We start from the raw sequence: 53835 nt of genomic DNA, 5'->3' as shown, positions 1-53835 counted from the left end.
GTCCGCGACCTCGATCCGGCGCGTGACGTGGACCGCGTCCAGCATGCGGCGGTCGTGCGTGACCAGGAGCAGCGTGCCGGCCCGCCGCCTCGTCCTCCAGGCGCAGCGTCAGGGAGATCCGCTTGCGCGGCACGTCGACGTCCAGGACCTTGACCTTCACCACGTCGCCCGGCTTCACCACGTCCCGCGGGTCCTTGACGAAGGTCCGGGACATCGCCGACACATGCACCAGGCCGTCCTGGTGGACGCCGATGTCCACGAACGCCCCGAACGCCGCCACGTTGGTGACGACACCCTCCAGCACCATCCCGCCCGCCAGGTCGCCGATCTTCTCGACGCCCTCCTTGAAGGTGGCCGTACGGAACGCGGGCCTCGGGTCACGGCCCGGCTTCTCCAGCTCCCGCAGGATGTCCGTGACCGTCGGCAGACCGAACGTCTCGTCCACGAAGGTCTCGGGCCGCAGCGACCGCAGCACGCCCGTGTTGCCGATCAGCGACGCGACCTCGCCGCCCGTCGTCTTCACCATCCGCCGCACCACCGGGTACGCCTCCGGGTGCACCGCCGACGCGTCCAGCGGGTCGTCGCCGCCGCGGATACGCAGGAAGCCCGCGCACTGCTCGTAAGCCTTCGGGCCCAGCCGCGCCACGTCCTTCAGCGCCCTCCGCGACCGGAACGGCCCATTCGAGTCCCGGTGCGCCACGATGTTCTCCGCGAGCCCGGCACCGATGCCGGACACCCGCGAGAGCAGTGGCGCGGACGCCGTGTTGACGTCGACGCCGACGCCGTTCACACAGTCCTCGACGACCGCGTCGAGCGACCGGGACAGCTTCAACTCGGACAGGTCGTGCTGGTACTGGCCGACGCCGATCGACTTCGGGTCGATCTTCACCAGCTCGGCCAGCGGGTCCTGGAGCCGCCGCGCGATCGACACCGCGCCGCGCAGCGACACGTCGAGCCCGGGCAGCTCCTGCGAGGCGAACGCGGACGCCGAGTACACCGACGCGCCCGCCTCCGACACCATCACCTTGGTGAGGTTCAGCTCGGGGTGCCGGGCGATCAGGTCGGCGGCGAGCTTGTCCGTCTCGCGGGACGCCGTGCCGTTGCCGATGGCGACCAGCTCGACCGCGTGCTCCTTCGCCAGCCGCGCCAGCGCCGCCAGCGACTCGTCCCACTTGTTCCGCGGCACGTGCGGGTAGATCGTGTCGGTCGCGACCACCTTGCCGGTCGCGTCGACGACGGCGACCTTGACACCCGTACGGAACCCGGGGTCGAGCCCCAGTGTCGCCCGCGTCCCGGCCGGGGCGGCGAGCAGCAGGTCCCGCAGGTTCGCGGCGAACACCCGCACCGCCTCGTCCTCGGCCGCCGTGCGCAGCCGCAGCCGCAGGTCGATACCGAGATGCACCAGGATCCTGGTGCGCCACGCCCAGCGGACGGTGTCGGCCAGCCACTTGTCGGCGGGCCGACCCCGGTTCTCGATCCCGAACCGCCGGGCGACCGACCCCTCGTACGTGGACGGGCCCTCGACCGGCTCCTCCGGCTCCAGAACCAGCTCCAGGACGTCCTCCTTCTCACCGCGCAGCATCGCCAGTACGCGGTGCGAGGGCAGCTCGGTGAACGGCTCCGCGAAGTCGAAGTAGTCGGCGAACTTGGCGCCCGCCTCCTCCTTGCCCTCCCGCACCTTCGCCACCAGACGGCCCCGCGTCCACATCCGCTCGCGCAGCTCGCCGATCAGGTCGGCGTCCTCCGAGAACCGCTCGGTGAGAATGGCCCGCGCGCCTTCCAGGGCGGCCGCCGGATCGGCGACGCCCTTGTCCGCGTCGACGAACGCGGCGGCCGCCGCGAGCGGCTCCACGGACGGATCGCCGAGCAGCCCGTCGGCCAGCGGCTCCAGCCCGGCCTCGCGGGCGATCTGGGCCTTGGTGCGGCGCTTCGGTTTGAACGGGAGATAGATGTCCTCCAGGCGGGCCTTGGTGTCGGCCTCCCGGAGCCGGGCCTCCAGCTCCTCGGTCAGCTTGCCCTGCTCCCGTACGGAGTCGAGGATCGCGGCGCGCCGCTCCTCCAGCTCCCGCAGGTAGCGCAGCCGCTCCTCCAGGGTGCGCAGCTGCGTGTCGTCGAGCATCCCGGTCGCTTCCTTGCGGTAGCGCGCGATGAACGGCACGGTCGATCCGCCGTCCAGCAGCTCGACGGCCGCCTTGACCTGTCGCTCCCGTACGCCGAGTTCCTCGGCGATCCTGCCTTCGATGGACGTCGTCACGGTGTGTCCCGACCCGCCTTCTCGTGCCTCCAGGTTGCGCTCGCATTCTGCCTGCTCAGGGCGGGATGTGTCGCATCCCGCCCGGCAAGCCGTCAGTCCTGGCCGGTGAGTCGGGTCGGAAACGCGCCCGCCGCGGCCGCCTTCGCCAGGAAACCCCTGGCCAGTTCGGTGAGCCGGGCGACGCCCGCCGTGCCGATGTGCTCGTACGGCGCCGCGTCCATACGGTCCGTCCTGTCCTCCACGTCCTCGCGGAGCGCCGCGCCCTCCTCGGTCAGCTCGCCCGCGTCGTCCAGCAGCCCGCGCCGGGTGAGCCGTTCCACCGCGGCGTCCCAGTCGGCCCGCTGCCAGCCCCGGGTGGCGAGGACCCAGCGGGGCGAGACGCCCGTGCCGGTCGCCGTGTGGCTGACCACGGCCTCCAGCGGGTCGAGGCCGGCGTTCAGCAGCGCGGCCAGGTGCGCGTCGCCCCGGTGCTCGCGCAGCAGCGTCGCCGCGTGCCAGTACGCGAGGTGCGGGGCCTCCGGCACGGGCAGGTCGGCGTGGGCCGCGTACAGCGGCCGGGCGTGCCGGGTGCACGCCTCCGTGGCGCGCAGCGCGAGCGCGGCCGCCTCCGCCATCTCGTCGGAGGCGGCGACATCCTCGCCGAGCAGCCGCCGCACGGTGGTGTCCGCCGCCCGCAGACGCGCCGCGAGTACATCCGCCGGCGACGCGGTGTCCCACACGGCCGGCAGGTGCCGGGCTATCAGCTCATGGTTGAAGTTGTAGAAGGTCCCGGTGACCGCACCGGGGCCCACGGCGCCCATGGCGGCGGCCCGGCCGGCGAAGTAAGCGGCGTGGGAGTCCGCGATGCCGGTCCCGGCCAGCTCCCGGTCGTAGTCGGGGGAGAAGTAGACGGTCGAGTGGAACAGGTTGACCGGGTGTGTGCAGCGGCGTACGGCGCGCGGCGGGAGAGTCGTCGTCATCGTCATGCCGCACACGTTACCGACTGGTCGGTACGGAGCGCAGGGGCGGATTCAGCCCCGGTAGCCGAACCGCGGGTGCCGACGCTCCAGGAAGGCGGCGATCCCCTCCGCCGTGTCGTCGCTCTTGCGGGCCTCCTCCGCCCAGTGCACGTCCCGGTCGGTGCGGCCGGCGGCGAACTCCTTCGCGGCGGCCTGGGTCAGCAGCGACCGGGACAGCAGCACCCGTACGAACTCCGCGACCCGTCCACCCAGCTCCCCGGCCGGCAGCACCTCGTCGACCAGTCCCGTGCGCAGCGCCCGCTCGTCGTCGATCAGCTCCGCGGAGAAGAGCAGGTACTTCGCCGCCGAAGGGCCGACGAGGGAGACCAGCCTGCGGGTCGAGGAGGCCGGGTAGACGATGCCGAGCTTCGCCGGGGTCACCCCGAAGCGGGCGCCCTCCTCGGCGAACCGCAGATCGCAGGCCGCCGCCAGCTGGCAGCCGCCGCCCACGCAGTAGCCGCGCACGGCCGCCACCGTCGGCTTGGGGAACGCGGCCAGTGCCTCCTCCGCCCGTACCGCCAGCGACTGTTGCCGGTCACCCGGTTCGCGCAGCGTCGAGATGTCGGCCCCGGCGCAGAACGTCTCGCCCGCGCCGGTCAGGACCAGCGCCCGTACGCCCGGGTCGGCGGCCAGCTCCGCCAGGACCTCCGGGAGCGCCTGCCACATGGCCGCCGTCATGGCGTTCCGCTTGGCCGGGTTGCTGATGACGACGGTCGCGACCCCGTCGGTGACGCGGTGTTCCAGCTGCGGCTGCTCCATGTGCCGGATGCTATCCGGGGGCCCGGACCGTACGATCAAGAAGGGGCGCCGGGGCTCCTCTGCACCGGCTCGGCCACGCTGACCTCCATGCTGCTGTTCAGCTACTTCTGGCCGGCCGTGGTGGTCGCCGCGCTGAACATCGCCGCCGGGTTCGTGGTCATCCGCCACCCGGAGGAGTCGGCCGAGGCGTTCACCATCTTCGCCGCGCTGCTGTTCCTGATGTTCCTGACCGGCGGGGTGTTCCGGCTGGTGGGAGGCGTGGTGGTGCGCGGCCCGCACTTCGGCTGGACGCTGCTGCAAGGCTCGCCGGCGCTGCTCTTCGACGGTGTCGGCCTGATCGCGATCGGGGTGGGCGGGCGCCGGATCGCCGGGCTGGTCTCCGAGCGGATGGCGCCGCCGGACGACACGGAGGCACCAGAAGCCGGTCTCGAACAGCCGGAGAAGTCAGAGCTTCGCTCAGAAGCGACCAGGAACCCTCGATAAGAAGTCATTTGTGGTCACCGGCCCGGGTGCGGCGTCCGGGAGCCAACACTCGGAGCCGTGGCGACAATCGAGCACGAGGGTGGGAGCCGGACCATGGAGAGCCGCGGAAGCGTCCCGGCCCGGCCACCGTCGTACGAAGGGGTCTGGCGCTTCACCGCTGCCGCGGTCGACGCCTCCGTTCCGCAGGCCAGGCATGCCGTACGTGACCTGCTGAACCGTCAGGGAGTCCCGGTCCGCGACGACGTCGTGCAGGGCCTGCTGCTGATCGTCTCCGAGCTGGTGACCAACGCCGTACGGCACGCGGCCCTGCTCTCCCCGCAGCTGGCGGTGGAGGTCGCGATCGGCGCCGAGTGGATCCGGGTGGCCGTCGAGGACAACCACCCCTACCGGCCCAAGGCGCTGGAGACCGACTACGGGCAGACGGGCGGCCGTGGCCTGCTCCTGGTCCGCGAGATCACCCGCGAGGCGGGCGGTACCTGCGACGTCGAGCACACTTCGTCCGGCGGCAAGATCATCTGGGCCGCGCTGCCCCTGTGACCGGACGACGACGCCCCCGGTCGCGTACGGGATACGGCGTACGGCCGAGGGCGTCGCACCCGGGTCGGGAGCCGCCAGGGGCAGGGGCCTCCAGGGGTCAGGGGCCTCCAGGGGTCAGGGGCCGCCGGGTGCCAGGGCCCGTGAGACGGCGGGGCTCACCAGCCGCCCGTCGCCCCCGTCAGCTCCTTGATGGCCGGGCGCGCCGCGTCCAGGACGGTCATGAACCAGGCGGAGAACGGCGCGGACGCGTGCCGCTCGGCCAGCTCCGGCGCCGTCACGAACGCGGTCTCCCCGACCTCCGCCGGGTCCGGCCGCAGCGGAGCCTGCACCATCCCCACGAAGAGGTGGTTGTACTCCTGCTCCACCAGGCCCGACGCCGGGTCGGGGTGGTTGTAGCGGACCGTGCCCGCCTCGGCCATCAGCGACGGGGAGACGCCCAGCTCCTCGAACACCCGCCGTACGGCCGCCGTGAACGGCGCCTCACCCGGATAGGGGTGGCCGCAGCAGGTGTTCGACCAGACGCCCGGCGAGTGGTACTTCCCCAGCGCCCGGCGCTGCAGCAGCAGCCGCCCCTCCTCGTCGAAGAGGAACACCGAGAACGCCCGGTGCAACTGCCCGGGCGCCTGGTGCGCGGAGAGCTTCTCGGCGGTGCCGATGGTGCTGCCGTTCTCGTCGACCAGCTCCAGCATGATCGAGGGTGCGGCTCCGTTCGAGGAGCTGTTCGCCGCGGTGGCAGGTGTGGTCGGCATAACCATCCTTCGCATCGGTTCTCGGCCCTGTGGGGCAATCCTCAGTCTGCCGTACAAAAGCCGCTTGTCAGTACACGGCAAGGGCGCGTACGCGGCGGAACGCGCCGTCCGGTCGGACGCCGAACGCGGGCGGGTGGGTGATCGTGCCCATGGGCAACTGCCCCCAACCGCCGGGCGGGAGCGCCGTCATGGGCCGCGATGTACGCCTCGGAGGACGGCCGGACCCCGCGCCGCGTGGCCGGTACGAATCCGCAGCGGAGGCGGTACTCCGGATGACCGACCCCCGCCGACATCCGCCGACCCCCGCCGACCTCTGCCTGCCCTCGCCGACCTCCGCCGGCCGCTCGCCCCGCGGCCGGGCCGCTATCAGTGGCAGAACCCCGCCTCGTGCGCCGCGTGGCCGAAGGGCTCCAGCTGGAACGTGCAGTGTTCCACGTCGAAGTGGCCGACCAGACACTCCTGGAGGTCGTGCAGCATCTTCTCGTGGCCCGCACCGTCCAGGACGCTAGCGTCCACCACGACGTGGGCGGACAGCACCGGCATCCCCGAAGTGATCGTCCACGCGTGCAGATCATGTACGTCCTCCACCCCCGGCAGTGCCAGCAGATGGGCCCGCACCTCCGTCATGTCCACGCCCTTGGGCGCCGCCTCCAGTAGCACCTCCAGCGTCTCGCGGAGCAGCTTCACCGTACGCGGCACGATCATCACGGCGATCACCAGGGACGCGATCGGGTCGGCACCCTGCCATCCGGTGGTGAGGATGACCGCCGCGGCCACCAGCACCGTCACCGAGCCGAGCGCGTCGGCGAGCACCTCCAGATAGGCGCCGCGCACGTTCAGGCTCTCCTTCTGCCCGCGCATCAGCAGCGACAGCGAGACGATGTTCGCGACCAGACCGACCAGGGCGAAGACGATCGTGAGCCCGCCCTTCGTCTCCGCCGGGGTGATGAACCGCTGGACCGCCTCGAAGAGGACGTAGCCGCCCGCGCCGAGCAGCAGCAGACAGTTCGCCAGCGCCGCCAGGATCTCGGCGCGGGCGTAGCCGTAGGTGCGGTTCACGGTGGGCGGGCGGTTGGCCATGTGGATGGCCAGCAGCGCCATGCCGAGCCCGACGGCGTCGGTGGCCATGTGTGTCGCGTCGGCGATCAGCGCGAGGGAGTCGGCGAGGACACCGCCGACGATCTCGACCACCATCACGGACAGTGTGATGGTCAGGGCAACCCGCAGCCGCCAGCGGTGCGCCGCCCCGGCCGTACCGGTCGGCGGCGGTGCTCCATGCGTGTGTCCGTGGTGATGCCCGGCCCCCATGAGGTCGCCTCCCGATCATGTCAGTGACTGCCTTGAGCGGTCAGTCAACTACGGGTGGGGGGTATGTGCAAGCTGATGCTGAACACCGTTGTCATATGCCCTGACCTGCGGATTCTCCGGTCCTCAGGACGTCCGCCGAGCCCGGGACGGCCACCGTCCCGCGCCCGCCCCGGCCGTGGCGCCCATGACCGGGGGTTTGTCGCCCGAGGAGATGATCGACGATGATGATCTCACCGTCGGAGCCGACGTCGCCGTACGCGGAAACCTCGGTGAACTCCGGCTTCCGTTCATCCGATAGCCTCTGCCGACGTGCCGCCGCCCGGATCCGGGCAGAGCCGCCGCGCACCCAGCCTGTCAGCTCCAAGGAGTGAGTTCGTCTGTCGACCGCCATCCTCACCGGTCCTCCGGTACCCGGATCGCCGCTCGAGGGCGATCTGCGGTCGCTGGGCTTCGAGGTCCGCACCGCCGCGGACCCGCGCGAGACCGCCGCGCTGCTCGCCGCCGTCCCGGCCGGTGAGCGCGTCGCCGTCGTCGACCCCCGGTTCGTCGGCCACCAGCACGCCCTGCGCCTCGCCCTGACCGACCCGCGCTTCCCCGCCGGGGCGGCCGCGGGCGCCCTCACGGCCCAGCCGGACGCCCGCCCGGCGCTGACCCGGGCCATGGCCTCCCTGGCCACCGGCACCGGCACCACCGCCCCCGGCGCCCCCACGGCCCCCAGCACCACCGCCCCCGGCGCCTCCGCGGAGCCCGACGGCCCCGCCACGGCCGGCCCGGGCACCCCGGCAGCCCCGGCCACCGCCACCGGCCTCACCGCCGCCCCGCTCGACCCGGCCCCCCTCCCCGACGTGCTCGCCGCCGCCCTGGAGGCAGACGGGGTCGCCGTGCACCGGCCCGACCTCGGGTCGCTCGTCGCCGCCGTGCCCGTCGAGCCGCAGACCCGCAAGGAGACGCGGGACGCCGTCGCGGCCGTCGACGACGAGGCCGTGAGGCTCCGCTCCGCCGTGAAGTCCCGCGACGGGTTCTTCACCACGTTCTTCATCAGCCCGTACTCCCGCCACCTCGCCCGCTGGTGCGCCCGCCGGGGCTTCACCCCCAACCAGGTCACCACCGCGTCCCTCCTCACCGCTCTCGTCGCGGCGGGCTGCGCGGCCACCGGGACCCGGGGCGGCTTCGTCGCGGCGGGCCTGCTGCTCCTCTTCTCCTTCGTGCTGGACTGCACCGACGGCCAGCTCGCCCGCTACTCCCTCCAGTACTCCACGCTCGGCGCCTGGCTCGACGCCACGTTCGACCGGGTCAAGGAGTACGCCTACTACGCGGGCCTCGCCCTGGGCGCCGCTCGTGGCGGCGGCAGTGACGATGTATGGGCACTCGCGCTGGGCGCGATGGTCCTCCAGACCTGCCGGCACGTCGTGGACTTCTCCTTCAACGAGGCCAACCACGACGCCACCGCCAACACAAGCCCCACCGCCGCCCTCTCCGACCGGCTCGACAGCGTCGGCTGGACGGTCTGGGTGCGCCGCATGATCATCCTGCCGATCGGCGAGCGCTGGGCGATGATCGCGGTCCTCACCGCGGTCACCACCCCCCGTACCGTCTTCTACGCCCTCCTCGTCGGCTGCGCCTTCGCCGCCTGCTACACCACAGCCGGCCGCGTTCTGCGCTCCCTGACCCGCAAGGCGCACCGGACCGACCGCGCCGCCCAGGCCCTCGCGGACCTCGCCGACACCGGGCCGCTCGGCGAGCTGGCGGCCCGGGGACCGGGACGGTGGGCCCGCCCCATCGGCGGCCGGACGCTGTACGCGGCCGTCGGCGCCGCCGCGCTCCTGGGCGCCGCCGCGGCCGCGCCCATAGGCATCGTGGTCGTACCGGCCGCCGTGCTGTACGTCCTCACCTCCGGGGCCGCCGTCGCCCAGCCGCTCAAGGGCTCGCTCGACTGGCTCGTACCGCCCGTCCTCCGCGCCGCCGAGTACTGCACCGTCCTCGTTCTCGCCGCCCGCTCCGAGGCCCCCGGGGCGCTCCCCGCGGCGTTCGGGCTGGTCGCGGCCGTCGCCTACCATCACTACGACACGGTGTACCGCATCCGCGGCGGCACCGGCGCGCCGCCCGCCTGGCTGGTGCGCGCCCTCGGCGGCCAAGAGGGGCGGACGCTGCTCGTGGCGGTACTCGCGGCCCTCCTCGCGACGGGCGGCGGCGACGGCTTCGCTCTCGCGCTCACCGCTCTCGCCGGCGCCGTGGCGCTGGTGGGGCTCGCGGAGTCCATCCGCTTCTGGGTGTCCTCCGGAGCACCCGCAGTACACGACGAAGGAGAACCCGCATGATCGGCCTCGTACTGGCAGCCGGTGCCGGACGGCGTCTGCGCCCCTACACCGACACGCTCCCGAAGGCCCTCGTGCCCGTCGACGGCGACACCACCGTCCTCGACCTCACCCTCGGCAACTTCGCCGAGGTCGGCCTCACCGAGGCCGCGATCGTCGTGGGCTACCGCAAGGAGGCGGTGTACGAGCGCAAGGCCGCCCTGGAGGCCAAGTACGGGGTCAAGCTCACCCTCGTCGACAACGACAAGGCCGAGGAGTGGAACAACGCCTACTCCCTGTGGTGCGCGCGTGATGTGCTCCAGGAGGGCGTCATCCTCGCCAACGGCGACACCGTCCACCCCGTCTCCGTCGAGCAGACCCTCCTCGCCGCCCGCGGTGGCGACCAGAAGATCATCCTCGCCCTCGACACGGTGAAGTCCCTCGCCGACGAGGAGATGAAGGTGATCACCGAGGACGGCCTCGGCGTCCGCCGCATCACCAAGCTCATGGACCCGGCCACCGCCACCGGCGAGTACATCGGCGTCACCCTCATCGAGCCGTCGGCCGCCGCCGACCTCGCCGACGCCCTCAGGACCACCTTCGAGCGCGACCCCGACCTGTACTACGAGGACGGCTACCAGGAGCTTGTCCACCGCGGCTTCCGGATCGACGTGGCGCCCATCGGCGACGTCCGCTGGGTGGAGATCGACAACCACGACGACCTCACGAAGGGCCGTGAGATCGCGTGCCTGTACTGACCCGGCTGATCCCCTCGCCGGTCGTCGTCGAGATCAGCGGCGGCGCCATGGACAAGCTGGCCGGCCTCCTCGCCGACCAGCGGATCTCCGCGTCCGGCAAGCTGGCCATGGCCATCAGCAACGGTTCCGGCCGCGCCCTGCGCGAGCAGCTGGCGCCGCTGCTCCCGGACGCCCACTGGTACACGGTCGACGACGGCACGATCGACTCCGCCGTACGCCTCGCCGACGCCATCCGCGGCGAGCGCTACGACGCGGTGGTCGGGCTCGGCGGCGGCAAGATCATCGACGTGACGAAATACGCCGCGGCGCGCGTCGGCCTGCCCATGGTCGCCGTCGCGACGAACCTCTCCCACGACGGCATCTGCTCGCCCATCTCCACGCTCGACAACGACAACGGCCGCGGCTCCTACGGCGTGCCCTCGCCGATCGCCATGGTCATCGACCTCGATGTGATCCGGGAGGCGCCGGCGCGGTACGTCCGCTCCGGCATCGGCGAGGCGATCTCCAACATCTCCGCGATCGCCGACTGGCAGCTCTCCCACCGGGTCACCGGCGAGACCGTCGACGGCCTCGCCGCCGCCATGGCCCGCACCGCCGGGGAGTCCGTGCTGCGCCACCCCGGCGGCATCGGCGACGACGAGTTCCTCGTCGTCCTCGCCGAGGCGCTCGTCCTGGGCGGCATCGCCATGTCGATCAGCGGCGACAGCCGGCCCTCGTCCGGCGCCTGCCACGAGATCAGCCATGCCTTCGACCTGCTGCACCCGGCCCGCCGCGCGCTCCACGGAGAGCAGTGCGGGCTCGGCGCGGCCTTCGCGATGCATCTGCGCGGCGCCCGCGAGGAGGCGGGCCTCATCGCCGAGGTGCTCCGCCGGCACGGGCTGCCGGTGCTGCCCGAGGAGATCGGGTTCACCGCCGACGAGTTCGCCGAGACCGTGGCGTACGCGCCGCAGACCCGGCCCGGGCGCTTCACGATCCTGGAACATCTCGACCTGTCCACCGACCAGATCAGGGACGCGTACGCCGACTATGCAAAAACCATCGGTAGCTGAGCTCCGCCCCGTAGTCCACCCCCCGGGTGTGAAGGACCGGCGCAGCGGCGAGCACTGGGGCGGCCGCCTCTACATGCGTGAGATCTCGCTGCGCCTGACCCGGCACCTGGTGAACACGCGCGTCACACCGAACCAGCTGACGTACGTCATGACCGTCGCCGGCGTCCTCGCCGCCCCGGCCCTCCTTGTTCCGGGGATCCCCGGGGCGCTGCTCGGCGTGCTCATGGTGCAGCTCTACCTGCTGCTCGACTGCGTCGACGGCGAGGTCGCCCGCTGGAAGAAGCAGTTCTCACTCGGCGGGGTGTACCTGGACCGTGTCGGCGCCTATCTGTGCGACGCGGCCGTGCTGGTCGGATTCGGCCTGCGCGCCGCCGATCTGTGGGGCAGCGGGCGCATCGACTGGCTGTGGGCATTCCTGGGCACGCTCGCCGCGCTCGGTGCCATCCTGATCAAGGCCGAGACCGACCTCGTCGCCGTCGCCCGGCACCAGGGCGGCCTGCCGCCGGTCAAGGAGGCGGCGTCGGAGCCGCGCTCGTCCGGCCTGGCGCTGGCCCGCAAGGCGGCCGCGGCGCTGAAGTTCCACCGACTCGTCCTGGGCATAGAGGCATCGCTGGTCATCCTGTTCGCCGCGGTCCTGGACACGTTCCGGGGCGACCTCTTCTTCACCCGCCTGGGCGTCGCCGTCCTCGCGGGCATCGCCCTCGTGCAGACCCTGCTGCACCTGGTGTCGATCCTCGCGTCGAGCAGGCTGAGGTGAGCGACCGTATGAAGCTCGGTGCCGTCATCATCACCATGGGCGACCGCCCCGACGACCTGGCCGCCCTCATCGAGTCGGTCGCCCGGCAGGAGGGCGAGCCCGTCGAGGTGGTCGTCGTCGGCAACGGCGCCCCCGTGACCGGCGTCCCCGGCTGGGTGCGCACCGTCGAACTGCCCGAGAACCTCGGCATCCCCGGCGGCCGCAACGCCGGCATCGAGGCGTTCGGCCGGGACGGCACCGATGTCGACGCCCTGCTCTTCCTCGACGACGACGGACGGCTGCCCGGCAAGGACACCGCCGAACTCGTCCGCCGGGCGTTCACCGACGACCCGGAACTCGGCATCCTCAGCTTCCGCATCGCCGACCCGGACACCGGGGTCACCCAGCGGCGGCACGTGCCCCGGCTGCGGGCCTCCGACCCGATGCGGTCCTCGCGCGTCACGACCTTCCTCGGCGGCGCCAGCGCCGTCCGCACCAAGGTCATCGCCGAGGTCGGCCCGCTGCCGGGCGAGTTCTTCTACGCGCACGAGGAGACCGACCTCGCGTGGCGGGCCCTGGACGCCGGCTGGATGATCGACTACCGGGCCGACATGGTGCTCCACCACCCGACGACCGCCCCGTCCCGGCATGCCGTCTACCACCGGATGGTCGCGCGGAACCGGGTCTGGCTGGCGCGCCGCAACCTGCCCGCGCCACTGATCCCCGTGTACGTCGGGGTGTGGCTGATGCTGACCCTGCTGAGGCGCCCGACGGGGGCCGCGCTGAAGGCGTGGTTCGGGGGTTTCAAGGAGGGCTGGACGACGCCGTGCGGGCCCCGGCGGCCCATGAGGTGGCGTACCGTGTGGCGACTCACAAGGCTGGGCCGCCCTCCCGTCATCTGACAAGCTCGGACCCGACAGCACCGTGTCCCCGGGGCGAGGCCGCCACCCTGTCCCGGGGACGCGCCGCACCCCACCGCCCCCCCCGCATCGTGAACACGAAAGTTTCGACCTGTGAGTGAGACAACCCACGACCGAGTGGTCGCCGTGAGTGTCCCGCCCTCTCCCGACGACGCCCTGACTCCGGCGGAACTGGCCGCCAAGTACGGCCTCTCGGTGAGCGGGGCCCGGCCGGGCCTGGCGGAGTACGTCCGGCAGCTGTGGGGACGGCGTCACTTCATCCTGACGTTCTCCCGGGCGAAGCTCACGGCCCAGTACAGCCAGGCCAAGCTCGGCCAGCTGTGGCAGGTGGCCACCCCGCTGCTGAACGCCGCGGTGTACTTCCTGATCTTCGCGCTGATCCTGAACGCCAGTCGTGGAATGGACAAGAAGGTCTACATCCCGTTCCTGGTCACGGGTGTCTTCGTGTTCATGTTCACGCAGACGTCCGTGATGTCCGGCGTGAAGTCCATCTCCGGGAACCTGGGCCTGGTGCGGGCCCTGCACTTCCCGCGCGCCGCGCTGCCCATCTCACTGGCGCTCCAGCAGCTTCAGCAGCTGATGTACTCGATGATCGTCCTGTTCGTCATCGCGTCTGCGTTCGGCAGCTACCCGTCGCTCTCCTGGCTGCTGATCGTGCCCGCGCTGGCGCTCCAGTTCATGTTCAACACCGGCCTGGCCATGATCATGGCCAGGCTCGGCAGCAAGACCCCGGACCTCGCCCAGCTGATGCCCTTCGTCATGCGGACGTGGATGTACGCGTCGGGTGTCATGTTCTCCATCCCGATCATGCTGAAGGACAAGCCGGCCTGGATCGCCGACGTCCTGATGTACAACCCGGCGGCCGTCTACATGGACCTCGTCCGCTTCGCCCTGATCAAGGGGTACACCTCCGACAACCTCCCCGACCACGTCTGGCTCGCCGGGCTTCTGTGGGCGGTCGTCGTCGGGGTCGCCGGGTTCGTGTACTTCTGGAAGGCTGAGGAGCGCTACGGCCGTGGCTGACGACTTCATCGACGCGCGCCCCCCGGGGCCGCGGATCCCCACCGTCATCGCCGACGACGTGCACATCGTCTACCGCGTCAACGGCGCCGGAACGTCCGGCAGAGGCAGCGCCACGGCGGCGCTCAGCCGTATCCTCCGCCGCGACAAGGGCGAGGCGCGCGGCGTCCGCAAGGTCCACGCGGTACGCGGCGTCTCCTTCACCGCGTACCGCGGTGAGGCCATCGGCCTGATCGGCACCAACGGCTCCGGCAAGTCGACCCTGCTGCGCGCCATCGCCGGGCTGCTGCCCACCGAGCGGGGCAAGGTCTACACCGACGGCCAGCCGTCCCTCCTCGGCGTCAACGCGGCGCTCATGGGCGACCTGACCGGCGAGCGCAACGTCATCCTCGGGGGCCTCGCCATGGGCATGTCCCGTGAGGAGATCAGGGCACGCTACCAGGACATCGTCGACTTCTCCGGCATCAACGAGAAGGGCGACTTCATCACCCTCCCCATGCGGACCTACTCCTCCGGCATGGGCGCCCGGCTCCGCTTCGCCATCGCCGCCGCCAAGGACCACGACGTGCTGATGATCGACGAGGCGCTGGCCACCGGCGACCGCAAGTTCCAGATCCGCTCCGAGGAGCGCATCCGGGAACTCCGCAAGGAGGCCGGCACGGTCTTCCTCGTCAGCCACAGCAACAAGTCGATCCGCGACACCTGCGACCGCGTGCTGTGGCTGGAGAAGGGCGAACTCCTGATGGACGGTCCGACGGACGAGGTCCTCAAGGCGTACGAGAAGGAGACCGGCAGATAGCCGGCGGCCGCCCGCCCGGACGCCGCGCGCGACCGGAGCGGACCCTTGCCGGACCACCCGGCCGGGCCCCACTCCGTGCCGCGTGCGGCACCCTGCGAGGGACGGGCCGCCGTACGACGTAAGCTGTACCGGTTCTGATTCACGCCAAGTGCGGCGGTAGCTCCGCCAGACCGGCGGCGTGTCCGAAATGTGATGTATTGGGTCCACAGTGTAGAACGGGAGATGTGACGGCAATGACGGAGAATCTCCAGCTCGCCGGGGGTCCCGCCGTCCCCGCGCCGGGCAGTCCGCAGTGACGGGCGTCCGGCAGACGCGCCCCGACGCCCGCGCGCGTACGACCCTGGACAAGGCCACGGACGAGAACTTCCCCGTGGCCCCCTTCTTCCTGCCCCGCGCCTGGCGCGCCGACCTCATGGCCGTCTACGGCTACGCCCGCCTGGTCGACGACATCGGCGACGGCGACCTCGCACCCGGCGGCGCCGACGCACGCCACCTCGGAGCCGACCCCGACGCCGACCCGCTCACCCTGCTCGACGCCTTCGAGGCCGACCTGCGCCGCGCCTTCGGCGGGGCGGCCACCGCACCCTCCCACCCGCTGCTGCGCGCCCTGCTGCCCACCGTGCGCCGTCACGCGCTCACCCCCGAACCGTTCCTCGCCCTCATCGAGGCGAACCGGCAGGACCAGCACGTCCGTCGCTACGGCACATACGGCGAACTCGTCGCGTACTGCGAGCTGTCCGCCAACCCCGTCGGCCGGCTCGTCCTCGCAGTCACCGGCACCACGACCCCCGAGCGAATCCGCCACTCCGACGCCGTCTGCACCGCCCTCCAGATCGTCGAACACCTCCAGGACGTCGCCGAGGACCTCGGCCGCGACCGGATCTACCTGCCCGCCGACGACATGGTCCGCTTCCACGTCACCGAGGCCGACCTGGCACGCCCCACCGCGGGCGCGTCGGTGCGCGCCCTGGTCGCGTACGAGGCGGAACGCGCCCGCGAGCTCCTGAAGGAAGGGACCCCGCTTGTGGGTAGTGTCCACGGCAGGCTCCGGCTGCTCCTCGCCGGTTTCGTCGCCGGGGGACACGCGGCCCTCGACGCCGTCAAGGCCACCCGGCACGACGTACTCCCCGGACCGCCAAGGCCCACGAAGCTCCGTCTGCTCCGGCAGGCGGGAGCGGTCTTGCGAACAGCGCGTAGAGAGGGGTGAACGGGACCGTGGAGATCACGACGGAGATGCCCCCGCCGGTCCAGGCCGCGTACAGCTACTGCGAGGCCGTCACGGTCCAGCAGGCGCGGAACTTCGCCTACGGCATCCGGCTTCTGCCGACCGAGAAGCGGCAGGCGATGTCGGCGCTCTACGCCTTCTCGCGCCGCGTCGACGACATCGGCGACGGCACGCTCGGCCCCGCGACCAAGCAGAGCCGCCTCGAAGCCACCCGCGACGTGCTGGACCGGATCCGGCGGGGCGCCGTCGCCGACGACGACACCGACCCGGTGGCCGTCGCGCTCGCCGACTCGGCCCGCCGTTTCCCGCTGCCGCTGGACGGCTTCGACGAGCTCATCGACGGCGTCCTGATGGACGTCCGCGGTGAGACGTACGAGACCTGGGACGACCTCGAGGTCTACTGCCGCTGCGTCGCCGGTGCCATCGGACGGCTCTCGCTCGGCGTGTTCGGTACGGCCCCCGGCGCGCGCGACGCCGCACGTGCCGCGGAGTACGCCGACACGCTGGGGCTCGCGCTCCAACTCACCAACATCCTCAGGGACCTTCGCGAGGACGCCGCCAACGGACGTACATACCTCCCGGCGGACGAGCTGGCCAAGTTCGGCTGCGCCGACGGCTTCCGTACCGCGACCCCGCCCCAGGGCTCCGACTTCGCCGGTCTAGTCCACCACGAAGTACGGCGCGCCCGCGCCCTGTTCGCCGACGGCTACCGGCTGCTGCCCATGCTGGACCGGCGCAGCGGCGCATGTGTCGCCGCGATGGCCGGCATCTACCGCCGCCTCCTCGACCGCATCGAACGCGACCCCGAGGCCGTGCTGCGCGGCCGCGTCTCCCTGCCGGGCCGCGAGAAGGCGTACGTCGCCGTGCGCGGCCTCTCCGGCCTCGACGCCCGCACCGTCTCCCGCCGCACCGAGAGGACCCGCCCGTGACCCCGCTCCCCGGGACCCCTCGCAACCACCGCACCGCGCCGCGCCGTTACGTCGCGCCCCTCTCCTCACCCCGGCCCCGCGAGCGCGGGCACGACCGGTCGGTGCCACGACCGGCGCGCCGCGCACCGGGGCAGGAGGCCGTCGCATGAGCAGGCAGAGTGCCGTGGTCGTCGGGGGCGGGCTCGCCGGGGTCACCGCCGCACTGCGGCTCGCCGACGCCGGGGTGCGGGTCACGGTGCTGGAGGGACGGCCCAGACTGGGCGGGCTGGCGTTCTCCTTCCGACGCGGCGGACTCACCGTCGACAACGGCCAGCACGTGTACCTGCGCTGCTGCACCGCGTACCGATGGTTCCTCGACCAGGTCGGCGGCGCCGGACTCGCACCGCTCCAGGACCGGCTCGACGTGCCCGTGCTGGACGCCGCCCGGCCGCCGGGCCGCCGCCTGGGACGGCTGCGCCGCACCGCCCTGCCCGTACCGCTGCACCTGGCCGCGAGCCTCGCCACGTACCCGCACCTGTCCCTCGCCGAGCGCGCGAGCGTCGGGCGTGCCGCCCTCGCTCTCCAGGGCCTCGACCTGGACGACCCCGCCCTCGACCGCGTCGACTTCGCCTCCTGGCTGGCGCGGCACGGCCAGTCGCGCCGCGCCGTCGAGGCGCTGTGGGACCTCGTCGGCGTCGCCACGCTCAACGCCACCGCGCCGCACTCCTCCCTCGGCCTCGCCGCGATGGTCTTCAAGACCGGCCTCCTCTCCGCGCCCGGCGCCGCCGACATCGGCTGGGCCCGCGTCCCCCTCGGCCATCTCCACGACACGCTCGCCCGCAAGGCCCTCGACGCCCGTGGTGTGCGGGTCGCCGTCCGCACCAAGGCGACGGCCATCACCCCCGCCGACGGCGGCCGCTGGGTCGTCGACGTGCCCGGCGACACCCAGGAGGCGGACACCGTCGTGCTCGCCGTGCCCCAGCGCGAGACCCACGACCTCCTCCCGCCCGGCGCCCTCGACGCCCCCGGCGACCTGCTGAGGATCGGCACCGCGCCCATCCTCAACATCCATGTCCTGTACGACCGCCCGGTCCTGCGGCGCCCCTTCTTCGCCGCGCTCGGCTCACCCGTCCAGTGGGTCTTCGACCGCACCGACGCCTCCGGCCTCCAGGGCGGCGGCCAGTACCTGGCGCTGTCGCAGTCCGCCGCCGAGGACGAGATCGACGCCCCCGTGGCCGAGCTCCGCGCCCGCTACCTGCCCGAGCTGGAGCGGCTCCTGCCACCCGTCCGGCACGCCCGCGTGCGGGACTTCTTCGTGACCCGGGAGCGGACGGCGACGTTCGCCCCGGCGCCCGGTGTCGGACGGTTCCGCCCCGGAACCCACACCCGTGCGCCCGGCCTGTACCTCGCCGGCGCGTGGACCGCCACCGGCTGGCCCGCCACCATGGAGGGAGCGGTGCGCAGCGGCTTCACCGCCGCGTCCGCCGCCCTGTCGGCCCTCGGCCGCCCCCACGTACATCCGCTCGAGGAGGCGGCATGAGACCGAGTACTGGAACAAGAGGAGAGACCGTGCCGACTGTGCCCCCGGCGAACCCCGCCGTCGACGCCGCGGAGGTCGCCGCGCTGCTGGACCGCGGGCGGGCCCTGTCCACCCCCGTTCTGCGCGCGGCCGTGGACCGGCTCGCGAAGCCCATGGACACCGTCGCCGCCTACCACTTCGGCTGGATCGACGCCCACGGGCGGCCCGCCGACGGGGACGGCGGCAAGGCCGTACGCCCCGCGCTCGCGCTGCTGTCCGCGGAGGCGGCGGGCGCCGCGCCGGAGACCGGCGTCCCCGGAGCCGTGGCCGTGGAGCTCGTGCACAACTTCTCACTGCTGCACGACGACCTCATGGACGGCGACGAGCAGCGCCGCCACCGCGACACGGTGTGGAAGGTGCACGGTCCCGCCCAGGCGATCCTCGTCGGTGACGCGCTGTTCGCCCTGGCCAACGAGCTGCTGCTGGAACTCGGCACCGTCGAGGCCGGCCGTGCCACCCGCCGTCTCACCCTCGCCACCCGCAAGCTGATCGACGGGCAGGCCCAGGACATCTCCTACGAGCACCGCGAGCGGGTCACCGTCGAGGAGTGCCTGGAGATGGAGGGCAACAAGACCGGCGCGCTGCTCGCCTGCTCGGCGTCCATCGGCGCCGTGCTCGGCGGCGCCGACGACCGCACCGCCGACGCCCTGGAGGCGTACGGCTACCACCTCGGGCTGGCGTTCCAGGCCGTCGACGACCTGCTCGGCATCTGGGGCGACCCCGAGGCCACCGGCAAGCAGACCTGGAGCGACCTGCGCCAGCGCAAGAAGTCCCTGCCGGTCGTCGCCGCCCTCGCGGCGGGCGGCCCGGCCTCCGAGCGGCTGGGCGAGCTGCTCACGGCCGACGCCAAGAGCCAGGACTTCGAGTCCTTCTCGGAGGAGGAGTTCGCCGCGCGCGCCGCCCTCATCGAGGAGGCCGGCGGACGCGGCTGGACCGCCGAGGAGGCCCGCCGCCAGCACACCGTCGCCATCGAGGCGCTGGACCGAGTCGACATGCCGGCCCGGGTGCGGGCGCAGCTCACCGCGCTCGCCGACTTCGTCGTCGTACGGAAGAGATGATCACGATCAGGACCACGTCCGCGACCTGCACCACCACCAGGTCCAGGAGCACGTTCCCGCGCATATGACCTCGCGGTCGCCGGCCGGTGCCGTACGCACTCCGTACGGCACCGGCCGACGGCAGACCCGTAGCAGCAGCACGTCCACTGCACGAAGGGGAAGCCATGACAGCGACGACCGACGGAAGCGCCGGGGCCGTGGGCCCGCGGGCTGCCACGGCGACCGGGACGGACCACGGCCCACCCGCCGCGGACGGCGTCCGCGCCGCCGCCGAGACCGCCACGAGGCGCTCCGTCGAGCATCTGCTCGGCCGGCAGGACGCCGAGGGCTGGTGGAAGGGCGACCTGGAGACCAACGTCACCATGGACGCCGAGGACCTCCTCCTGCGCGAGTTCCTCGGCATCCGCGACGACGCCACCACGGAGGCCGCCGCCCGCTTCATCCGAGGTGAACAGCGCGACGACGGCACCTGGGCCACCTTCTACGGCGGGCCCGGAGAACTCTCCGCCACCGTCGAGGCGTATGTAGCCCTCCGGCTGGCCGGGGACCCGCCCGACGCGCCGCACATGGCCGGCGCCGCCGTCTGGATCCGGGAGCGGGGCGGCATCGCGGCGGCCCGCGTCTTCACCCGTATCTGGCTGGCCCTGTTCGGCTGGTGGAAGTGGGACGACCTGCCCGAACTGCCACCCGAGCTGATCTATCTGCCGCCCTGGTTCCCGCTGAACATCTACGACTTCGGGCAGTGGGCCCGGCAGACGATCGTGCCGCTCACCATCGTCTCCGCCAAACGGCCCGTGCGGCCCGCGCCCTTCGCGCTGGACGAGCTGCACACCGACCCCCGCCGCCCGAACCCGCCGCGCCCCCTCTCCCCGGCGGCCACCTGGGAGGGGCTGTTCCAGCGGCTCGACAAGGCCCTGCACCGCTACCGCCGCGTCGCCCCCCGCGGCCTGCGCCGCGCCGCGGTGAACACAGCCGCCCGCTGGATCATCGAGCGCCAGGAGAACGACGGCTGCTGGGGCGGCATCCAGCCCCCGGCCGTCTACTCCCTGATCGCCCTCCGCCTCCTCGGCTACGATCTCGGCCACCCCGTGATGCGCGCCGGCCTGGAGTCCCTGGACCGGTTCGCGGTCCGGCGGGAGGACGGCGCCCGCATGATCGAGGCGTGCCAGTCACCCGTCTGGGACACCTGCCTCGCCACCATCGCCCTCGCGGACGCCGGCCTGCCCCCGGACCACCCCGCCCTCGTCAAGGCCGCCGACTGGATACTGGCCGAGCAGATCGTACGGTCCGGCGACTGGGCCGTGCGCAGGCCGCAACTCGTGCCCGGCGGCTGGGCGTTCGAGTTCCACAACGACAACTACCCCGATATCGACGACACCGCCGAGGTCATCCTCGCCCTGCGCCGGGTGCGCCACCCCGACCCGGAGCGGGTCGACGCGGCGATCGAGCGCGGTGCCCGCTGGACCATGGGCATGCAGTCCCGTGACGGCGGCTGGGGAGCCTTCGACGCCGACAACGCCAGCCCGTTCCCCAACCTGCTGCCGTTCTGCGACTTCGGCGAGGTCATCGACCCGCCGTCCGCCGACGTCACCGCCCATGTGGTGGAGATGCTCGCCCACGAGGGCCGTGCCCACGACCCCCGTACGCGCCGCGGCATCGCCTGGCTGCTCGCCGAACAGGAGCCGAGCGGCGCCTGGTTCGGGCGCTGGGGCGTCAACCACGTGTACGGCACGGGGTCGGTGGTGCCGGCGCTCACCGCGGCGGGGCTGTCCGTCGCGCACCCGGCGATCCGGCGCGCCGTCGCCTGGCTGGAGTCCGTGCAGAACGACGACGGGGGCTGGGGCGAGGACCTCCGCTCGTACCGCGACGAGAAGTGGATCGGCCGGGGCGCCTCCACCGCCTCCCAGACCGGCTGGGCGCTGCTCGCGCTGCTCGCGGCGGGCGAGCGGGACTCCGCCGCTGTGGCGCGCGGTGTGACATGGCTGGCGGAGACACAGCGGGCGGACGGCTCCTGGGACGAGCCGTACTTCACCGGCACCGGCTTCCCCTGGGACTTCTCCATCAACTACCACCTGTACCGGCAGGTCTTCCCGCTCACCGCGCTGGGCCGGTACGTCCACGGGGAACCCTCCTTCGGCAAGGAGCGCTGAATGGCAGCCGAACCGGAGCCGGCCGGCTCCCCGCGCACCCCGGCGCCCCCTCCGGCGCCGCTGCTGATCGCCTGCGCGCTCGGCATCGAACAACTGGCTCTGCGCAGCGGCCGGGGCGGCGCGGGTGGGGGCGGTGCCGACGGGACCGGCACCCTGACCGTGCTGCGCACCGGCATGGGGCCCGCGCACGCCCGCCGCGCCGTGGCCGACGCGCTGCGGGACGGGCCGCTGCGGGGCGCCGCCGTCATCGCCTCCGGCTTCTGCGCCGGGCTCGCCCCGGGCATGCACCCGGGCGACCTGGTCGTCGCCGACGAGACTCGCGGCCCGGACGGAGCCACCCCCTGTACGGCCACCGGAGCGCTCGTGGCGGCCCTGGCCCGGACCGTGCCGGGGCGTACGGTCCACACCGGGCCGCTGACCGGCTCCGAGCATGTCGTACGCGGCCAGGAACGCGTCGCGCTCCGCGCCACGGGCGCGCTCGCCGTGGACATGGAGTCCGCCGCCACGCTGCACTCCGCACTGGCCGTGGGCCCCCGCCCGGTTGCCGCCGTCCGGGTGGTCGTGGACGCCCCGGAGCACGAACTGGTCCGCATCGGAACGGTACGCGGTGGAATATCGGCTTTCCGTGTTCTCCGTGCCGTACTCCCCGCATTCCATGAATGGCACCGTTCTTTGCTGCTCCCCAGGAGGTGAGCCAGATGGCCATGCCGCTCCGTCAGACCGTCCGGGTCGGGACCTATCTGCTCGGTCAGAGGATCCGCAGGCGCGAGAAGTTTCCCCTCATCGTCGAATTGGAGCCGCTCTTCGCGTGCAACCTGAAATGCGAGGGCTGCGGGAAGATCCAGCACCCGGCCGGAGTCCTGAAGCAGCGCATGCCCGTCGCGCAGGCCGTCGGCGCGGTCGTGGAGTCCGGGGCGCCGATGGTCTCCATCGCCGGCGGCGAGCCCCTGATGCACCCGCAGATCCACGAGATCGTGCGACAGCTCGTGGCCAAGCGGAAGTACGTATTCCTCTGCACGAACGCGCTGCTGCTCCGTAAGAAGATCGAGGACTTCACACCGTCGCCCTATTTCGCTTTCGCCGTGCACATCGACGGACTGCGGGAACGCCACGACGAATCCGTCGCCAAGGAAGGCGTGTTCGACGAGGCCGTCGAAGCCATCAAGGAGGCCAAGCGGCGCGGATTCCGCGTCACCACCAACTCCACGTTCTTCAACACCGACACGCCGCAGACGGTCATCGAGGTGCTCGACTACCTCAACGACGACCTCAAGGTCGACGAAATGATGATCTCGCCCGCCTACGCCTACGAGAAAGCGCCCGACCAGGAGCACTTCCTGGGCGTCGAACAGACCCGGGAACTCTTCAGGAAGGCATTCGCGGGCGGCAACCGGCGGCGGTGGCGGCTCAACCACTCGCCGCTCTTCCTCGACTTCCTGGAGGGCAGGGCCGACTTCGCGTGCACCGCGTGGGCCATTCCCAACTACTCCCTTTTCGGCTGGCAGCGGCCCTGCTATCTGATGAGCGACGGCTACGTCCCGACGTACCGGGAACTCGTGGAGGAGACCGACTGGGACAAGTACGGCCGCGGCAAGGACCCGCGCTGCGCCAACTGCATGGCCCACTGCGGATACGAACCGACGGCCGTACTCGCCACGATGGGCTCCCTGCGCGAATCCCTGCGCGCCGCCCGGGAAGCCGTGTCCGGTCCGCGCGCATGATGTGACCCGCCCGTCCCGAGTCGGACCGCACGAGAGTCGAACCGCACGAGAAGGGGGCCCGAGCGTGACACTCCTGGAGAACATCAGGGCACCGCGCGATCTCAAGGCACTGACAAGTGAGGAGCTCGACCGGCTCGCCGGGGAGATCAGGGACTTCCTGATCCACGCCGTGACCAGGACCGGCGGCCACCTCGGGCCCAACCTGGGCGTGGTCGAACTGACCATCGCCCTGCACCGTGTCTTCGACTCCCCGGACGACCGGATCCTCTGGGACACCGGCCACCAGACGTATGTGCACAAACTGCTCACCGGCCGTCAGGACTTCTCCAGACTGCGTGGGAAGGGCGGTCTGTCCGGCTACCCGGCCCGCGCCGAGTCCGAGCACGACGTCATCGAGAACTCCCACGCCTCCACCGTCCTCGGCTGGGCCGACGGCCTGGCCAAGGCGAACGAGCTGCTCGGCAGGGACGACCACGTCGTCGCCGTCATCGGCGACGGCGCGCTGACGGGCGGCATGGCGTGGGAGGCGCTGAACAACATCGCGGCCGCCGAGGACCGCCCGCTCGTCATCGTCGTCAACGACAACGAGCGCTCCTACGCGCCCACCATCGGCGGCCTCGCGAACCATCTCGCGACGCTGCGCACCACGGACGGCTACGAGCGGTTCCTGGCCTGGGGCAAGGACGTCCTGGGCCGCACCCCGGTCGTCGGCCGGCCGCTCTACGGGTCCCTGCACGGGGCGAAGAAGGGCCTGAAGGACTTCATCGCCCCGCAGGGCCTCTTCGAGGACCTCGGCCTGAAGTACGTCGGGCCCGTCGACGGCCATGACGTCGCGGCCGTCGAGTCCGCCCTGCGGCGCGCCAGGCGGTTCAACGGGCCGGTTCTGGTGCACTGCCTCACCGAGAAGGGCCGCGGCTACCGGCCCGCGCTCCAGGACGAGGCCGACCGCTTCCACGCCGTCGGCGCCATGGACCCGCTCACCTGCGCCCCGCTCGGCCCCTCCGCCGGCCCGTCGTGGACGTCCGTCTTCGGCGACGCCCTGGTCGAGCTGGGCGCCGAACGGCCCGACGTGGTCGCCCTGACCGCAGCGATGCTCCACCCGACGGGCCTGACCCGGTTCGCCGAGCGGTTCCCCGACCGGGTGTGGGACGTGGGCATCGCCGAACAGCACGCCGTCGTCTGCGCGGCCGGGCTCGCCACCGCCGGCCTCCACCCGGTCGTCGCTGTCTACGCCACCTTCCTCAACCGGGCCCTCGACCAGGTCCTGATGGATGCCGCCCTGCACCGCTGCGGCGTCACCTTTGTCCTCGACCGGGCGGGCGTCACCGGCGCGGACGGCCCCTCGCACAACGGCATGTGGGACCTGTCCGTCCTCCAGGTCGTGCCCGGCCTGCGGATCGCCGCGCCCCGCGACGCCGAGCGGCTCCGCGCCCAGCTGCGCGAGGCCGCCGACGTGGCGGACGCGCCGACCGTGCTGCGCTTCCCGAAGGAGTCCGTGGGCGCCCCGGTCCCGGCCGTCGGGCGGATCGGCGGCCTGGACGTCCTGTACCGGACGGCGGCCGACGACGACCCCCGGGTGCTGCTCGTGGCCGTCGGCGCCATGGCGCAGGGCTGCGTACGGGCGGCGCGGCTCCTCGCGGAGCGCGGCATCGGCTGCACGGTCGTCGACCCCCGCTGGGTCAAGCCCCTGGACGAGGCGCTCGCCCCGCTGGCCGACGGCCACCGGCTGGTCGCCGTGGTCGAGGACAACGTCCGCACCGGGGGTGTCGGTGCCGCCGTCGGCCAGACCCTGCGTGACGCCGGCGTCGACGTACCGCTGCGCACCCTCGGCATCCCCGAGCGGTTCCTGCCGCACGCCAAGCGGAGCGAGCTGCTGGCCGACATCGGTCTCACACCCGCCGACATCGCCGGACGCATCGCCGATGCCCTTCGTCCCGAGGCCGCGCCTCCGCAGGCCCCGCGCCCCGAGGCCGAGGGCCAGGACGGTGGCGGCACGCGTGCGGACGACGGCGGCCGGACAGAGAACGTACCGCGGCCCAGCGAGCCGCGGAGCGAAGCACGGAACGGAGTGCGAAGCGACGCATGAACACCGACTTCGACCTGGGCAAGCTGCTCGCGGAACGGGCCGCCGAGCGCTACGCACTGCACGCGCGCCACCTCAACCACCAGCTGCCGCGCATGCTGCACACCATCGGCTTCGACAAGATGTACGAGCGGGCCGAGGGCGCCCACTTCTGGGACGCCGAGGGCAACGACTACCTCGACATGCTGGCCGGGTTCGGCGTGATGGGCCTCGGCCGGCACCACCCGGTCGTCCGCCAGGCCCTCCATGACGTCCTGGACGCCTCGCTGCCCGACCTGACCCGCTTCGACTGCGCGCCCCTGCCCGGCCTCCTCGCCGAGCGGCTCCTGGCCCACTCGCCCCACCTGGACCGGGCGTTCTTCGGCAACAGCGGTACGGAAGCGGTGGAGACCGCTCTCAAGTTCGCCCGCTGCGCCACCGGCCGCCCACGCGTCGTGTACTGCGCGCACGCCTTCCACGGCCTCACCACCGGGGCACTCTCCGTCAACGGCGAGGCGGGCTTCCGCGACGGCTTCGGCCCGTTCCTGCCCGACACCGCGATCGGACTCGGCGACCTCGACGCCCTGGAGCGGGAGCTGAAGCGCGGCGACGTGGCCGCGTTCATCGTGGAGCCCGTCCAGGGCAAGGGCGTGTACGAGTCGCCGCCCGGCTTCCTGCGCGCCGCCCAGGAGCTGCTGCGCAAGCGGGGCGCCCTGCTGATCGCCGACGAGGTGCAGACGGGGCTCGGCCGGACCGGCGACTTCTACGCGTACCAGCACGAGGACGGCGTCGAACCCGACCTGGTGTGCGTCGCCAAGTCCCTGTCCGGCGGCTATGTGCCGGTCGGCGCCACCCTCGGAAAGGACTGGATCTTCAAGAAGGTCTACTCCTCGATCGACCGCGTCGTCGTCCACTCGGCCAGCTTCGGCGGGAACGCCCAGGCCATGGCGGCGGGTCTGGCCGTGCTCGCGGTCATGGAGGACCAGGGCACCGTGGCGCACGCCCGGCGCACCGGCGCGCTGCTGAAGTCCCGCCTGGCGGAGCTCGTCGACCGCTACGAGATGCTCCACGACGTACGCGGCCGCGGTCTGATGATCGGCATCGAGTTCGGCCGCCCCTCCTCGCTGGGGCTGCGCAGCCGATGGACGATGCTCCAGGCTGCCCGCAAGGGCCTGTTCGCCCAGATGGTCGTGGTGCCGCTGCTGCAGCGGCACCACATCCTCACCCAGGTCTCCGGCGATCGCCTGGAGGTCATCAAGCTGATCCCGCCGCTGGTCATCGACGAGAGCGACGTCGACCGCTTCGTGACCGCGTTCACCGACGTCATGGACGAGGCGCACAGCGGAGGCGGACTCATCTGGGACTTCGGAAGGACCCTCGTCAAGCAGGCCATGGCCGGCCGCTGACGTCCGCCCGGGCACAGGGGCCGACGGCCGGAGAGCCGCCCGATTTTGCCTGTCGGGCAAGAAAATTGCCCGAAGGGAAAGTACGTGGCGCAATGGCCGTATGACCAGCGCCGAAGGAGAGTCGGCCGACGCCCTGCCGGACGTCGCGCCTCAGCTGCGTGCCCTGCGGCGCCGCCGCGGCCTCACTCTGGAGGCCGCCGCCCGGCGCGCCGGGCTCTCGCCGGCCCACCTGTCCCGCCTGGAGACCGGCCGCCGTCAGCCCTCGCTGCCCATGCTGCTCGGGCTCGCACGCGTCTACGGTACGACGGTGTCCGAGCTGCTCGGCGAGGTGGCCCCCGAGCGGGACCCGATCGTACGCGCCGGGCGCGCCGAACCGGTCGCGGCGGGCGGCTGGACGTACCACCAGGCGGGTGCGGCGGGCCGTGCCATGCAGGCGCTGCGCGTCGACCTGCCGTACACCGGCCTGCCCGACCTGGTCCGGGTCCACCCGGGCGAGGAGTGGCTGTACGTCCTGAGGGGCCGCGTCCGGCTCGTACTCGGCGACGCGGTGCACGTCCTCGACCCCGGGGACAGCGCCCACTTCGACTCACTCACCCCGCACCGGATCGCCGCGGCCGCCCGCGGCGGTGCCGAGCTGCTGTTCGTCCACACCCTCATGCAGAGCGCCGCGGTCGACCTGTGCCTCGGCGGCGGCCCCGCGCAACGCCACTGAGACGACGAGAGGTACACCATGTCCGAACAACCCGGTCCCCGCCCCGGCCCAGTCCCCGGCCCCGTTCCTGTGCCCGTCCCCGGCGCGGAGGAGCGTAGGTTCCCCCGCGGCCTCGTCGTACGGCTCTTCGCCTACCTGATCGCCGGCCACCTCTTCGCGGCCTTCCTCTATCTGCTCTTCGTGCTGGGCGGGCAGAACCAGTAGACGCGCGGAATCTGTGGGGCCGGAGCCTGGGGGAGGGGCAGAAGCTGTGGCGGTCAGCCGTCGAGCAGCCGCTCCCGCAGCCGCTCGCGGGTCGCGCCGCCCAGCGCCAGCCCCTCGGTGAGGTACCGCTCGGTCGAGCCCCAGTTCTCCTCGATCGTCGCGTACGCCGTCTCCAGGTATTCGGCGCGCGCCTCGAAGAGCGGGTTGAGCAGCTCCATCACCTCGGGGGACATCCCGGCGGGAGAGGAGTCGCTGCGGTGGACCTTGTACCGGCGGCGCGGGTCGTTCGACTTGAGGTAGTCCTCCTCGATCGCGTCCCGCTCCACGCCGATCGCCAGGAGAACCACCGCGATCGACAGGCCCGCCCGGTCCTTGCCGGCCGCGCAGTGCATCAGCGCGGGCATGCTGTCCTCGGCGATGGCGTGCACCACCCGGCTGTGCTCGGCGGTGCGCTCCGTGACGATGCTGCGGTAGGCGTACCGCATCCGCGCCGCGGCCTTGCCGTCCCCGAGCAGCGCGTGGAGCTGGTCGAGGTCGCCTTCGCGGACCATCTGCCAGAACTCGGCGCCGTCGGCCGGGTCCGTCAGCGGGATATTGACGTTCCGCACGCCGGGCAGCTCGACGTCCGGGCCCTCCAGCTGCTGGTCGGCCGCGTTGCGGAAGTCGAAGACGGTGTGCAGGCCCAGGGAGGCGAGGAACGCCGTGTCCTGTTCGGTGGCGTGCGCCAGGTGGCCGCTGCGGAACAGCAGCCCCTGCCGGACCCGGCGGCCCTCCACGGTCGGCAGTCCGCCCACGTCGCGGAAGTTCCGCACGCCGGTCATCTCCGGCTCGGCGGTCGGCGGGACGTGCGGCAGCTGCTGCGTCACGGGGGCTCCTCCGTGTCTGCCGTCGGCGACGGCCGCCGACGATGTCGCGGTCCGACGATACGACATCGGCTCCCCGGGCAACGATCTCCCTGCGGCTCGCACATCCGTTGCCACAGCCACCGTTCCCGACCATGGCCAGGCGGTGGCCGGGGCCGCGTGATGTCCGGAAATGTTTGTTGTCGCGCGAACCTGGGAGTCCGGATGATCGAGGCGGAGGGCGACGGAAAGGGCGAGGAGTGCCCCGTCGAGGGTGGCCCCCGCTTCGAACGCCGGATCACCGCCGCCCACGCCGGCCCGGACGACGCCCCGCCGGAGGGGCACGTGAGGTGTACGGCTGCGCCCTCGCCTGGTCCGGCTCGCGGCGCGTCGCCGTGTGCCGGCCGCCCGGCGGGCGGGTTCAGATCACCGGCGGCGCCGACCGCGCTGTCCTGATTCGCCATGGTTTGCACACCGACCCGAGGGGCGACCTCGGCGCCACGGTCATCCGCTTGCACCGCTGTTGGGGCACTGGTCATGAAATAGCGCTTCTGGTGCTTCTGTCCGTATTGGTAGAGTAAGTCGTAACGCGCCCCGGAAATAGGGGAGATGGCCCCGGGGGCGTGAGCAGCGTCATAAAAGTGACGGACCGTGGCCGACCGCCCGACAGAAAAACCCTGCGCAGTACGGAAACCCATGATCCGCAATCCACGGAGGGTGACCGGAATTCCCCGAAGAATTCCGGTACATGAATGAGCGGTTGAAACCATCCGCTTGTTCCTGTCGTCCTGACTCGTTTAGCGTCCGGTCCAGCCGGGCGGACCGCCGAATCCTGCCGCCGCCCTGGAATTCGCACCCACCCACGTGTGGCAGGAGCGGGGGAACCAGGTAGTTCGCCGTACGGGAATTCCCGGACGGCTCGGGGTGAAGCCGCGCCACCCGCGCGGCCGGGCAGCTCCAGCCCGAACCCGACAGCTCACCTCGCAGGCGCCGGAGAGGAATTCGCCATGCCCGCGAAGGGTAAGCACCGCCGTCCCAAGTCCAGCTCTCTCACGCGTGGTTTCGTCGCCGCCGGAACGGGCGGCGCCGCCATCGCCCTGCCGTTCCTCGGTGCGACCGGCGCGCAGGCCGCTCCCGCCGCGGTCCCGGCCGTCGCCGCGCAGGCGGCCCCGGCGTCCGTCGCCTCCGCCGCCGAGGCCGTGAAGGCCGCCAAGCCCGCGCCGCGCGTCTACACCGTCGTCGCCGGCGACTACCTGGCGAAGATCGCCTACAACAAGAACGTCAAGGGCGGCTGGAAGAAGCTGTACGCGGACAACCGCGAGGCCATCGGCGACGACCCGTCGCTCATCCACCCCGGTCTCAAGCTCACCCTCGGCGCCAAGAACACCGGCAAGGCCAAGGAGACCCGCACCGAGCCGCGCGCCTCCCGCTCCACCGCCAAGACCCAGGCTCCGGCCGCCGCCCCGGCCCCGGCCCCGGCGCCCGCGCGGAACACCTCCGGCTACACCGCCCCGGTCCCCTCCGGCGTCTCCACCCCGTACCGGGCCTCGGGCGCCATGTGGTCCTCCGGCTACCACACCGGCGTCGACTTCTCCGCCCCGTCCGGCACCAGCGTGAAGTCCGTCGGCCCCGGCACCGTCGTCTCGGCCGGCTGGAGCGGCGCGTACGGCAACGAGGTCGTCGTCAAGCACACCGACGGCAACTACTCGCAGTACGCCCACCTCTCCTCCCTCTCCGTCTCGGCCGGCCAGACCGTCGGCGGCGGCCAGCAGATCGGCCTCTCCGGCTCGACCGGCAACTCCACCGGCCCGCACCTGCACTTCGAGATCCGCACCAGCCCGAGCTACGGCTCGGACATCGACCCGCTGGCCTACCTGCGGAGCCACGGCGTGAGCATCTGACGCCCGTCACCGCACAGCGCCACACGCCACCGCTGCCCGGCTCCCGCAAGGGGGCGCCGGGCAGCGGTGGCGTATATCACTCCCCGTCAACCCCTCCTTACGGTCGCGTAGGTCACATCTCGCGGTGAAGGATGTGCTCCCGTGGCAGACGATTCGACGATGGGGGAGAACGACGTGATCGGGTCGTACACGGCGCTGGGCGACAGCTTCACCGAAGGTGTCGGGGACCCGGGGCCCGACGGGCGCTTCGTCGGCTGGGCCGACCGCCTCGCGGTGCTGCTCGCCGACCGGCTCCCGGAGGAGCACCGGTTGCGGTACGCCAACCTTGCCGTACGCGGCAGGCTGCTCGACCAGATCGTGGAGGAGCAGGTTCCCAGGGCCAAGGAACTCGCCCCCGATCTGGTGACGTTCTGCGCGGGCGGCAACGACATCATCCGGCCCGGCAGCGACCCGGACGATGTCGCCGAGCGCTTCGAACGGGCGGTGGCGGACCTGACGTCCGCCATCGGTACGGTCCTGGTGACCACCGGCTTCGACACCCGCGGCGTCCCGGTGCTCCGCCACCTGCGCGGCAGGATCGCCACCTACAACGGCCATGTCCGGGCCATCGCCGACCGGTACGGCTGCCCCGTCCTCGACCTCTGGTCCCTCAGGACGGTCCAGGACCGCCGCGCCTGGGACGAGGACCGGCTGCACCTGTCGCCCGAGGGCCACACCCGCGTCGCCCTCCGCGCGGGTCAGGTACTCGGCCTGGAGATCCCCGCCGACCCGGACCAGCCCTGGCCACCCCTGCCGCCCCGCGGCACCCTCGAGGAACGCCGCGACGACATCCACTGGGCCCGCGAGTACCTGGTCCCCTGGATCGGCCGCCGCCTCCGCGGCGAGAGCTCCGGCGACCGCGTCACCGCCAAGCGCCCGGACCTCCTGCCCCTGTAGCAGGAAGGCCGTCTACGGCGGTCCCGCCGTCACCTCCCGGGCCGGCCGGCCCCGCCCCGCCGCCGGGCGCCTCACGCGCGCGGGCAGGGCGGGGCGAGGCCGCTCAGGGCGGGGCCGGGGCTCCCAGGGGCGGGGGCGAGGCTCCCAGGGGCGGGGGCGAGGCCGCTCGGGCTCATGCCCTCGGCCGTCCGACGCCCTGGAAGTCGGCCCCCAGCGCCCCCAGCTCCCGCTCCAGCGCCTCCTCGGCCCACCGCAACATCGTCCCCCGACCCAGCGAGCCCCGGTACACCGTCATCTGCACGGCCAGCCCGTCCAGCAGTGCCGTCAGCCGGCAGGCCGCCCCCTCCGGATCGGCGCACCGGAACTCACCGGCCGCAGCCCCCTCCGCGAACACCTCCGCGAGCTCCGTCTTCCACTGCCGGTCCAGCCCCGCGGCGACCTCCCTCAGCGCGGGCTCCCGAGGCGCGGCCGCCCAGCCCTCGATCCACAGCCGCCACCCCTTCGCCTGCCCGCTGGGCACATACCAGCGGACGGCCGCCCGCAGCCGCCGCACCGCCGTGGCCCGCCGCCCCAGGATCCTGCGCAGCTCCACGAGGTCGCCCTCCGCTGCGTACGCGAACGCCGCCGCGACCAGCTTCTCCTTGGTGGAGAAGTGGTACAGCACGAGCGCCCCGCTCACCCCCAGCGCCGCCGCCACATCGGCGACCCGCACAGCCGCCACACCCCGCGCCTCGATCTGCTCGACAGTCGCCCGCAGCAGCTCCTCGCGCCGCTCGGCCGCGCCCAGCCGCACTCTCGTCACGTCACCCGCCCCGTCGTCCACTCCCACGCGGCGACAGTATTCCGGACACGGAGCACCACCCCGTCGGTGAGGGGGGCACCCGCCACCGCTCCGTTTCCCCGCCCCATCCGACCGCTGTCATACCGCCCGCTCATAATGGAAGGATCCGAGCCTCCTGGAGGTGCTGTGACCGGCGACGACGCTCTCGGACCGCTGCGTGCCCGGCTCCGCCGCCTGCGGCCGGCCGCCTTCGGCGCGGATGCCGCCGGGGAGCGGCTGGAGCGCATCCGCCGCTCGCCGAACTTCGCGTACGGGGCATTCCGCAACCCGGGCGGCCCCCGGCACAGACCGTCCGGCTCGGCCGTCGACTTCGCGAAGATCTACTTCCGCAAGGAGGAGCGGACCCGCCGCGCCCCGGCCGCCCCCGTCCCGCTCCACCCGGCGACGGCCGCCGACCTGGCGCGGCCCCCGGCCTCGGGGCTGCGCCTCACCTGGATGGGGCACTCCAGCGTGCTCGCCGAGATCGACGGCCTGCGCGTGCTCTTCGACCCGGTGTGGGGCGACCGCTGCTCGCCCTTCACGTTCGTCGGGCCCAAGCGGCTGCACCCCGTCCCGCTGCCGCTCGCCGAGCTGGGCCCGGTCGACGTCGTCGTGATCTCGCACGACCATTACGACCATCTCGACCTGCCCACCATCCGCGCCCTGGCCGGCACGGACACGCTCTTCGCCGTCCCGCTCGGCGTCGGCGCCCATCTGGAGCGCTGGGGCGTCGCCCCGTCCCGGCTGCGCGAGCTGGACTGGAACGAGTCGACGGAGATCCGCGACGTACGGTTCACGGCCACCCCCGCCCGGCACTTCTGCGGCCGCGGCCTGCGCAACCGGCAGCACACGCTGTGGGCGTCATGGGCGGTGGCGGGCGCAGAGCACCGGATCTACCACAGCGGTGACACGGGCTACTTTCCCGGCTTCCACGAGATCGGCACGGCGCACGGCCCATTCGACGCCACCATGATCCAGATCGGCGCGTACTCGGACTTCTGGCCCGACATCCACATGACCCCGGCCGAGGGCATGCGAGCCCACCTCGACCTCCAGGGCGGCCGGCCGTCCGGTGTGATGATGCCGATCCACTGGGGCACCTTCAATCTCGCCCCCCACCCGTGGGAGGAGCCCGGCGAGGGCACGGTGACGGCCGGGGCCGACACCGGTTCCCGTATCGCCCTGCCACGTCCCGGCGAACCCTTCGAACCGACCGCGTCGTCCGTTCCGGACACGCCGTGGTGGCGCGTGGCGGCGCACACCCCCGCCACCGGGCCGTCGGCCGGCCCGGCCACCGCGGCGACGCCCGACCGGACGCCGGACCGCCGGAGCAGCGCCCCGACCACCGGCTGACGGGTGATCATCCGCTCGGCCGCGGCCGCCCTGCGCGCGCCGCGGCCCTCGGGCATGTCCGCCGTCGGCCTCCGAGACCGCACGTCAGCACCCTCGAAGTATCGGCATTCTGTACGACCGCTCATACCAGAGCGGGACGCCAGGCGGGCAAGTTTGACAACAGCGCACGGTACGTGAACGGTTGGCGACTACCGTGTGTGGTCGGTGATCAACGGAGGGCTCGTTCGGGTGGGTGGAGTGACCACCCCCATCCGAAGTCGGACATCCGTATGGCGCCGAAATACGCCGATTCCCTGGGACCCACGTACCAAGGACGCTGATGTCTCCACTTCGCGCAACCGCCGCGCGGCCCGACCGTCGTGACGGGGGGCGGCACGGCCGGTCGAGCGCTCGTACCCTGCCGAACACCGGCAGGCAGAACCCCCCGACGCCTCCTCCGGAAGCCCGCATACGCCCGCGCCTGGTACGTGCCTCCCTGCTGCCGGCCGTCGTGGCCGCACTCGGAGGCGCCGCCGCAGTGCTGTTCACCCTCCGCTCCACGGGCGCCCGCCCTTCCACGGCGGTCTGGATCGCGCTGGCCGGCTCCGCCGTGCTCACCGTCGTCGCCGTCGCCGCCGCGGCCCTGCGTGCCGACCACGCCGCCAGGTCCGTACTGGACCGCTGCCACGCCCTGCGCCGCGCCACCGCCCGCAGCCAGAACGAACTGCGCGCCGTCGTCGAGCAATTGCGCCGAGGCGAACGCCCCGCCCGGCGTACGGCCCCGCCGCCCGCAGCCGGAGGCGACGAGTTCGACCTGCTCGCCCAGGAGCTCGGCCGCTCGCACGACGCCGCAGTCGCGGCCGTCGTCCAGGCGTCGCGGCTCTCCACCAGCGTCGGCAACGAACAGAAGGTCGAGGTCTTCGTCAACCTCGCCCGGCGGCTCCAGTCCCTCGTCCACCGCGAGATCCAGCTCCTCGACGAGCTGGAGAACGAGGTCGAGGACCCCGAGCTGCTCAAGGGCCTGTTCCACGTCGACCACCTGGCGACCCGCATCCGCCGCCACGCCGAGAACCTCGCCGTGCTCGGCGGCGCCATGTCACGCCGCCAGTGGTCGAACCCGGTCTCCATGACCGAGGTGCTGCGCTCCTCCATCGCCGAGGTCGAGCAGTACCCCCGGGTCAAGCTCGTCCCGCCGATCGACGGCACCCTGCGCGGCCACGCCGTCGCCGACGTCATCCACCTCCTCGCCGAACTCGTCGAGAACGCCACGCTGTTCTCCGCGCCGCACACCACCGTGGTACTGCGCGCGCAGTACGTCACGGCCGGCCTCGCCGTCGAGGTCGAGGACCGCGGCCTCGGCATGCCCCTCGCCGAGCAGGAGAAGATGAACGCCCTGCTCTCCGACCCCGACCAGGTCAATGTCGCGCACCTGCTCCAGGACGGCCGGATCGGCCTGTACGTCGTCGCCGCCCTGGCCCGCAGGCACGGCATCGCCGTACGCCTCCAGTCCAACATCTACGGCGGCGTGCAGGCCGTACTCGTCGTACCGCGGAGCCTCCTGGGCGCCGACGCGAACCACCCCCAGCAGCCCGACCAGCAGCAGACGGGCAAGAAGGGCGTCACATCCCCCACCGCCACCCCCACCGCCGGCATCCCTGCCCCTGCCCCGGCCCCGGCCCCGGAACCGGGCCACGGCCCCGCCCTGGAACCGGTCACGGTCACCGCCGCCGACCACCTACCCCGGCAGCCCCGCCACGCGGCTACCGCCCGACCCGCCGCACCGGCGCCGACGCCACCCCCGCCACCACCCCAGGCGCCCCCGGCGCACACCCCGTCGCCGTCCCCGTCGCCGTCGGCGCCGCACCACCCGCACACCCCGCACTCCTCGCCCGCCCCCGCGCCCGTACGGGACCCCGCGCCCCTCCCCGTACGCGGGGAGCACACCGACCGGCCGGACTCGTCCGCGGGGCGCCCCGGACCGCAGCAGCCCGCCGCCGTACCCCTGCTGCCCCAGCTCCCCGCGGACGGCACCGGCGGCCTCGTGGAGGAGCGCCCCCGGCTGCCCAAGCGCCGCGCCCAGGAGCACCTCGTCCCGCAGCTGCGCGACGAGCCCGCCCCGCGCCGGTACGACGAACCCGTACTGCACGACCCGGGACTGATGGCGGCCTTCCGACGCGGCATCGGTCTCGCCGAGTCCATGCCCCCGAACGACCCTGCCCCGCCCTTCGGCCCCACCGAACCGCAGCGACACGACGAAGCCCACAAGGAGTAGATGCACCATGGCGAGCGATGTGCCGACCGGCCATTCCTCGGATCTCGACTGGCTGCTCAGCGGCCTGGTCCAGCGGGTCCCGTACACCCGCAGCGCGGTTCTGCTCTCCTCGGACGGCCTGGTGAAAGCGGTCCACGGCCTGGACCCCGACAGCGCCGACCACATGGCGGCCCTCGCCTCGGGTCTGTATTCGCTCGGCCGCAGCGCCGGCGCCCGGTTCGGCGACAGCGGAGAGGTCCGCCAGGTCGTCGTCGAGCTGGACTCCACGCTGCTGTTCGTCGCCACCGCGGGCTCGGGCACCTGCCTCGCCGTCGTGGCGGGCCGCGAGACGGACGCCGCCGTGCTCGGCTACGAAATGACGATGCTGGTGAAGAGCGTGCGGACCTACCTGGTCACTCCGGCCAGGCACGCCGCCGTCGCGCCGGGCGCACCGGGGCGCTGACCCGTGCCGTCCCCACAGGACGGGCCATGGGTCGACGACGCGGCCGGCCGTCTCGTACGCCCCTACACCGTGAGCGGCGGCCGCACCCGCCCCACGGCCGCGCTGGACCTGCTCTCCCTGGTCATGGCCACCGGGACGGTGCCGCAGGCACCCCTCGGCCCCGAGCACTCCCTGGCCCTCGGGCTGTGCGAGGGGCCGACCTCGGTGGCCGAGATCGCCGCGCACTTACGGCTGCCCGCGGTCGTCACCAAGGTACTGCTCTCGGACCTCGTGGACTGTGGAGCGCTGACGGCACGGGCGCCCCGCTACCACGAAAACACCACCGACCGTTCCCTGCTGGAGGCAGTGCTCGATGGCCTACGACGACGGCTGTGAAAGCCGGGCCGAGACCGAGGAGATCTTCCCCACCGCCCTGAAGATCCTCGTCGCGGGCGGCTTCGGCGTGGGCAAGACGACCTTCGTCGGCGCGGTGAGCGAGATCGAACCGCTCAGCACGGAGGAGGTGCTCACCCAGGTGAGCGCCGCCACCGACAGCCTGGAGGGCGTCGAGTCCAAGACCACCACGACGGTCGCGATGGACTTCGGGCGGCTCAGCCTCGACGGGCGCCATGTGCTGTACCTGTTCGGCACCCCGGGCCAGGAACGCTTCTGGTTCATGTGGGACGAGCTCTCCGAGGGAGCGCTCGGCGCGGTCGTCCTGGCCGACACGCGGCGCCTGCAGGACTCGTTCTCGGCCGTGGACTTCTTCGAGCGGCGCGGCACCCGGTTCGTCGTGGCCGTCAACGAGTTCGACGGCTCGTACCGCTACGAACCCGATGAGGTACGAGCCGCGATCGGTCTCAAGCCGGAGGTACCGGTCGTGCTCTGCGACGCCCGGATCGCCGGCTCCGGGATCCAGACCCTGGTCACCCTGGTCCAGCATCTGCTGGCCGCCAACCCGGCCCCGGCACCGGCGCCGAGCTACGGAGCAACCTCATGACCTACGACCCGACCGGACACCTGCTGCTCACCCCCGTCGACCGGGAGGCGCCGCTGCGGGTGCGGCGGCTGCGACAACTGGGGCTGGGGGACCGCCCCGACCCGGCCCTCGACGCGTTCGCGCACAAGCTCGCCGATGTGACCCGGGCGCCCTACTCGATGGTCAACTTCATCGACGAGAACCAGCAGTTCTTCGCGGGCCTGCACACCCCGACGGGTACGCACGCCGGTACCGGCCAGGGTGCGGCCGCGCCCGGCGGCGTGAGCCGCTTCATGGCCCGCGACCACGGCTACTGCCCGCACGTGGTGGTCCGCCGCAAGGCGCTCGTCCTGGAGGACGTCTGCGACTACCCGCGATTCGCCGGGAACCCGGTCGTCGACGAGATCGGCATCCGCTCGTACCTGGGTGCGCCGCTCATCGACCGGACGGGCATGGCCCTCGGCACGATCTGCGTCGTGGACACCGAGCCCCGGCCGTGGGGCAGGGCGGGCCTGGAGACGATCAAGTCCCTCGCGGCGGAGCTGGTGGAGCGGATCCACCGTCGCGAGGACAGCGGCTTCTGATCCTTACGGTGGCGTGGCGTCCCCGAGGAGGCGTACGCGCGATTCTCGGGGACGCCACGCGCGCGGGCTACGGGACCGGCTCCATCCGTACGACGTCCGACAGCCGTTCCGACCACTGGCCCTTGGCCGTGCCGAGCGCCACCTCCGCGAGCCTCAGCAACTGGATGTCCGATGTGCCGGCCGGGGCGAAGAGGTGGTGGGCGTCCCGTAGGTAGCGCTCGATCGGCCGGTCCGTGAACAGCCCGGCGGCGGCGTGGATCTCCATGGCGTCGCGTGCGGAGTCCAGTGCCGACTCCACATTGACCAGCTTGGCGTTCATCAGCTCCGCGTCACAGGGCAGCCCCTCGTCGAGCAGGTGTACGGCGTGGTACGCGGCGAGCCGGGCCGTCATCAGCCGCGACTGCAGCTGCCCCAGCTTGAGCCTCACCGACGGCAGCGCGTGCAGCGGCTCCCCGTAGCGCTGCCGCTCCTCGCAGAAACGGGTGGTGTCCTCAAGGACCGCCTGGTGGAGGCCGAGGGACACGGCGGTGAGATTGGCCCGCCCGTACAGCATGCTGGAGGAGTACGCGACGGCCAGCCCGTCCCCCTCGTCACCGAGCCGGTTCGCCGCCGGGACCCGGCAGTCGTCGAAGAACAGCTCGCCGAAGCCGAACCCGTGGAGGCCCATCGTCGGTTTCTCCTCACCGGCCCCTATCCCGGGCCGGCCGGCCTCCACGAGGAACGCCGTGAGCCCCTTGGAGCCGGGCCCTGTCCGCACGACGACGCCGTGCAGATCGCCGACGTGGCTGTTGCCGACAAAGACTTTTCGGCCGTTCAGGACGTAGTCGTCCCCGTCGCGCTCGGCGGTGGCCGACATGCCGAGCACATGGCCGCCCGACTCGGGCTCGGTGACGGCGATCGTCGGGAGGCACTCACCCGCCGCGATCGCCGGCAGCCAGGTCTTCCTCTGCTCGTCGCTCCCGTAGTGAAGGATCTTCGCCACGCCCAGCTGCGACGCCTGGACCATGGCACCCATGGCCGCGCTGACCCGGGACAGCTCCTCGATGATGATGGTCTTGCCGAGATGGCCGACGCCCATCCCACCGTGATCCGCTCCGATCGTCGCGCCCAGCCAGCCCTGGCGGGCGATGAGCCGGGACAGTCCGTGCTGGACCGAGCGGGCCGCCTCCATGGCGGGAATACGTGGTCTGACCTCGCGCTCCGCGAAGCTCCTCACCTGCTGCCTGAGTTGGTGATGCGGTCGGCCGGCGAAGTAGCCGTCCATGCGTGCCCTCCTCTGCGAAACGCCTGCGCGCGTGGGTGTTCGAGCAGGTGGTGCATCGGCAGTGGTCCCGTCCCGAGCAGGCGTCCACCTCATGGTGTCGATCTCTCGGGAGCGGTTCAACACGATCTTCAACTCCCTCTGGAATAGGGGTCATTGACGTGTGAACAGGACTGTCTATCGGGTGGTGACGCTCTGGCCGGTCCTATCCGAAGGGCATTCCCTCCGCACGTCTCCCTGCCACATGCCAAAGGCAAAGGTTTCGCGCACTGGGGGGCGCGATGGCCTGGGAACGCGCCCCAGCCGCCACGGGCACCACTTCTCACGCGGACGGCCGGACCGGCGCGCAGGAGCGTGAGGGGTGCGGAGAGCGTCTGGCGCCTCGTAGGGTCGTTCCGTGCTCACCGCCGACGACGTACGCCGCATCGCGCTCTCGCTCCCGGAGGTCGTCGAGAAGCTCTCCTGGGGCATGCCCACCTTCCGCGCGGGCCCCGGCGGGAAGATCTTCGCGGCGCTGGAGGGAGACGACCGGGTGATCGGCGTGAAGTGCCCCAAGGAGGACAGGGACGAGCTGATCGCCGCGGAGCCCGGCAAGTTCTTCATCCGCCCTGGCCACGACGAGCCCTACGCCTGGCTGCGGGTACGCCTCGCCGCCCTGGAGGACGAGGACGAGCTGCGGGCCGTCCTCGCCGACTCCTGGCGTCAGGCGGCCCCCGCCCGCCTTCTCAGGGCCCATCCCGACGTCGGACTCCCGCCGGCCACCTGACCCCGGACCGGCCGCGCCCGGGGCGCAAAGCGGTTAGTGATCACCGGCTGGAGTGCGGTATTGTTCTCGTGCACGCCAGGCCAGGGGAAACCCCAGGTCAGACGGGCAACGGGACGTGGCGCAGCTTGGTAGCGCACTTGACTGGGGGTCAAGGGGTCGCAGGTTCAAATCCTGTCGTCCCGACTTGTGAAAGTCGCAGGTCAGGGGCCGTTTCAGAGCGATCTGAAACGGCCCCTTGATCGTTTTAGGGACCACTTGGGGACCACACCGCCTTGACCGCGCCGGCGGGCGACCACGATCGCTTCGGCGTCCATGTGCCCGTGCCGCATCTGGCGCCGCTGCCCGACAGTGTCAGGAACTGTTCTTGTCGGAACGGACACCGCCGGACGGCTCATCGGCTCGGAGACGTCGGGCTCCTACAGTCCCTGGGAGAGCAGCAGCTCATGTGCCATCCGGCCGCCGCGAGCCGCCTGCTTGTCCCTCTCGGTGTCCTGTGAGGGGATATCCTCCAGCCCTTCGGCCAGCGCTCTGATGGCCTGGGCCAGGACCTGCACCTGGGCCTCCAGGGTGCGCAGCCTCTCGTGTTCGTTCGGGGCGATGTTCTCGGACATCACGTCTCCTCTTCGCGGGGGACCGGGGGAGCGGGCTCTCCCGGTCGATGGGGTGAGTCGTGCGGTGGGCCTGGTCGGGGTCGCTCGCATCGGTGTCCTCCGCCGTCAGTCCGGCTCCATGAGGGGGCGGCGGAAGACCAGGGGGCCGGTGTCGTGCGGGCGTACGACTGCCAGCGCCTGGGAGACCGCGGCCTCCAGGGGACCGCTGGTGTCGATCGCGACGGCTTCCGCCCACGGCGACTCCCGCTCCGCCATGGCGAGCGCCACGTCGAGGTCGGCATCGGACGGTCCGGCGGCGCGGCCTTCCAGGCGGGCCGCCGTCAACTCGTCCGGGACCCGGCAGTGCAGGGCCACGAGGTCGGCGCTGGTGCGTTCGGCCACATGCCGGGCGGCTTCGCGCTGTCTCGTGTTCGACCAGGTGGCGTCCAGGACGACGGACTCGCCGCGGGACAGCAGGGTGGCTGCGCGTGCGAGCAGGGCCGCGTAGGTCGTGGCGGTCCACTCGGGCGTGTACAGGCCCTCACAGTAGGGGGCGGAAGCAGGCTGCTCCGCCGGGATGCCCGCGAGTTCCTTGCGCAGGCGGTCGCTGCTGAGCAGTGTGACGCCCAGGCGGTCGGCCAGCGCACCGGAGAGCGTGGACTTTCCGCTGCCGGGGAGTCCTCCCACGAGGGTCAGGCCGACGGTGGAGGCGCGCAGGTGGCGCAGGGTCGTCGTGATCAGCCGCCGTGTGGCGAGGTCGGCGCCGGGCGCACCTTGGCGGGCCTGGATCAGGGAGACCTTGGCGCGGACGAAGGCGCGGTAGGCGACGTAGTGGTGCCGCAGGGAGGGTGGTGCGGGGTCGCCGGAGTACTCGCTGTACCGGGCGAGGAAGAACGCCGCCAGATCCGGGGCATCGAGCTGTTCCAGGTCCATGGCGAGGAAGGCGGCGTCGTCGAGGCCGTCGACGTAGCGGAGGTCGTCGTCGAACTCCAGGCAGTCCAGGACGCGGGGGCCGTCGTCGAGGCAGAAGATGTCATCGGCGAGCAGGTCGCCGTGGCCGTCGACGATCCGGCCCTGCCCGATCCGCATGGCGAACAGCTGCTCGCGGCTGGCGAGATAGCGGCGGACCAGCTGCTCGATCTCCTCCGGGCCCTCGGGCACCGGGCCGCCTTCGGCCAGTGAACGGACCTGCGCGAAGCTTGCTTCCCAGCGCGACGACAGGGCGTCCCTGGTGCCCTGCGCGTCCACGTCCGGCGTGCGGGGTGCGCTCGCGTGGCGGGTGGCGAGCAGACGGGCGACGGCCCGCAGGGCATCGTCGGCCACCGCGCCTTCCCGTACGAGCTGAGAGAGGCGGCGCTCCGTCGGCATGCGGCGCATCGCCACGAGAGGCTCGGGCGCTTCCGCGCCCGGGACCCGGATCTCGCCCACTCCCAGGTAGACATCCGGGGCGAAGCGGCGGTTGAGAGCGACCTCCCGCTCGCACGCGGCCCGCCGTGCCTCCACGGTGGTGTAGTCCAGGAATCCCAGGTCGACGGGCTTCTTGAGCTTGTAGGCGCGGTCGCCGACGAAGAGCAGGACCGCGGTATGGGTCTCGCGCACGTCTGCCCGCGGGAGCGGGCCGAGGCCAGGGGCGGGGCCCGCCCGGAGGACGGACGCGTCGTCGTGACGCACCGAGGTGATCGGCCTCCCGAGGTGGCCTGGCTCAGTCATGTGGGACGACGGTGACAGGGCAGCGCGCGTGGGGCAGCGCGGCATGGGCTACGCGGCCGAGGCGAGACGCAAGGGCGGGACGGTGCTTGCGGCGGCCCACGACCAGCGGTTCGGCGCCCTCGGCGGCGCGCACAACGGCCTTCGCGGGGCTTTCGGGGCGGATGGCGTCTGCCGGCTCCAGGCCGGGGGACTTCTCGCGCCAGGGGCGAAGGACCTGACCCCGTTCCGCCCGGTAGTTGTGATCGGTCTCCGAAGGCACGTGGGTCGGTTCGGACGTCGGCATGGGCCGGGCATGCACCAGGCGCGGCGTGACGCTGCGCCGCTCGGCCTCGTCTGCGGCCCGATGAGCGGCGGCCATGCTTTCGGGTGAGCCGTCGAGGCCGACCGTGACGACTGGCTCCATGCTGTCTGCCTCCGTCTCGTAGACGCCGGGAGGATGGACACGCGGGCGCAGCATGTGAGGGCCGAAGCATGCACCTTCCTACGTTTCGAGGAGTACCCCAGATCGTCCTGCCGCGCATGCGGGCCGTGACGCGACGCCGCCTGGCGAGGCGGAGCGTGACCGACGGTGTCGACGGCTGCATGGGTGGTCGAGCACCATGTGCGGCCGGGCGGCGGCCCGACCGCGGAGATCGCTGCGCAGGACGCGGCGCGCGGGCGCGGGGCTCAGGCGTGGTCCACGAGCTGGGCGAATCCCTTCACGCGTGCACAGTGGGCGCAGCAGAAGAACTGGCCGTCGGCCTGCAGGCCGTGGCCGAGGATGCGGCACTGGCAGTTGTCGCAGATCGGTGCGATCTTCTGGGCGGCGCACTCGATGCTGTCGAAGGTATGGACGGCTCCCGCCGCGCGTACCTCGAAGGCCAGCTCGTAGTCGTTGTTGCAGACCTCGCACACGGCCATGGGGCATCACTCCTCGCTGCTGCGTCGATGAGCTGCGGCTCCTTGCGCACGGCTCCCCTCGAAGGTAGCGACAAGCCGCACGCGTCCTCCGGTGGCGCGGGGTGCGCTGCCGGACCGGCCGCCGGAATCACCCTCATGGCCTCCACTCGCCAGGTACGCCCGCCTGCGCGCAACTCGTCCACAGGGTCGTCGCGCGACTCCGCCGACCGGAACAGGCGACGGCTCGGGTCGGCCGGTTCGGCGCTGTACGAATCCCACACCCCCCGCGGCGTGCCTCGGACGGCGCGATCAGGCGGCGTCGGCCGGGAGGGCGCGGGCGATCAGCAGGGCGACGTCGTCGTGTCCCTCCGGGTCGCGCATCGCCGTGAGGACCTCGTCGCACGTCCGGTCCAGAGAGTGGCCCGGTGCCTCGGCGAGGAGGCCGAGCAGTTGGTCCAGGCGGGTGTCGAGGGACTCGCCGCGCACCTCGACCAAGCCGTCCGTGTAGAGGACGAGCCGGTCCTCCGGGCGAAGGGCGACCGTGCTCGTGTGGAACGGGACCCCGCCCACCCCGAGGGGCACCCCGGACGGCAGGTCGAGGAGCTCGGGTGGGCCGTCCGCCGGAACCCGTACCGGTGGCATATGGCCCGCGTTGGAGACGCGGCACTCCGCGCGGTGCGGGTCGTACACCGCGTAGAGGCAGGTGGCGGTCGACTGCTCCAGGCCCGTGGTGCTGCGGTCGACATGGCGAAGGATCTCCGCCGGGTCCAGGTCGAGGTCGGCGAGGGCCCGGGTGGTGTTGCGCAGCTGGCCCATGGTGGCGGCGGCCGTGATGCCGCTGCCCATGACGTCGCCCACGACCAGCGCCGTCCTGTCCCCGGCGAGTGGGATCACGTCGAACCAGTCCCCGCCGACCTCCACGGCCGCGCCCGCCGGCTGGTAGCGGTGGGCCAGCTCCAGGCCCGGCCGGGGCCCCGGGGTGTGGGGGAGCAGGGACCGCTGGAGGGTCAGGGCCGTGTCGTGCTCCAGCTGGTACCAGCGCGCGTTGTCGATCGACACCGCCGCGCGGCCCGCGAGCTCCCGGGCCAGCACCAGATCGTCCTCGTCGAACGGCACGGGATTGCTCGTGCGTCGCAGGGCGAGGGCGCCCAGCACGCTGCCACGCGCTATCAGCGGCACCACCAGATACGAGTGGACCCCGGCCCGGGCCGCCGCGTCGGCGTCCTCGCCGCCACGCGCGATGCGCGGCAGATCGTCGCCGGTCACGCGGGACAGCAGGATCGGGAGGCCCGTCGCGACGCACCGGGCCGGCAGACTGTCGTCGCCCGCCTCGTACGGGGCGCCGGAACCCGGTACGGGGGCCTCCGCCAGGGACCGGAACAGCCGCCGCCGCACAGCGGGCGACGAGCCCGGCGCGCCCGGCGCCCCCGACGTGCGAAGCGCCGTGTCCAGTACGTCGACGGCCGCCGCGTCCGCCAGCTGGGGCACCACCAGCCCGGCCAGCTCCCTGGCCGTCTGCTCCAGGTCGAGCGTCGTACCGACCCGTACCGAGGCATCGGCGATCATGGCGAGCCGCTGCCGGGCGTGCGCGGCCTCCGTCGCCGCATGGTGGCGGTCGGTGATGTCGACGACCGACAGGGCGATGCCGAGGACCCTGCCGTTGCCCGCCTCCAGCCGGTAGTACGACACCGACCAGGCGTGATCGTGGTCCGGGTCGGCCGGGGTACGGCCCACCACGTGCCGGTCGACCAGCGGCGCACCGGTCTTCATCACCTCGCGCATCGCCGACTCGATCGGGGCCACGTCCAGGAACGACAACGTCTCGCGCAGCGGCCTGCCCGTGTGCTCGGCGGCCGGGATGCCGCTGATCCGGGCCAGAGCCGGGTTGATCGTCACGAAGCGAAGCCCGGTGTCCAGGACCGCCAGACCGATGGGCGACTGGGCGATCAGCCGTGTGGACAGCGCCAGGTCCCGCTCGACGCGGCGCAGCGTCGACTGCTCGGTGGCCAGGCCGAGGGCGTACAGGTCACCGCTCTCCCCGCGGAGCCGCATGTTCCGGAACTCCAGCAGGCGGGTGCTGCCGTCCTTGTGCCGCACCGGGAACACCCCGGCCCAGCTGAGGCCCTCCCGCATGACCTGCTCGAACAGTTCGACGACCACGTCCCGGTCGCTCTCGTGGACCAGCAGCCGGGCCGCGAAACGGCCGAGCGCCTCCTCGGCCGTGTAGCCGAAGACGTCCCGTGCCTGCGGGCTCCAGAGCACGATCCGGCCGCGGGCGTCCAGGACCACCGCGGCCACGTTGAGGACGTCCAGCAGGCCACCCGGTGCCGCCGGGGCGACCTCGGCGTCGTCGGTGCGCCCGGGGCCGTCGCCGTCACCGTCGTCGGGGGCCGTGTGCCGGGTATCCGTCGTGTTCACCCCATGGCCCCCTTCCGTAACTCACCGCAGTGTCGCACCATCGTCACTGCGCCGCTCCCGCGCCGCATGTTTCACCGCGCGGCGGGCGGCCCCGTGACCACGACCTCGGCCGGGCGCAGGAGCTGGTCGCCGACCCGGTGCCCCGGGCGCACCACCTCGGTGCAGACGGGGCGCTCGGCCCGGTCGGACTGCACATAGGCGACGGCCCTGTGAACCCGCGGGTCGAAGGGTTCACCCGCCGCACCGAACGTTGCCAGCCCGAGCGCCGCCAACTCTCCCTCCAGTTCCCGCGCCACCCGGAGGAAGCCGCCGGTCAGTTCCCCGTGCCGCCCCGCCTCGGCAACGGCGTCCAGCACGGGCAGCAGCCGCCGCAGTACGTTCGCCACGGCGATCTCCCGCACCGCGAGGCGGTCCCGGTGGACCCGGGTCCGGTAATTGTCGTACTCGGCCTTCAGCCGCTGAAGGTCGGCGGTCCGCTCGGCCAGTGCCACAGCCAGCGCCACGGTGCCGACGGGTGCGTCCGGGCCGTTCCGTCCCTGACCCGCCTGGGGACTCTCGCTTCCGCGCTGCCGCGGTCGGCGGGGGAGCGTGGGGGAGCCGCCGGTGCCGCCCCGGCCGCCCCGGCCGCCGGTGCCGCCGAGCCTGCCGGACAGCCCGGGGGAGTGGCCCGGCTGGTCGGTCCTGCTGCCCGGACGGTCGGCAGAGGCGCCGGTCCTGCCGACGGGCGGGCCCGTGCGGTTGCCGGGAGCGGTCGGCAGCGCTGCCGGCAGGGCGGGCGGCAGCGCGGGCGGCGCGCCGGAGCTGCCCCCCGGATGGCCGGAAGCCGACGGGACCGGCATCAGCGGCTGGTCCGGGCGGCCGCCGACCCGCGGCGGTCCGTTCGTACCTCGCCTCATCCTCCGCCTCCCTGCTGCCGGTCCTCGTCGACGATCTCCGCGTCGACCACCTCGTCCTCGGGCTGCTCCTGCGCCTGGCCGGCGCCCGCGCCCCCTGCCGCCCCGGCCTCCGAGTGGGTGGCCTGGGCGGACTGGGCCTGGGCGTACATGGCCTGGCCGAGCTTCTGGGAGACGGCCGCGACCTTCTCGGTGGCGGTACGGATGGCCGCCGTGTCGTCGCCCTTCAGCTTCTCCTTGAGCTCGTCCACCGCCGTGGCGACCTCCGACCTGACCTCGGCCGGAACCTTGTCCTCGTTGTCCCGCAGGAACTTCTCCGTCTGGTACACCAACTGCTCGGCCTGGTTCCGGGTCTCCGCCGCCTCGCGCCTGGTGCGGTCCTCCTCGGCGTGGCGTTCCGCCTCGCGGACCATCCGGTCGATGTCGTCCTTCGGCAGCGAGGAGCCGCCGGTGACGGTCATCTTCTGCTCCTTGCCCGTGCCCAGGTCCTTAGCGGTCACGTGCATGATGCCGTTGGCGTCGATGTCGAAGGCGACCTCGATCTGCGGGACACCGCGCGGCGCCGGGGGCAGGCCGGTCAGCTCGAACATACCGAGCTTCTTGTTGTACGCGGCGATCTCGCGCTCACCCTGGAAGACCTGGATCTGCACCGACGGCTGGTTGTCCTCGGCCGTCGTGAACGTCTCGGAGCGCTTCGTCGGGATCGTGGTGTTGCGCTCGATCAGCTTGGTCATGATGCCGCCCTTGGTCTCGATACCGAGGGACAGCGGGGTCACGTCCAGCAGCAGGACGTCCTTGACCTCACCCTTCAGCACTCCGGCCTGGAGCGACGCGCCGATGGCGACGACCTCGTCCGGGTTCACACCCTTGTGCGGGTCCTTGCCGGTGAGCTCCCGCACCAGCTCCGTCACCGCGGGCATGCGTGTCGACCCGCCGACCAGAATCACATGGTCGATGCCGGAGACCTTGATCCCAGCGTCCTTGACCGCGTTGTGGAACGGCCCCTTGCACCGCTCCAGGAGATCGGCGGTCAGCTGTTCGAGCTGTGCGCGGGTCAGTTTCTCGTCCAGGTGCAGCGGGCCTTCCGCCGACGCGCTCAGATAAGGCAGGTTGATCGAGGTCTCGGTCGCCGCAGACAGCTCGATCTTCGCCTTCTCGGCGGCCTCGCGGAGCCGCTGTGTGGCCATCCGGTCCTTGGACAGATCGACCCCGTACGCGGCCTTGAACCTGCTCGCCAGGTGGTCGACGATCCGCTGGTCCCAGTCGTCACCGCCCAGGTGCGTGTCGCCGTTCGTGGCCTTCACCTCGACCACGCCCTCGCCGATCTCCAGCAGCGACACGTCGAACGTGCCGCCCCCGAGGTCGAACACCAGGATCGTCTGCTCGTTCTCCTTGTCGAGGCCGTACGCCAGCGCCGCCGCGGTCGGCTCGTTGATGATCCGCAGCACGTTGAGGCCCGCGATCTCGCCGGCCTCCTTGGTCGCCGTGCGCTGCGAGTCGTTGAAGTACGCCGGTACCGTGATCACGGCGTCCTTCACGTCCTCGCCCAGGTATCCCTCGGCGTCGCGCTTGAGCTTCTGCAGCACGCGGGCCGAGATCTCCTGCGCGGTGTACCGCTTGCCGTCGATGTCGCCCTGGGCGGGGAAGCGCCAGTCCGCCTCGCCCATGTGCCGTTTCACGGACCGCACCGTGCGGTCGACGTTCGTCACGGCCTGCCGCTTGGCCACCTCGCCGACGAGGACATCGCCGTTCTTGGCGAAGCCGACGACGGACGGGGTGGTCCGTGCGCCCTCCGTGTTGGTGATGACCGTCGGCTCACCGCCCTCCAGGACGCTGACCACCGAGTTCGTCGTACCGAGGTCGATACCCACTGCGCGTGCCATCGCCATGCTCCTCAGCTCAGCTCAGCTCGTGCCTAGAACGTACCGGGGTTTATGTCAATATATGCCGGATTCAGGCAGTCGATGGGCCGGCCGAGGAGAGTCGGCCGAGTAGAGACGTGGACGGTACGCGGGTACGGCAGAGGCCGTGCCGGGACATCCGGCACGGCCTCTGCGGCGGGTGGCGTCAGGCCAGGGCCGCCAGCGCCTGGTTGAAGGTCTGCGACGGGCGCATGACCGCCGCGGCCTTCTCCGGGTCCGGCTGGTAGTAGCCGCCGATGTCGGCCGGCTCGCCCTGCACGGCGATCAGCTCGTCGACGATGGTCTGCTCCTGCTCGGCGAGCGTCTTCGCCAGGTCGGCGAAGGCCTCCGCGAGCCGGGTGTCCTCCGTCTGCCTCGCCAGCTCCTGCGCCCAGTACAGGGCCAGGTAGAAGTGGCTGCCGCGGTTGTCGATCCCGCCCACGCGGCGGGTCGGCGACTTGTCCTCGTTGAGGAACGTCGCGGTGGCGCGGTCCAGCGTGTCGGCCAGCACCTTGGCGCGGGCGTTGCCCGTGACCTGGGACAGGTGCTCGAAGCTGACGGCCAGCGCGAGGAACTCGCCCAGGCTGTCCCAGCGCAGGTAGTTCTCCTTGACCAGCTGCTGCACGTGCTTCGGGGCGGAGCCGCCGGCGCCCGTCTCGAAGAGTCCGCCGCCGTTCATCAGCGGGACGACCGACAGCATCTTGGCGCTCGTGCCGAGCTCCAGGATCGGGAAGAGGTCGGTGAGGTAGTCACGCAGCACGTTGCCGGTGACGGAGATGGTGTTCTCGCCCCGGCGGATGCGCTCCAGGGAGAACTTCGTCGCCTCGACCGGCGACATGATCCGGATGTCGAGGCCCTCGGTGTCGTGCTCCGGCAGGTACGCGTTGACCTTCTCGATCAGCTGCGCGTCGTGCGCGCGGCCCTCGTCCAGCCAGAACACGGCCGGGTCGCCGGTGGCGCGGGCGCGGGTGACGGCCAGCTTCACCCAGTCCTTGATCGGCGCGTCCTTGGTCTGGCACATCCGGAAGATGTCGCCGGGGTTCACGGTCTGCTCCAGGACGACGTTGCCCGCCCGGTCCACGGCGCGGACCGTGCCCGCGGTCGTGATCTCGAAGGTCTTGTCGTGGCTGCCGTACTCCTCGGCCTTCTGCGCCATCAGGCCGACGTTCGGGACCGAGCCCATCGTCGACGGGTCGAGGGCGCCGTTGGCGCGGCAGTCCTCGATGACCGCCTGGTAGACACCGGAGTAGCTGCTGTCGGGCAGCACCGCGAGGGTGTCGGCCTCCTCGCCGTCCGGGCCCCACATGTGGCCGGACGTGCGGATCATGGCCGGCATCGAGGCGTCGACGATGACGTCGCTCGGCACGTGCAGGTTGGTGATGCCGCGGTCGGAGTCGACCATGGCGAGTTCCGGGCCCTCGGCCAGCTCGGCCTCGAAGGACGCCTTGATCTCGTCACCCTGGGGGAGCGACTCCAGGCCCTTGAGGATGCCGCCGAGGCCGTCGTTCGGGCTCAGGCCGGCGCCGGCGAGGACGTCACCGTACGCCTCGAAGGTCTTCGGGAAGAAGGCGCGGACCACGTGGCCGAAGACGATCGGGTCGGAGACCTTCATCATCGTGGCCTTCAGGTGGACGGAGAACAGCACGCCCTCGGCCTTGGCGCGGGCGACCTGCTCGGCCAGGAACTCGCGCAGCGCGGCCGCGCGCATGACGGACGCGTCCACGACCTCGTCCGCGAGTACCGGTACCGACTCGCGCAGCACGGTGGTGGTGCCGTCGGCGCCCGCCAGTTCGATACGGAGCGAGCCGCCCTCGGCGATCACCGCGGACTTCTCCGTCGAGCGGAAGTCGTCGGCGCCCATCGTCGCCACGTTGGTCTTGGAGTCGGCCGTCCAGGCGCCCATGCGGTGCGGGTGCGCCTTGGCGTAGTTCTTGACCGAGGCGGGTGCGCGGCGGTCGGAGTTGCCCTCACGCAGGACCGGGTTGACGGCGCTGCCCTTGACCTTGTCGTACCGGGCGCGGATGTCGCGCTCCTCGTCGGTCTTGGGGTCGTCCGGGTAGTCCGGCAGCGCGTAGCCCTGCTGCTGGAGCTCCGCGACGGCGGCCTTCAGCTGCGGGATCGACGCCGAGATGTTCGGCAGCTTGATGATGTTCGCGCCGGGTGTCCTGGCCAGCTCGCCGAGCTCCGCCAGGGCGTCCTCGATGCGCTGGCCCTCCTGGAGACGCTCCGGGAAGGAGGCGATGATCCGTCCGGCCAGGGAGATGTCGCGGGTCTCGACGCTGACGCCGGCCGTCGAGGCGTACGCCTGGACCACGGGCAGGAACGAGTACGTCGCCAGGGCCGGGGCCTCGTCAGTGTGGGTGTAGATGATGGTCGAGTCAGTCACCGGGTGCTCCGCTCCACGTCTGTAACATTGCTCGACATCAAGATATCTCGTGATCGACCCCCTCTCGACAGACCCCCTCCCACGGATTCCGTGCCGGTTCACCGGACCCGCGGGCAGACAGGTCTGGACCAGGGTATCGACCTGCTCGGAGGGGCCCGCGAGACTCGCCTCAGGGACCTCGGGTCGCGGCACTTGAAGACGGTGCGGGCGATCGCCGACGCGGGCGGCCTCACCAAGGCCGCCACCGCGCTCGGACCGGCCCAGCCGGCCTCAGCGCCCAGCTGAAGCGGATCGAGCGCGCGCTGGGCGGGACGCTCTTCGAGCCGGGGCGGCACGGTGTGAAGGCGACACCGCTGGGCGAGCTCGTACTGGAGCGGGCCAGGATCGTGCTGCCCGCCGTCAGCGAGCTCCGGCGGGACGCCGTACGGTTCGACAAGGGAGCGGCCGACGGCGCGGGCCGTGGCCGCTTCCGATTGGCACCTGCGGTGCCGACGCCCCGCCCGGGAGCGGACGGCTGGACTGGCGGGAGATCGCCACCGACCCCGTCTTCGTGATGCTGCCGACCGGACACCCTCGCCCGCCGCGACCGGGTCGACTTCGCCGACCCCGCGGACGCCGCCTGGACCGACGTACCCGGTGACGGCTGCTTCGCCGACTGCTTCCACGCCGCCTCGCCCGCGCGGGCTTCACCCCGGCCCGGGTGTACGAGACGGACACCGCGTCCTGCGTCCACCTGGTCCAGGTCGGCCGGGCCGTCGGCCTCTGCCGGGCCGCGTTCCCCGACACCGCGGGGCTCGTCACCCGACCCCTCGCCGGCACCCAGCTCGTCTGGCGCCACCTCATCGGCCGGCACCCGGCCGCGCCCGCCGCCCCCGCCGCGCCCTCGGTCCTCGACCGGGCGACGCGCGCCGCGCAGGCCGAGGCCGCGGTCCGTAGCCGGAGTTACGCCGCCTGGCGGGATGGCACGCCTTCCATAACGCCGAACAGAGAGAGAAACGACATCTTCTGAGGGATTTTCGGCAAGATCTACGGTTTCGGAACCCCCACCGAAACCGAGGAGAACACCTGATGCTCCCCAGACACGCCAGAGCCGCGTGTACCGCGGCTCTCGCCGCCGTCGGCGTACTCGTGCTGAGCGCACTGCCCGGCGTGGCGGCCGCCGAGCCCGCTCCGCCGGCCACCCCTTCGGCGGCCACGAGCCTGGGCGCCGACAAGCCGTCCCCCGACGTACTCGCCGCGATGCAGCGCGACTTGGGACTCACCAAGCCGCAGGCCCAGCAGCGCCTGGTGAACGAGGCCGAGGCGGGCGCCCTCGCCGGCCGCCTGCGCGGCACGCTCGGCGCGGACTACGCGGGCGCGTGGGTGCGCGGCGCCGTGTCCGCGACGCTCACCGTCGCGACCACCGACCCCGCCCACGCCGCCGCGATCCGCGCGGCCGGAGCCCAGGCGAAGGTCGTCGGGCACTCCGCGGCCGCGCTCGACGCCGCCAAGGCCGCGCTCGACCGGGCCGCCCTCCGCACCAACACCCTGAACATGCCCGTCTGGTACGTCGACGTGCGCACCAACTCCGTCACCGTCAAGGCCGCCAACCGGTCCGCCGCCGAGGCGTTCATCACCGCGTCCGGGGCCGACCCGTCCCTCTTCCGTGCCGAGGTGTCGGCGGAGCGGCCTCGCCCGCTGTACGACATCCGCGGCGGCGACGCGTACCACATGGGCGGCGGCCGCTGCTCCATCGGTTTCGCCGTCACCCGCGGTACCCAGCACGGCTTCGCCACCGCCGGCCACTGCGGCCCCGCGGGCGCCGCGACGAGCGGCTACAACCAGGTCGCCCAGGGCACCTTCCAGGCGTCCAGCTTCCCGGGCAGCGACATGGCCTGGGTGGCCACCAACACCGACTGGCGCTCCACGCCGTACGTCAAGGGCCAGGCCGGGCAGAACGTCCAGGTGACCGGGTCGGCGCAGGCGGTCGTCGGCGCGTCGGTCTGCCGCTCCGGGTCCACCACCGGATGGCACTGCGGGACGATCCTCCAGCACAACACCAGCGTCACGTACCCGGAGGGCACCGTCAGCGGCGTCACCCGCACCTCGGTGTGCGCCGAGCCCGGCGACTCGGGCGGCTCGTACATCTCCGGCAGCCAGGCCCAGGGCGTCGCCTCCGGCGGCTCCGGCGACTGCCGCGGCGGCGGGACGACGTACCACCAGCCCGTCAACCCGATCCTCCAGACGTACGGCCTGACGCTGACCACCACCCAGGCGCCCGGCGACCCGGGTGACCCGGGTGTCCCCGGCGACCCGGGCGGCACCTGGTCCGCGGGCACCGTCCACAACGTCGGCGACCAGGTCACGTACGGCGGCGCCACCTACCTCTGCCTCCAGTCCCACCAGGCCCGGACCGGCTGGGAGCCCCCCAGCGTCCCGGCCCTGTGGCAGCGCCTCTGACCGCACTCGCAGAAACGTCACGCCAGCCAGGGTCCAAGGTCCCCGGGGGCCAGAATCCCGGTCCCCGGGGCCCGCGAGGGCGAGGGGCGCGGGCCACCCCGGCTCGGGGCGCGTCCGTCCAGGCGGCCCACCCGTTGCGGCGCCCCCGCACCCGGGACAGGGTGGGGCCATGACGCGTACCGCGCCCCGTGTGCGCCTGCGGCGGGTGTACGAGGCCGCCCACCCCGACGACGGGGTGCGGGTCCTCGTCGACCGGCTGTGGCCGCGCGGGCTGGCCAAGGAGGACGCGCGGGTCGACGAGTGGCCCAAGTCCGTCACCCCCTCGACGGAGCTGCGGCGCTGGTTCCACGCCCAGGACGCCCGGGACGCCCGGGACGCCGAGGGCGGCGCGGCCGACGCGGTGTTCGAGGAGTTCCGGCGCCGGTACGAGGCAGAGCTCACGGAGCCGGAGGCGGCGCGCGCCCTCGACCGTATCCGTGAACTCGCCCGGCAGGGCACCCTGACCCTGCTCACCGCCGCCAAGGACCCGGAGCGCAGCCACGCCTCCGTGCTGCGCGACCTCCTCGGCGGCCGGTGACCGTATCCGTCCCGGCACCGCGACCGCCCATTTTCCGCCGAGCTCGACCAGGTCCGCGATCCGGCCAGGTCGTGTCCTGCGGATCACGCCTGGGCCGCGGGGTCCGGCACGCGACGGCGGCGGGATCCCCCAAGGCGGTAAGGGCCAGCGGGGACCCCCACGCACCGACGCCCTCCTCCGCCTTGCACCTCCACGCGCCGGACGCCGCTCACCGGCAGGGCAAGGGCACCCGGCCCGGA

The 53835-nt window shown here is 72.4% G+C and carries 48 protein-coding genes, 1 tRNA gene, 2 pseudogenes and 1 riboswitch; of the genes and pseudogenes, 33 read left to right on the top strand and 18 right to left on the bottom strand.

Translation table 11 applies throughout. The features are described 5' to 3' along the window. Positions 1 to 160: 160 nt before the first annotated feature. The 3 genes and pseudogenes from FVS66_RS15105 to FVS66_RS15095 all read right to left on the bottom strand — a co-directional run. Positions 161 to 2254, bottom strand: a pseudogene (locus FVS66_RS15105) (Tex family protein); the annotation flags it as partial. Positions 2255 to 2346: 92 nt separating this feature from the next. Beyond that, complete coding sequence (locus FVS66_RS15100) at positions 2347 to 3213, bottom strand: SCO6745 family protein (RefSeq protein ID WP_149181721.1); 867 nt, start codon at positions 3211 to 3213, stop codon at positions 2347 to 2349. A gap of 51 nt (positions 3214 to 3264) precedes the next feature. After that, positions 3265 to 4011, bottom strand: coding sequence for an enoyl-CoA hydratase/isomerase family protein (locus FVS66_RS15095; protein WP_149181705.1), 747 nt, complete (start codon positions 4009 to 4011; stop codon positions 3265 to 3267). Between FVS66_RS15095 and FVS66_RS15090 the strand changes: the two genes are divergently transcribed. Then, entirely contained in the window at positions 3997 to 4494 is a 498-nt protein-coding gene (locus tag FVS66_RS15090; RefSeq protein WP_399225591.1) for a hypothetical protein, read from the top strand. The two genes, FVS66_RS15095 and FVS66_RS15090, sit on opposite strands and share 15 nt — an antisense overlap. Positions 4495 to 4587: 93 nt before the next feature. Next, entirely contained in the window at positions 4588 to 5031 is a 444-nt protein-coding gene (locus tag FVS66_RS15085) for an ATP-binding protein (RefSeq protein ID WP_149181720.1), read from the top strand. A 155-nt stretch (positions 5032 to 5186) separates the two neighbouring features. On the opposite strand, the gene idi is transcribed toward FVS66_RS15085, so the two are convergent. From idi to FVS66_RS35970, 4 genes are all read right to left on the bottom strand, one after another. After that, positions 5187 to 5780 carry an isopentenyl-diphosphate Delta-isomerase gene (gene idi / locus FVS66_RS15080; protein WP_149181704.1) on the bottom strand — a complete coding sequence of 198 codons (594 nt, stop codon included), beginning with the start codon at positions 5778 to 5780 and terminating at the stop codon, positions 5187 to 5189. 67 nt (positions 5781 to 5847) lie between these two features. Beyond that, positions 5848 to 5970, bottom strand: coding sequence for a hypothetical protein (locus FVS66_RS35975; RefSeq protein ID WP_262387004.1), 123 nt, complete (start codon positions 5968 to 5970; stop codon positions 5848 to 5850). Positions 5971 to 6146: 176 nt separating this feature from the next. Further along, positions 6147 to 7088 carry a cation diffusion facilitator family transporter gene (locus FVS66_RS15075; protein ID WP_149181703.1) on the bottom strand — a complete coding sequence of 314 codons (942 nt, stop codon included), beginning with the start codon at positions 7086 to 7088 and terminating at the stop codon, positions 6147 to 6149. Positions 7089 to 7375: 287 nt separating this feature from the next. Continuing rightward, positions 7376 to 7648, bottom strand: coding sequence for a hypothetical protein (locus FVS66_RS35970; protein WP_262387003.1), 273 nt, complete (start codon positions 7646 to 7648; stop codon positions 7376 to 7378). Between the two features lie 99 nt (positions 7649 to 7747). On the opposite strand from FVS66_RS35970, the gene FVS66_RS15070 reads away from it, so the two are divergent. The 18 genes from FVS66_RS15070 to FVS66_RS35465 all read left to right on the top strand — a co-directional run bounded on the left by FVS66_RS15070 (position 7748) and on the right by FVS66_RS35465 (position 27689). Further along, entirely contained in the window at positions 7748 to 9406 is a 1659-nt protein-coding gene (locus FVS66_RS15070) for a DUF5941 domain-containing protein (RefSeq protein WP_262387002.1), read from the top strand. Next, positions 9403 to 10140, top strand: coding sequence for a phosphocholine cytidylyltransferase family protein (locus FVS66_RS15065; protein ID WP_149181701.1), 738 nt, complete (start codon positions 9403 to 9405; stop codon positions 10138 to 10140). Before FVS66_RS15070 ends, FVS66_RS15065 begins: the two co-directional genes overlap by 4 nt. Next, positions 10128 to 11189, top strand: a complete 1062-nt coding sequence (locus FVS66_RS15060; protein ID WP_149181700.1) for an iron-containing alcohol dehydrogenase family protein — start codon at positions 10128 to 10130, stop codon at positions 11187 to 11189. Before FVS66_RS15065 ends, FVS66_RS15060 begins: the two co-directional genes overlap by 13 nt. Next, complete coding sequence (locus tag FVS66_RS15055) at positions 11167 to 11946, top strand: CDP-alcohol phosphatidyltransferase family protein (protein WP_149181699.1); 780 nt, start codon at positions 11167 to 11169, stop codon at positions 11944 to 11946. Before FVS66_RS15060 ends, FVS66_RS15055 begins: the two co-directional genes overlap by 23 nt. Positions 11947 to 11954: 8 nt before the next feature. Beyond that, positions 11955 to 12827 (top strand): glycosyltransferase, encoded by an 873-nt coding sequence (locus FVS66_RS15050; protein ID WP_149181719.1) that lies wholly within the window; start codon positions 11955 to 11957, stop codon positions 12825 to 12827. 111 nt (positions 12828 to 12938) lie between these two features. After that, entirely contained in the window at positions 12939 to 13868 is a 930-nt protein-coding gene (locus FVS66_RS15045; RefSeq protein ID WP_149181698.1) for an ABC transporter permease, read from the top strand. Next, positions 13861 to 14664, top strand: a complete 804-nt coding sequence (locus tag FVS66_RS15040; protein ID WP_262387001.1) for an ABC transporter ATP-binding protein — start codon at positions 13861 to 13863, stop codon at positions 14662 to 14664. The genes FVS66_RS15045 and FVS66_RS15040 overlap by 8 nt, the downstream gene beginning before the upstream one ends. 292 nt (positions 14665 to 14956) lie before the next feature. Next, the gene (gene hpnC / locus FVS66_RS15035; protein WP_149181697.1) at positions 14957 to 15871 is read left to right on the top strand and encodes a squalene synthase HpnC; all 915 of its coding nucleotides are present in this window, start codon (positions 14957 to 14959) and stop codon (positions 15869 to 15871) included. Next, the gene (hpnD, locus tag FVS66_RS15030) at positions 15868 to 16818 is read left to right on the top strand and encodes a presqualene diphosphate synthase HpnD (protein ID WP_187645533.1); all 951 of its coding nucleotides are present in this window, start codon (positions 15868 to 15870) and stop codon (positions 16816 to 16818) included. The genes hpnC and hpnD overlap by 4 nt, the downstream gene beginning before the upstream one ends. 145 nt (positions 16819 to 16963) lie before the next feature. Beyond that, the gene (gene hpnE, locus FVS66_RS15025; RefSeq protein WP_149181696.1) at positions 16964 to 18337 is read left to right on the top strand and encodes a hydroxysqualene dehydroxylase HpnE; all 1374 of its coding nucleotides are present in this window, start codon (positions 16964 to 16966) and stop codon (positions 18335 to 18337) included. Next, entirely contained in the window at positions 18334 to 19434 is a 1101-nt protein-coding gene (locus tag FVS66_RS15020) for a polyprenyl synthetase family protein (RefSeq protein WP_149181695.1), read from the top strand. Before hpnE ends, FVS66_RS15020 begins: the two co-directional genes overlap by 4 nt. A 164-nt stretch (positions 19435 to 19598) precedes the next feature. Next, positions 19599 to 21584, top strand: coding sequence for a squalene--hopene cyclase (gene shc, locus FVS66_RS15015; protein ID WP_149181694.1), 1986 nt, complete (start codon positions 19599 to 19601; stop codon positions 21582 to 21584). Beyond that, positions 21585 to 22277, top strand: coding sequence for a 1-hydroxy-2-methyl-2-butenyl 4-diphosphate reductase (locus FVS66_RS15010; protein WP_149181693.1), 693 nt, complete (start codon positions 21585 to 21587; stop codon positions 22275 to 22277). It abuts the gene before it with no gap. 5 nt (positions 22278 to 22282) lie between these two features. Further along, positions 22283 to 23305, top strand: a complete 1023-nt coding sequence (gene hpnH, locus FVS66_RS15005; RefSeq protein ID WP_187645532.1) for an adenosyl-hopene transferase HpnH — start codon at positions 22283 to 22285, stop codon at positions 23303 to 23305. A gap of 64 nt (positions 23306 to 23369) precedes the next feature. Beyond that, entirely contained in the window at positions 23370 to 25391 is a 2022-nt protein-coding gene (gene dxs, locus FVS66_RS15000) for a 1-deoxy-D-xylulose-5-phosphate synthase (protein WP_149181691.1), read from the top strand. Next, positions 25388 to 26773, top strand: a complete 1386-nt coding sequence (locus tag FVS66_RS14995; RefSeq protein ID WP_149181690.1) for an aspartate aminotransferase family protein — start codon at positions 25388 to 25390, stop codon at positions 26771 to 26773. Before dxs ends, FVS66_RS14995 begins: the two co-directional genes overlap by 4 nt. Positions 26774 to 26873: 100 nt before the next feature. After that, complete coding sequence (locus tag FVS66_RS14990; protein ID WP_149181689.1) at positions 26874 to 27485, top strand: XRE family transcriptional regulator; 612 nt, start codon at positions 26874 to 26876, stop codon at positions 27483 to 27485. A gap of 18 nt (positions 27486 to 27503) precedes the next feature. Further along, entirely contained in the window at positions 27504 to 27689 is a 186-nt protein-coding gene (locus FVS66_RS35465) for a DUF6126 family protein (RefSeq protein ID WP_149181688.1), read from the top strand. 53 nt (positions 27690 to 27742) lie between these two features. On the opposite strand, the gene FVS66_RS14980 is transcribed toward FVS66_RS35465, so the two are convergent. Next, on the bottom strand, positions 27743 to 28555 hold the full coding sequence (locus tag FVS66_RS14980) for a tyrosine-protein phosphatase (protein ID WP_187645531.1): 813 nt from the start codon (positions 28553 to 28555) through the stop codon (positions 27743 to 27745). An 823-nt stretch (positions 28556 to 29378) separates the two neighbouring features. Beyond that, positions 29379 to 29534: riboswitch (cyclic di-AMP (ydaO/yuaA leader) on the top strand. Between the two features lie 4 nt (positions 29535 to 29538). Here FVS66_RS14980 and FVS66_RS14970 point away from each other — a divergent pair. Together FVS66_RS14970 and FVS66_RS14965 are read left to right on the top strand one after the other, a co-directional pair. Then, positions 29539 to 30432 (top strand): LysM peptidoglycan-binding domain-containing M23 family metallopeptidase, encoded by an 894-nt coding sequence (locus FVS66_RS14970; protein ID WP_149181685.1) that lies wholly within the window; start codon positions 29539 to 29541, stop codon positions 30430 to 30432. A 159-nt stretch (positions 30433 to 30591) separates the two neighbouring features. Beyond that, positions 30592 to 31368: an SGNH/GDSL hydrolase family protein gene (locus FVS66_RS14965; protein ID WP_149181716.1), complete on the top strand. Its 777-nt coding sequence runs from the start codon at positions 30592 to 30594 to the stop codon at positions 31366 to 31368. 172 nt (positions 31369 to 31540) lie between these two features. Here FVS66_RS14965 and FVS66_RS14960 read toward each other — a convergent pair whose 3' ends face one another. Then, the gene (locus tag FVS66_RS14960) at positions 31541 to 32170 is read right to left on the bottom strand and encodes a TetR family transcriptional regulator C-terminal domain-containing protein (protein ID WP_149181715.1); all 630 of its coding nucleotides are present in this window, start codon (positions 32168 to 32170) and stop codon (positions 31541 to 31543) included. Between the two features lie 165 nt (positions 32171 to 32335). Between FVS66_RS14960 and FVS66_RS14955 the strand changes: the two genes are divergently transcribed. The 6 genes from FVS66_RS14955 (at position 32336) to FVS66_RS14930 (ending at position 37776) form a co-directional block, all read left to right on the top strand. Continuing rightward, positions 32336 to 33541 (top strand): MBL fold metallo-hydrolase, encoded by a 1206-nt coding sequence (locus FVS66_RS14955; RefSeq protein ID WP_262387000.1) that lies wholly within the window; start codon positions 32336 to 32338, stop codon positions 33539 to 33541. A 319-nt stretch (positions 33542 to 33860) separates the two neighbouring features. After that, a complete protein-coding gene (locus FVS66_RS14950) occupies positions 33861 to 35792 on the top strand; it encodes an ATP-binding protein (protein WP_149181683.1) in 1932 nt (643 codons plus the stop codon). Positions 35793 to 35799: 7 nt separating this feature from the next. After that, the gene (locus FVS66_RS14945; RefSeq protein ID WP_149181682.1) at positions 35800 to 36234 is read left to right on the top strand and encodes a roadblock/LC7 domain-containing protein; all 435 of its coding nucleotides are present in this window, start codon (positions 35800 to 35802) and stop codon (positions 36232 to 36234) included. Positions 36235 to 36237: 3 nt separating this feature from the next. After that, positions 36238 to 36609: a DUF742 domain-containing protein gene (locus FVS66_RS14940; protein ID WP_149181681.1), complete on the top strand. Its 372-nt coding sequence runs from the start codon at positions 36238 to 36240 to the stop codon at positions 36607 to 36609. Next, positions 36587 to 37213 (top strand): ATP/GTP-binding protein, encoded by a 627-nt coding sequence (locus tag FVS66_RS14935; protein WP_149181680.1) that lies wholly within the window; start codon positions 36587 to 36589, stop codon positions 37211 to 37213. The genes FVS66_RS14940 and FVS66_RS14935 overlap by 23 nt, the downstream gene beginning before the upstream one ends. Further along, on the top strand, positions 37210 to 37776 hold the full coding sequence (locus FVS66_RS14930; RefSeq protein WP_149181679.1) for a GAF domain-containing protein: 567 nt from the start codon (positions 37210 to 37212) through the stop codon (positions 37774 to 37776). Before FVS66_RS14935 ends, FVS66_RS14930 begins: the two co-directional genes overlap by 4 nt. 67 nt (positions 37777 to 37843) lie before the next feature. Here FVS66_RS14930 and FVS66_RS14925 read toward each other — a convergent pair whose 3' ends face one another. Then, complete coding sequence (locus tag FVS66_RS14925; RefSeq protein WP_149181678.1) at positions 37844 to 39040, bottom strand: acyl-CoA dehydrogenase family protein; 1197 nt, start codon at positions 39038 to 39040, stop codon at positions 37844 to 37846. 394 nt (positions 39041 to 39434) lie between these two features. Here FVS66_RS14925 and FVS66_RS14920 point away from each other — a divergent pair, with 394 nt between their 5' ends. Together FVS66_RS14920 and FVS66_RS14915 are read left to right on the top strand one after the other, a co-directional pair. Then, entirely contained in the window at positions 39435 to 39803 is a 369-nt protein-coding gene (locus FVS66_RS14920) for an MmcQ/YjbR family DNA-binding protein (protein ID WP_187645530.1), read from the top strand. A gap of 109 nt (positions 39804 to 39912) precedes the next feature. Continuing rightward, positions 39913 to 39986: transfer RNA gene (locus FVS66_RS14915), tRNA-Pro, on the top strand. Positions 39987 to 40219: 233 nt separating this feature from the next. Here FVS66_RS14915 and FVS66_RS14910 read toward each other — a convergent pair. The 8 genes from FVS66_RS14910 to FVS66_RS14875 all read right to left on the bottom strand — a co-directional run bounded on the left by FVS66_RS14910 (position 40220) and on the right by FVS66_RS14875 (position 50580). Beyond that, positions 40220 to 40414 carry a hypothetical protein gene (locus FVS66_RS14910; RefSeq protein ID WP_149181677.1) on the bottom strand — a complete coding sequence of 65 codons (195 nt, stop codon included), beginning with the start codon at positions 40412 to 40414 and terminating at the stop codon, positions 40220 to 40222. Between the two features lie 105 nt (positions 40415 to 40519). Next, a complete protein-coding gene (locus FVS66_RS14905; protein WP_149181713.1) occupies positions 40520 to 41992 on the bottom strand; it encodes a bifunctional aminoglycoside phosphotransferase/ATP-binding protein in 1473 nt (490 codons plus the stop codon). Positions 41993 to 42095: 103 nt separating this feature from the next. After that, positions 42096 to 42506, bottom strand: a complete 411-nt coding sequence (locus FVS66_RS14900) for a universal stress protein (RefSeq protein WP_149181676.1) — start codon at positions 42504 to 42506, stop codon at positions 42096 to 42098. 263 nt (positions 42507 to 42769) lie between these two features. After that, positions 42770 to 43003, bottom strand: a complete 234-nt coding sequence (locus tag FVS66_RS14895; protein WP_149181675.1) for a hypothetical protein — start codon at positions 43001 to 43003, stop codon at positions 42770 to 42772. Positions 43004 to 43291: 288 nt separating this feature from the next. Beyond that, on the bottom strand, positions 43292 to 45400 hold the full coding sequence (locus FVS66_RS14890; RefSeq protein ID WP_149181674.1) for a SpoIIE family protein phosphatase: 2109 nt from the start codon (positions 45398 to 45400) through the stop codon (positions 43292 to 43294). 71 nt (positions 45401 to 45471) lie between these two features. After that, positions 45472 to 46296: a nucleotide exchange factor GrpE gene (gene grpE, locus FVS66_RS14885; protein ID WP_316248186.1), complete on the bottom strand. Its 825-nt coding sequence runs from the start codon at positions 46294 to 46296 to the stop codon at positions 45472 to 45474. Continuing rightward, on the bottom strand, positions 46293 to 48176 hold the full coding sequence (dnaK, locus tag FVS66_RS14880; protein WP_149181673.1) for a molecular chaperone DnaK: 1884 nt from the start codon (positions 48174 to 48176) through the stop codon (positions 46293 to 46295). Before dnaK ends, grpE begins: the two co-directional genes overlap by 4 nt. A 184-nt stretch (positions 48177 to 48360) precedes the next feature. Next, a complete protein-coding gene (locus tag FVS66_RS14875; RefSeq protein ID WP_149181672.1) occupies positions 48361 to 50580 on the bottom strand; it encodes an NADP-dependent isocitrate dehydrogenase in 2220 nt (739 codons plus the stop codon). A gap of 141 nt (positions 50581 to 50721) precedes the next feature. Here FVS66_RS14875 and FVS66_RS14870 point away from each other — a divergent pair. From FVS66_RS14870 to FVS66_RS14860, 3 genes and pseudogenes are all read left to right on the top strand, one after another. Beyond that, positions 50722 to 51589: pseudogene (locus tag FVS66_RS14870) on the top strand (LysR family transcriptional regulator). A 59-nt stretch (positions 51590 to 51648) separates the two neighbouring features. Next, positions 51649 to 53019, top strand: coding sequence for a carbohydrate-binding protein (locus FVS66_RS14865; protein ID WP_149181671.1), 1371 nt, complete (start codon positions 51649 to 51651; stop codon positions 53017 to 53019). A gap of 169 nt (positions 53020 to 53188) precedes the next feature. After that, positions 53189 to 53596, top strand: coding sequence for a DUF488 domain-containing protein (locus FVS66_RS14860; RefSeq protein WP_149181670.1), 408 nt, complete (start codon positions 53189 to 53191; stop codon positions 53594 to 53596). The last annotated feature ends 239 nt before the right edge of the window (positions 53597 to 53835 follow it).

This window comes from Streptomyces sp. TRM49041, from assembly GCF_008271805.1.
Classification (GTDB): Bacteria; Actinomycetota; Actinomycetes; order Streptomycetales; family Streptomycetaceae; genus Streptomyces.
Note: the sequence above shows the minus strand (reverse complement) of the source record. Positions and strands in the feature narration are given on the sequence as shown.

What these genes read in the sequence shown, in the direction of transcription:
- FVS66_RS15100 (WP_149181721.1), bottom strand. Translation starts at nt 3,213, where the DNA reads ATGACGACGACTCTCCCGCCGCGCGCCGTACGCCGCTGCACACACCCG.
- FVS66_RS15095 (WP_149181705.1), bottom strand. Translation starts at nt 4,011, where the DNA reads ATGGAGCAGCCGCAGCTGGAACACCGCGTCACCGACGGGGTCGCGACC.
- FVS66_RS15085 (WP_149181720.1), top strand. Translation starts at nt 4,588, where the DNA reads ATGGAGAGCCGCGGAAGCGTCCCGGCCCGGCCACCGTCGTACGAAGGG.
- idi (WP_149181704.1), bottom strand. Translation starts at nt 5,780, where the DNA reads ATGCCGACCACACCTGCCACCGCGGCGAACAGCTCCTCGAACGGAGCC.
- FVS66_RS35975 (WP_262387004.1), bottom strand. Translation starts at nt 5,970, where the DNA reads ATGACGGCGCTCCCGCCCGGCGGTTGGGGGCAGTTGCCCATGGGCACG.
- FVS66_RS15075 (WP_149181703.1), bottom strand. Translation starts at nt 7,088, where the DNA reads ATGGGGGCCGGGCATCACCACGGACACACGCATGGAGCACCGCCGCCG.
- FVS66_RS15070 (WP_262387002.1), top strand. Translation starts at nt 7,748, where the DNA reads ATGGCCTCCCTGGCCACCGGCACCGGCACCACCGCCCCCGGCGCCCCC.
- FVS66_RS15065 (WP_149181701.1), top strand. Translation starts at nt 9,403, where the DNA reads ATGATCGGCCTCGTACTGGCAGCCGGTGCCGGACGGCGTCTGCGCCCC.
- FVS66_RS15055 (WP_149181699.1), top strand. Translation starts at nt 11,167, where the DNA reads ATGCAAAAACCATCGGTAGCTGAGCTCCGCCCCGTAGTCCACCCCCCG.
- FVS66_RS15050 (WP_149181719.1), top strand. Translation starts at nt 11,955, where the DNA reads ATGAAGCTCGGTGCCGTCATCATCACCATGGGCGACCGCCCCGACGAC.
- hpnE (WP_149181696.1), top strand. Translation starts at nt 16,964, where the DNA reads ATGAGCAGGCAGAGTGCCGTGGTCGTCGGGGGCGGGCTCGCCGGGGTC.
- FVS66_RS15020 (WP_149181695.1), top strand. Translation starts at nt 18,334, where the DNA reads ATGAGACCGAGTACTGGAACAAGAGGAGAGACCGTGCCGACTGTGCCC.
- shc (WP_149181694.1), top strand. Translation starts at nt 19,599, where the DNA reads ATGACAGCGACGACCGACGGAAGCGCCGGGGCCGTGGGCCCGCGGGCT.
- FVS66_RS15010 (WP_149181693.1), top strand. Translation starts at nt 21,585, where the DNA reads ATGGCAGCCGAACCGGAGCCGGCCGGCTCCCCGCGCACCCCGGCGCCC.
- hpnH (WP_187645532.1), top strand. Translation starts at nt 22,283, where the DNA reads ATGGCCATGCCGCTCCGTCAGACCGTCCGGGTCGGGACCTATCTGCTC.
- FVS66_RS14995 (WP_149181690.1), top strand. Translation starts at nt 25,388, where the DNA reads ATGAACACCGACTTCGACCTGGGCAAGCTGCTCGCGGAACGGGCCGCC.
- FVS66_RS14990 (WP_149181689.1), top strand. Translation starts at nt 26,874, where the DNA reads ATGACCAGCGCCGAAGGAGAGTCGGCCGACGCCCTGCCGGACGTCGCG.
- FVS66_RS35465 (WP_149181688.1), top strand. Translation starts at nt 27,504, where the DNA reads ATGTCCGAACAACCCGGTCCCCGCCCCGGCCCAGTCCCCGGCCCCGTT.
- FVS66_RS14970 (WP_149181685.1), top strand. Translation starts at nt 29,539, where the DNA reads ATGCCCGCGAAGGGTAAGCACCGCCGTCCCAAGTCCAGCTCTCTCACG.
- FVS66_RS14965 (WP_149181716.1), top strand. Translation starts at nt 30,592, where the DNA reads ATGGGGGAGAACGACGTGATCGGGTCGTACACGGCGCTGGGCGACAGC.
- FVS66_RS14950 (WP_149181683.1), top strand. Translation starts at nt 33,861, where the DNA reads ATGTCTCCACTTCGCGCAACCGCCGCGCGGCCCGACCGTCGTGACGGG.
- FVS66_RS14945 (WP_149181682.1), top strand. Translation starts at nt 35,800, where the DNA reads ATGGCGAGCGATGTGCCGACCGGCCATTCCTCGGATCTCGACTGGCTG.
- FVS66_RS14935 (WP_149181680.1), top strand. Translation starts at nt 36,587, where the DNA reads ATGGCCTACGACGACGGCTGTGAAAGCCGGGCCGAGACCGAGGAGATC.
- FVS66_RS14930 (WP_149181679.1), top strand. Translation starts at nt 37,210, where the DNA reads ATGACCTACGACCCGACCGGACACCTGCTGCTCACCCCCGTCGACCGG.
- FVS66_RS14925 (WP_149181678.1), bottom strand. Translation starts at nt 39,040, where the DNA reads ATGGACGGCTACTTCGCCGGCCGACCGCATCACCAACTCAGGCAGCAG.
- FVS66_RS14910 (WP_149181677.1), bottom strand. Translation starts at nt 40,414, where the DNA reads ATGTCCGAGAACATCGCCCCGAACGAACACGAGAGGCTGCGCACCCTG.
- FVS66_RS14900 (WP_149181676.1), bottom strand. Translation starts at nt 42,506, where the DNA reads ATGGAGCCAGTCGTCACGGTCGGCCTCGACGGCTCACCCGAAAGCATG.
- FVS66_RS14895 (WP_149181675.1), bottom strand. Translation starts at nt 43,003, where the DNA reads ATGGCCGTGTGCGAGGTCTGCAACAACGACTACGAGCTGGCCTTCGAG.
- grpE (WP_316248186.1), bottom strand. Translation starts at nt 46,296, where the DNA reads ATGAGGCGAGGTACGAACGGACCGCCGCGGGTCGGCGGCCGCCCGGAC.
- dnaK (WP_149181673.1), bottom strand. Translation starts at nt 48,176, where the DNA reads ATGGCACGCGCAGTGGGTATCGACCTCGGTACGACGAACTCGGTGGTC.
- FVS66_RS14865 (WP_149181671.1), top strand. Translation starts at nt 51,649, where the DNA reads ATGCTCCCCAGACACGCCAGAGCCGCGTGTACCGCGGCTCTCGCCGCC.
- FVS66_RS14860 (WP_149181670.1), top strand. Translation starts at nt 53,189, where the DNA reads ATGACGCGTACCGCGCCCCGTGTGCGCCTGCGGCGGGTGTACGAGGCC.